The organism is Pantoea sp. USMM079, assembly GCF_037153115.1.
Taxonomy (GTDB): Bacteria; Pseudomonadota; Gammaproteobacteria; order Enterobacterales; family Enterobacteriaceae; genus Pantoea; species Pantoea communis.
In genome coordinates, this window is the sequence record NZ_JBBCKX010000018.1 from 1 (window position 1) to 57,671 (window position 57,671).

At 51.9% G+C, this 57,671-nt stretch carries 45 protein-coding genes and 1 pseudogene (1 of these 46 running past the window's edge); 21 read left to right on the plus strand and 25 right to left on the minus strand.

Annotated elements, in window-relative coordinates; genetic code table 11:
* The coding region (locus tag WFP70_RS26825) for an IS3 family transposase (protein ID WP_442956338.1) at window positions 1–85 on the plus strand (85 nt) is incomplete at its 5' end.
* A 53-nt stretch (window positions 86–138) separates the two neighbouring features.
* On the opposite strand, the gene WFP70_RS19115 is transcribed toward WFP70_RS26825, so the two are convergent.
* Window positions 139–1,230 carry an NADH:flavin oxidoreductase/NADH oxidase gene (locus WFP70_RS19115; protein ID WP_337024085.1) on the minus strand — a complete coding sequence of 364 codons (1,092 nt, stop codon included), beginning with the start codon at window positions 1,228–1,230 and terminating at the stop codon, window positions 139–141.
* 307 nt (window positions 1,231–1,537) lie between these two features.
* Between WFP70_RS19115 and WFP70_RS19120 the strand changes: the two genes are divergently transcribed.
* The gene (locus tag WFP70_RS19120; protein WP_337024086.1) at window positions 1,538–1,708 is read left to right on the plus strand and encodes a DUF2256 domain-containing protein; all 171 of its coding nucleotides are present in this window, start codon (window positions 1,538–1,540) and stop codon (window positions 1,706–1,708) included.
* A 13-nt stretch (window positions 1,709–1,721) separates the two neighbouring features.
* Here WFP70_RS19120 and WFP70_RS19125 read toward each other — a convergent pair whose 3' ends face one another.
* The 3 genes from WFP70_RS19125 to fhuE all read right to left on the minus strand — a co-directional run bounded on the left by WFP70_RS19125 (window position 1,722) and on the right by fhuE (window position 6,409).
* Window positions 1,722–3,173: a sugar porter family MFS transporter gene (locus tag WFP70_RS19125; RefSeq protein WP_337024087.1), complete on the minus strand. Its 1,452-nt coding sequence runs from the start codon at window positions 3,171–3,173 to the stop codon at window positions 1,722–1,724.
* 260 nt (window positions 3,174–3,433) lie between these two features.
* Window positions 3,434–4,021, minus strand: coding sequence for a pyridoxamine 5'-phosphate oxidase family protein (locus WFP70_RS19130; protein WP_337024088.1), 588 nt, complete (start codon window positions 4,019–4,021; stop codon window positions 3,434–3,436).
* A gap of 177 nt (window positions 4,022–4,198) precedes the next feature.
* Window positions 4,199–6,409, minus strand: a complete 2,211-nt coding sequence (gene fhuE, locus WFP70_RS19135) for a ferric-rhodotorulic acid/ferric-coprogen receptor FhuE (protein ID WP_337024089.1) — start codon at window positions 6,407–6,409, stop codon at window positions 4,199–4,201.
* Window positions 6,410–7,038: 629 nt separating this feature from the next.
* On the opposite strand from fhuE, the gene fliD reads away from it, so the two are divergent.
* Window positions 7,039–8,448, plus strand: a complete 1,410-nt coding sequence (gene fliD, locus WFP70_RS19140) for a flagellar filament capping protein FliD (protein WP_337024090.1) — start codon at window positions 7,039–7,041, stop codon at window positions 8,446–8,448.
* A 40-nt stretch (window positions 8,449–8,488) separates the two neighbouring features.
* Here fliD and WFP70_RS19145 read toward each other — a convergent pair whose 3' ends face one another.
* Complete coding sequence (locus WFP70_RS19145) at window positions 8,489–9,064, minus strand: AraC family transcriptional regulator (RefSeq protein ID WP_337024091.1); 576 nt, start codon at window positions 9,062–9,064, stop codon at window positions 8,489–8,491.
* A 509-nt stretch (window positions 9,065–9,573) separates the two neighbouring features.
* On the opposite strand from WFP70_RS19145, the gene WFP70_RS19150 reads away from it, so the two are divergent.
* Window positions 9,574–10,188 (plus strand): response regulator transcription factor, encoded by a 615-nt coding sequence (locus WFP70_RS19150; protein WP_200575578.1) that lies wholly within the window; start codon window positions 9,574–9,576, stop codon window positions 10,186–10,188.
* A 40-nt stretch (window positions 10,189–10,228) separates the two neighbouring features.
* Here WFP70_RS19150 and WFP70_RS19155 read toward each other — a convergent pair whose 3' ends face one another.
* From WFP70_RS19155 to WFP70_RS19175, 5 genes are read right to left on the minus strand one after another with little or no spacing between them, the layout of a single operon-like run.
* The gene (locus WFP70_RS19155; RefSeq protein WP_337024092.1) at window positions 10,229–15,796 is read right to left on the minus strand and encodes an AAA family ATPase; all 5,568 of its coding nucleotides are present in this window, start codon (window positions 15,794–15,796) and stop codon (window positions 10,229–10,231) included.
* Complete coding sequence (locus WFP70_RS19160) at window positions 15,793–16,179, minus strand: response regulator transcription factor (RefSeq protein ID WP_337024093.1); 387 nt, start codon at window positions 16,177–16,179, stop codon at window positions 15,793–15,795. The genes WFP70_RS19155 and WFP70_RS19160 overlap by 4 nt, the downstream gene beginning before the upstream one ends.
* Before the next feature lie 43 nt (window positions 16,180–16,222).
* On the minus strand, window positions 16,223–16,477 hold the full coding sequence (locus tag WFP70_RS19165) for a DUF1427 family protein (RefSeq protein WP_200575584.1): 255 nt from the start codon (window positions 16,475–16,477) through the stop codon (window positions 16,223–16,225).
* Between the two features lie 2 nt (window positions 16,478–16,479).
* Entirely contained in the window at window positions 16,480–16,731 is a 252-nt protein-coding gene (locus WFP70_RS19170; RefSeq protein WP_337024094.1) for a DUF1427 family protein, read from the minus strand.
* A 51-nt stretch (window positions 16,732–16,782) separates the two neighbouring features.
* Entirely contained in the window at window positions 16,783–17,475 is a 693-nt protein-coding gene (locus tag WFP70_RS19175) for a hydrolase (protein WP_200575588.1), read from the minus strand.
* A 276-nt stretch (window positions 17,476–17,751) separates the two neighbouring features.
* Between WFP70_RS19175 and WFP70_RS19180 the strand changes: the two genes are divergently transcribed.
* From WFP70_RS19180 to WFP70_RS19195, 4 genes are read left to right on the plus strand one after another with little or no spacing between them, the layout of a single operon-like run.
* Entirely contained in the window at window positions 17,752–19,629 is a 1,878-nt protein-coding gene (locus WFP70_RS19180; protein ID WP_337024095.1) for an amidohydrolase, read from the plus strand.
* Between the two features lie 5 nt (window positions 19,630–19,634).
* Window positions 19,635–20,057 carry a DoxX family protein gene (locus WFP70_RS19185; protein WP_337024096.1) on the plus strand — a complete coding sequence of 141 codons (423 nt, stop codon included), beginning with the start codon at window positions 19,635–19,637 and terminating at the stop codon, window positions 20,055–20,057.
* The gene (locus WFP70_RS19190) at window positions 20,044–21,687 is read left to right on the plus strand and encodes an MFS transporter (RefSeq protein WP_337024097.1); all 1,644 of its coding nucleotides are present in this window, start codon (window positions 20,044–20,046) and stop codon (window positions 21,685–21,687) included. The genes WFP70_RS19185 and WFP70_RS19190 overlap by 14 nt, the downstream gene beginning before the upstream one ends.
* A 48-nt stretch (window positions 21,688–21,735) precedes the next feature.
* Complete coding sequence (locus tag WFP70_RS19195) at window positions 21,736–22,572, plus strand: alpha/beta fold hydrolase (protein ID WP_337024098.1); 837 nt, start codon at window positions 21,736–21,738, stop codon at window positions 22,570–22,572.
* A gap of 109 nt (window positions 22,573–22,681) precedes the next feature.
* On the opposite strand, the gene WFP70_RS19200 is transcribed toward WFP70_RS19195, so the two are convergent.
* Window positions 22,682–23,407, minus strand: coding sequence for a pirin family protein (locus WFP70_RS19200; protein WP_337024099.1), 726 nt, complete (start codon window positions 23,405–23,407; stop codon window positions 22,682–22,684).
* Window positions 23,408–23,705: 298 nt separating this feature from the next.
* Between WFP70_RS19200 and WFP70_RS19205 the strand changes: the two genes are divergently transcribed.
* Complete coding sequence (locus WFP70_RS19205) at window positions 23,706–23,915, plus strand: DUF1471 domain-containing protein (RefSeq protein ID WP_200575606.1); 210 nt, start codon at window positions 23,706–23,708, stop codon at window positions 23,913–23,915.
* Between the two features lie 156 nt (window positions 23,916–24,071).
* Here WFP70_RS19205 and WFP70_RS19210 read toward each other — a convergent pair whose 3' ends face one another.
* Window positions 24,072–24,560, minus strand: coding sequence for a GNAT family N-acetyltransferase (locus WFP70_RS19210; RefSeq protein WP_200575610.1), 489 nt, complete (start codon window positions 24,558–24,560; stop codon window positions 24,072–24,074).
* A gap of 85 nt (window positions 24,561–24,645) precedes the next feature.
* On the opposite strand from WFP70_RS19210, the pseudogene WFP70_RS19215 reads away from it, so the two are divergent.
* Window positions 24,646–25,614 (plus strand): annotated as a pseudogene (locus WFP70_RS19215) (LysR family transcriptional regulator).
* Window positions 25,615–25,727: 113 nt separating this feature from the next.
* Here WFP70_RS19215 and WFP70_RS19220 read toward each other — a convergent pair.
* From WFP70_RS19220 to WFP70_RS19235, 4 genes are read right to left on the minus strand one after another with little or no spacing between them, the layout of a single operon-like run.
* Window positions 25,728–26,231 (minus strand): Lrp/AsnC family transcriptional regulator, encoded by a 504-nt coding sequence (locus WFP70_RS19220; RefSeq protein WP_337024100.1) that lies wholly within the window; start codon window positions 26,229–26,231, stop codon window positions 25,728–25,730.
* Window positions 26,232–26,259: 28 nt separating this feature from the next.
* Window positions 26,260–27,609, minus strand: coding sequence for an aspartate aminotransferase family protein (locus WFP70_RS19225; RefSeq protein ID WP_337024101.1), 1,350 nt, complete (start codon window positions 27,607–27,609; stop codon window positions 26,260–26,262).
* Complete coding sequence (locus WFP70_RS19230) at window positions 27,606–28,703, minus strand: phosphotransferase (RefSeq protein WP_337024102.1); 1,098 nt, start codon at window positions 28,701–28,703, stop codon at window positions 27,606–27,608. Before WFP70_RS19230 ends, WFP70_RS19225 begins: the two co-directional genes overlap by 4 nt.
* A 5-nt stretch (window positions 28,704–28,708) precedes the next feature.
* Window positions 28,709–29,374 carry a haloacid dehalogenase type II gene (locus WFP70_RS19235; RefSeq protein ID WP_337024103.1) on the minus strand — a complete coding sequence of 222 codons (666 nt, stop codon included), beginning with the start codon at window positions 29,372–29,374 and terminating at the stop codon, window positions 28,709–28,711.
* 305 nt (window positions 29,375–29,679) lie between these two features.
* On the opposite strand from WFP70_RS19235, the gene WFP70_RS19240 reads away from it, so the two are divergent.
* Window positions 29,680–32,109 carry a membrane-bound PQQ-dependent dehydrogenase, glucose/quinate/shikimate family gene (locus tag WFP70_RS19240; protein ID WP_337024104.1) on the plus strand — a complete coding sequence of 810 codons (2,430 nt, stop codon included), beginning with the start codon at window positions 29,680–29,682 and terminating at the stop codon, window positions 32,107–32,109.
* Between the two features lie 103 nt (window positions 32,110–32,212).
* Here WFP70_RS19240 and WFP70_RS19245 read toward each other — a convergent pair whose 3' ends face one another.
* Window positions 32,213–33,241: a GlxA family transcriptional regulator gene (locus WFP70_RS19245; protein ID WP_337024105.1), complete on the minus strand. Its 1,029-nt coding sequence runs from the start codon at window positions 33,239–33,241 to the stop codon at window positions 32,213–32,215.
* 102 nt (window positions 33,242–33,343) lie between these two features.
* Between WFP70_RS19245 and WFP70_RS19250 the strand changes: the two genes are divergently transcribed.
* A complete protein-coding gene (locus WFP70_RS19250) occupies window positions 33,344–34,444 on the plus strand; it encodes a cis-3-hydroxy-L-proline dehydratase (RefSeq protein WP_337024106.1) in 1,101 nt (366 codons plus the stop codon).
* Window positions 34,445–34,491: 47 nt separating this feature from the next.
* On the plus strand, window positions 34,492–35,424 hold the full coding sequence (locus tag WFP70_RS19255) for an ornithine cyclodeaminase family protein (protein WP_337024107.1): 933 nt from the start codon (window positions 34,492–34,494) through the stop codon (window positions 35,422–35,424).
* A gap of 163 nt (window positions 35,425–35,587) precedes the next feature.
* On the opposite strand, the gene WFP70_RS19260 is transcribed toward WFP70_RS19255, so the two are convergent.
* The 5 genes from WFP70_RS19260 to WFP70_RS19280 form a co-directional block, all read right to left on the minus strand.
* The gene (locus tag WFP70_RS19260) at window positions 35,588–35,791 is read right to left on the minus strand and encodes a type II toxin-antitoxin system VapB family antitoxin (protein WP_337024108.1); all 204 of its coding nucleotides are present in this window, start codon (window positions 35,789–35,791) and stop codon (window positions 35,588–35,590) included.
* A gap of 338 nt (window positions 35,792–36,129) precedes the next feature.
* On the minus strand, window positions 36,130–37,206 hold the full coding sequence (locus WFP70_RS19265; RefSeq protein ID WP_337024109.1) for an oxidoreductase: 1,077 nt from the start codon (window positions 37,204–37,206) through the stop codon (window positions 36,130–36,132).
* 18 nt (window positions 37,207–37,224) lie between these two features.
* Window positions 37,225–37,968, minus strand: a complete 744-nt coding sequence (locus tag WFP70_RS19270; RefSeq protein WP_337024110.1) for a DeoR/GlpR family DNA-binding transcription regulator — start codon at window positions 37,966–37,968, stop codon at window positions 37,225–37,227.
* Between the two features lie 256 nt (window positions 37,969–38,224).
* Window positions 38,225–39,199 (minus strand): zinc-binding dehydrogenase, encoded by a 975-nt coding sequence (locus tag WFP70_RS19275; protein WP_337024111.1) that lies wholly within the window; start codon window positions 39,197–39,199, stop codon window positions 38,225–38,227.
* The gene (locus WFP70_RS19280) at window positions 39,192–39,692 is read right to left on the minus strand and encodes a lactoylglutathione lyase family protein (RefSeq protein ID WP_058962437.1); all 501 of its coding nucleotides are present in this window, start codon (window positions 39,690–39,692) and stop codon (window positions 39,192–39,194) included. Before WFP70_RS19280 ends, WFP70_RS19275 begins: the two co-directional genes overlap by 8 nt.
* Window positions 39,693–39,785: 93 nt before the next feature.
* Here WFP70_RS19280 and WFP70_RS19285 point away from each other — a divergent pair, with 93 nt between their 5' ends.
* The 3 genes from WFP70_RS19285 (at window position 39,786) to WFP70_RS19295 (ending at window position 44,108) form a co-directional block, all read left to right on the plus strand.
* Entirely contained in the window at window positions 39,786–40,652 is an 867-nt protein-coding gene (locus tag WFP70_RS19285; protein WP_160869055.1) for a LysR family transcriptional regulator, read from the plus strand.
* A 217-nt stretch (window positions 40,653–40,869) separates the two neighbouring features.
* Complete coding sequence (locus WFP70_RS19290; RefSeq protein ID WP_337024112.1) at window positions 40,870–43,143, plus strand: FepA family TonB-dependent siderophore receptor; 2,274 nt, start codon at window positions 40,870–40,872, stop codon at window positions 43,141–43,143.
* A gap of 254 nt (window positions 43,144–43,397) precedes the next feature.
* Window positions 43,398–44,108: a type 1 glutamine amidotransferase domain-containing protein gene (locus WFP70_RS19295; protein WP_337024113.1), complete on the plus strand. Its 711-nt coding sequence runs from the start codon at window positions 43,398–43,400 to the stop codon at window positions 44,106–44,108.
* 158 nt (window positions 44,109–44,266) lie between these two features.
* Here the strand turns inward: WFP70_RS19295 and WFP70_RS19300 are convergent, their stop codons facing one another.
* Window positions 44,267–45,802: an FAD-dependent monooxygenase gene (locus WFP70_RS19300; RefSeq protein ID WP_337024114.1), complete on the minus strand. Its 1,536-nt coding sequence runs from the start codon at window positions 45,800–45,802 to the stop codon at window positions 44,267–44,269.
* Between the two features lie 1,810 nt (window positions 45,803–47,612).
* Window positions 47,613–47,804: a hypothetical protein gene (locus WFP70_RS19305; RefSeq protein ID WP_337024115.1), complete on the minus strand. Its 192-nt coding sequence runs from the start codon at window positions 47,802–47,804 to the stop codon at window positions 47,613–47,615.
* 277 nt (window positions 47,805–48,081) lie between these two features.
* On the opposite strand from WFP70_RS19305, the gene WFP70_RS19310 reads away from it, so the two are divergent.
* The 3 genes from WFP70_RS19310 (at window position 48,082) to WFP70_RS19320 (ending at window position 52,252) form a co-directional block, all read left to right on the plus strand.
* The gene (locus tag WFP70_RS19310; RefSeq protein WP_097119789.1) at window positions 48,082–49,284 is read left to right on the plus strand and encodes an AAA family ATPase; all 1,203 of its coding nucleotides are present in this window, start codon (window positions 48,082–48,084) and stop codon (window positions 49,282–49,284) included.
* A 35-nt stretch (window positions 49,285–49,319) separates the two neighbouring features.
* On the plus strand, window positions 49,320–50,255 hold the full coding sequence (locus WFP70_RS19315) for a ParB/RepB/Spo0J family partition protein (RefSeq protein WP_337024150.1): 936 nt from the start codon (window positions 49,320–49,322) through the stop codon (window positions 50,253–50,255).
* A gap of 944 nt (window positions 50,256–51,199) precedes the next feature.
* Window positions 51,200–52,252, plus strand: coding sequence for a RepB family plasmid replication initiator protein (locus tag WFP70_RS19320; RefSeq protein ID WP_034830847.1), 1,053 nt, complete (start codon window positions 51,200–51,202; stop codon window positions 52,250–52,252).
* A gap of 1,199 nt (window positions 52,253–53,451) precedes the next feature.
* Here WFP70_RS19320 and WFP70_RS19325 read toward each other — a convergent pair.
* Entirely contained in the window at window positions 53,452–53,874 is a 423-nt protein-coding gene (locus WFP70_RS19325) for an NUDIX hydrolase (RefSeq protein WP_337024151.1), read from the minus strand.
* A 232-nt stretch (window positions 53,875–54,106) separates the two neighbouring features.
* Here WFP70_RS19325 and WFP70_RS19330 point away from each other — a divergent pair, with 232 nt between their 5' ends.
* A complete protein-coding gene (locus tag WFP70_RS19330) occupies window positions 54,107–55,840 on the plus strand; it encodes an ABC transporter ATP-binding protein (RefSeq protein ID WP_337024116.1) in 1,734 nt (577 codons plus the stop codon).
* 421 nt (window positions 55,841–56,261) lie between these two features.
* On the plus strand, window positions 56,262–57,671 hold the 5' portion of the coding sequence (locus WFP70_RS19335; RefSeq protein ID WP_337024117.1) for a sensor domain-containing diguanylate cyclase. It continues 162 nt past the right edge of the window; only the first 1,410 of its 1,572 coding nucleotides appear in the window; the start codon lies at window positions 56,262–56,264; its stop codon lies off the right edge, out of view.

The window sequence follows — 57,671 nt, forward strand, 5'->3', positions numbered from 1 at the left end:
TTACAACTACGAACGGATCAAGACGGGGTTAGGTGGACTGAGTCCGGTACAATACCGAACTCAGTACCAACAGGCGATGTTATAACTGTCCAGGTTAAGGGGTTCACTTCAAATGCAGAGCCGCCAGACTAATTAAAATTAAACCAGCGTCCCCTTCACACCGTGCGGTTCAGAACGCAAATACTGTGATGGAACCTTGACCTGCGCATTCAGTGCGGCAGCAGCCTGCCATGGCCAGTGCGGGTTGTAGAGCACGGCACGCCCTAACGCGACCAGATCGGCATGACCTTGCTCCACCACCGCTTCCGCCTGCTGCGGCTCGGTAATTAAGCCCACGCCGATAACCGGAATCTTCACCTGCTGGCGGATATCGCGTGCGAAAGGCAGCTGATAACCGGGCCCCACAGTGATGGATTGCTGTGGTGATAGCCCACCGCTCGACACATGCACATAATCACAGCCCTGTGCTTCCAGCTGCTGGCTAAACACAATAGATTGCTCAATATCCCAGCCACCCTCAACCCAATCGCTGGCGGAGAGTCGCACGCCAACCGGAATCGAAGCAGGCACGGCAGCACGTACCGCCGCAAAAACCTCGAGTGGGAAACGTAAACGATTCTCCAGCGAACCACCGTATTGGTCCTGACGTTGGTTGCTCAGTGGCGACAGGAACTGGTGCAGCAGGTAACCGTGTGCCGCGTGGATTTCAATCAACTCAATACCCAGACGTACCGCACGCTGCGCGCTATCTACAAATGCCTGTTTAATGCGCACCAGCCCCGCTTCATCCAGTGCGGTCGGTGCATGATCTTGCTCTGCAAAGCTGATCGCTGAAGGAGCCACCGTTTGCCAGCCACCTTCACTCTCCGGCAGTTGATGCCCTCCCTGCCATGGCGCACGGCATGAGGCTTTACGCCCTGCGTGTCCCAATTGGATCCCCATACGGATCGGTGACCAGGCGCGAATGTCAGAAAGCACGCTGTGTAACGCGGCTTCTGTCTTGTCATCCCACAGCCCGAGATCTCCCGGCGAGATACGACCTGCCGCTTCAACGGCGGTGGCTTCCAGAATCAGCAATCCTGCGCCAGACAGCGCCAGTGAACCTAAATGGATGCGGTGCCAGCTGCTGGCGCATCCTGCATCGGCGGAGTATTGGCACATCGGGGCGATCACGATGCGGTTCTCCAGCTCAAGCTCTCCAATCTTTGCGGCACTAAATAGTTGACTCATCTTTATCCCTTAACGTTGTTAGCAGCAGCGCTGCACAGGTTTGACTCAAGGTTAAACCGTTTTATTCATTCTGTTATTAATGATTAATGCCAGTAGCGCGAACCATCAGCGCGTCATACCTGAATAGCAACCCTGGCAACATGAAACGACCATCCTCACCAAATGATCTACTATTGTTTGACTCCTGATCTGCTCGAAGCACTCCTTACCGTCCCGCTCAAATGGCGTGCGATAGGCAATGTCATTGCCCTGGTGTTCAGCTCTATGTCAGCAGTCTAATTATTGGAAAAAGCCCCATTCAAATGATATGAAAGACTTCAAAGGAAACAAAAAATCCCTGCCCGTCCGCTATTGCAAGCAGTGCCATAAGCCGATGACCTGGCGTAAAAAGTGGGAAAATTGTTGGGAAGAGGTGCAGTACTGCTCAGAGCGCTGCCGCCGCGCAGCCAAAAGCCACACGGTCGGCAGCGGGTCTTGACACGATTTGATCGCTACGCTGAAGCCGCCGTTTCAGTCGTGCTCTCGCCAAAATGTTCACGCATGTGTGATTCGATCTCTTCCAGCGATTTGCCACGGGTTTCCGGCAACATCACCGCGACAAACACCAGGGAAGCCACGTTGATCGCAGCGAAGATAAAGAATGCATTATTTCCCACCAGCGACAGCAGTGGCGGGAAAGCCAACGCAATGATGGCGTTACATATCCACTGAAAAGCCACCGCTGAACCGGTCAGTACGCCACGTACTTTCATCGGAAACAGCTCAGACATCAGCAGCCAATACACGGGCGAAATACACATCTGCATAAAGAAGAGAAACACCAGGATGCAGGCCAGCGCCAGCAGGCTTTGCACTAAACTGTGCGGCATCAGTATCAGCACCGCTCCCAGCGCCAGCTGCATGGCGATCACCACCGATAACCCGGTGATAAGCATTGGGCGGCGACCAAAATGGCTGATCGCTTTGATGCCGGCAAAAGTCGCGATCACAGATACCACGCCGTTGCCTATCGTGGCTGCGATCGACGCGCTGGTGCCAAGTCCGGTACTTTTAAGAATGATAGGCGTGTAATACATAAAAGCATTCACACCGGTGAATTGCGCCACGATACCCATACCGCAGCCCAACAGCAGCAATCGTACTATCCATTTTTCTTTCAGCAGTTCACGAGCGGGCGGCCCCTGACGGGCTTCGCGCGCGTTCTGGCGCATCTCCGCCATCTCTTTTTTGATTTCGCGCGGATTCTCACGCAATTTGCGCAGAATACGTAACGCCTCGTTTATGCGCCCTTCGGCCACCATCCAGTGCGGTGAAGCCGGGACAAAAAAGGTGCCAATAAACAGCAGCACGCCCGGGATCATCGCCAGCGACAACATATAACGCCACATGTTCGGATCATGCAGTAATAGACTCATAGCTGCACTGACGATGTAAGCCAGCAACTGGCCTGACACAATCATCAGCTCATTACGGCTGACCAGCGGCGCACGATGCTTCGGACCCGCAATCTCAGCGATAAATACCGGAACGGTGGAAGATCCGCCACCCACGGCGAATCCGAGGATAAATCGCATCACCACCATGATCTCAAGATTCGGCGCGATGGTGGTGCCTAATGCACCAGCAACGAATAATACGGCCAGGCTGCGCAACGTAATTCGGCGGCCAAAGCGGTCAGAAACAAACCCGCTAACTAAGGCCCCGAACGCTGAACCAAATGTGAGCGCGGAAGTAACCAGCCCTTCGGTAAAGGGGGTGAGTTCAAGTCCGCCCTGCGAGGTCGGCAGAGTCATATAAGGCAGCGCACCGGAAATGATGCCCGTGTCATAACCGAACGCCAGCGCGCCCATGGTGGCGACTAACACCACAAAGAACAGACGCTGCTGCACGGTTAAATTGAGCGAGCCGCCATCATCCGATGGGGGCGGAGAAGAGTTTTGCATTTGAGCTTCCATGGGTTGCTAAAAACACAGCTAACACTGTGTAAAGAAAGGTATGAGTATAGTCAGGATTTGAAAAATGAGATCTGAGTCACGGTATTTCGTTGGGCCTGAGAGGGGTGTGCAGCAGACTTTTTTGATTTTCGAATTCAGATCGTGGGTAATCCCTCGACGTCATCCACATCACCCACAATGTGTCATTCGCGGTGCACAGATAATAAAGCGAGGCTGTTATTACGAGGGAATAGAACGCCGCAGAATCTTCAGGGGTTAATCCAGGTGAATGAAGTCAGACTTCCCGTTGCGGAATAAGCCAGTCGCGCCCTGCGATTATTGTCGCGATCAAGGCGAAACCAGTCGAGCGACTCAACCTGAAAAATCATCACACCAAAATGGCGTTTACCGTCTTCCCCGCTCTCCTCACTTTCAGCATGTCGGGTTTGATCGCACGGAAACAACACTACTTCTCCCGGCGGCCCGCCTGAATAACTCCTGCGCGTCCAGACTGACAGCCCTTGCCACGTTTGCCCGGCGAGAGCGCTTGCTGGTTCATATCGTTTGAAAAACCCCTGCAAACGTAACTGCAGACGCGATTGCGAGCAGAAACCCAATACCGTTGCAGCGGGGTTGATGGCTAATTCCTGCCATTTTGCACTGCGGATATCGGTGTGAAACTCCAAAAGCCGCTGGGCACTGTCTGTTCGCCTTAACACCATCATGCGAGCCTGTGGTTTTAAATCAGCATCGATGGTACAGACGTTGAGATAACGAAACCCGGTGTGAAGATCGTTTGCTGCAGCATCCAGTTCCTGCCAGGCCATGGCATCAATATGTTCAGATTCTGGTGTCAAACTCACGCCCTCAATTTAACGAATGACGTTAAGTATAGAGGCTCGAGATCATTCATTGAGGTGTTACAGGGTTAACTTTGCTTGAAGGGTGTGACGCTGGAACCTCCGCACACCAGGCACGAAGGTTCCAGATATCAGATTATGACAGGGCCTTTCTCCGTGGAGAATTCAGCCAAATCAGAATCGGTAGTTCGCGGAGATGGAAACGTTACGCGGTTCGCCGTACACAGTGTTTCTGCCGACATCGATGTTATACGTCTTGTCGAACAGGTTGTTCAGGTTGGCCTGCACGGAGAGTTGTTTGGTGACCTGATAACGACCGAACAAATCCACCAGCGCGTAGCTGCCCTGCTCTGCATACAGCGTTGAGGTTCCGCCAGGCCCCGCTACGTTATCCCAGGTGTGCGTCTGCCAGTTCACGCCGCCGCCCACAGTCAGATCCTGCAGCATCGGCAAGCGATAGCTAGTGAACAGTTTCAGTGAAGTACGTGGCTGCGTTGGGTTCAGCGCGGCATCTTCGCCATCTTTCGCCACATAGCGCGTTGCACCGAAGGTCATCTGCAGGTTATCGGTCACCGCACCGTTGATTTCGAATTCAACACCTTTACTCACCGTGCCGTTCTGCTCGTAGTAAGCGTAATCGGTACTGCCTGGCACCAGCGCATAATCCGTCGCGCCCAGGTGATCCTGCTCGATACGGAACACCGCCAGCGATGCGGTGATGCGGCTGTTCATCCAGTCGCCCTTGATCCCGGTTTCATAGCTTTTACCGGTGACAGGAGAGAGATAAGCACCCTGCGCATTACGATAGGTCTGCGGTTTGAAAATCGAGGTATAGCTGGCGTAGGCGGAATAGGTATCGTTGATGTCATACAACAGGCCTGCATACGGCGTGATGTTGTTCTTCTCCATATTCTGCGTCAGCGTGTTGGCGTTGTATTGCGTGTAACGCGCGCCAAGGATCAGATGCAGCGGATCGGCCAGTGAAATGCGCGTCGCTAAGTAAGCGGATTTCTGACGGATCACATTATCCTGTGACAGCGCCTGGTCGTCCCAATCCGGTTCTGGATAATTACCCCAGTCATTGAAATCACCCACGTCTGCCGAGGTGAAGCTGGTGGAGGCACTGACGTAGCGATCGTGCTGGCGGATATAAGTGACACCCGCCATTAACTCATGCTGGCGACCAAACAGCTCATACGGACCGGTGACATAGGCGTCTGCGGTATCTTCTTTGCGTTTTGCGGTGTTGTAGCCGGTGCCGCCTAACAAATCATAGCCCTCATAAGGGCCGATACCGATACCGGTCGATTTATCAAAGTAACCGTCGATATACAGCAACTTACTGTCCATGGTGGCTTCAGTATGCGAGCCGCTCAGGTTCAGCTCCCAGCCGTTATTAAACGTCTGCTTCAGGCTGGCGAAAACCTTTTTGGAATCGCTGTTGTTGTAGGCCCAATCTGGTGCGAGGTTGGTACTGCGAGAGTAGTTGGTTTTGCTGCCGTCGAGATAGAAAGTCGGCAAGCCGCCCCAGGTCGCACCTTGTATGTTGGTTTCCTGGTAATCGTAACCCAGTGTCAATGTCGTGGAATCGGTGAGATCGGCCGCGACGGTGCCATACAGGAATTTCTTCTGCGTATGGTAGTGATCCAGCCAGCTGTCGCCATCCTGATAGCCCGCCACCACGCGTCCGCGCACATTGCCGGACTCGGTCAGTGGACCGGAAAGATCGGCAACGTAACGTTGGGTATCCCAGCTGCCATAGCTGGCTGACAGATTACCCTGAAACGTTTTGCTGTCTGCCTGCTTGTGCACCATGTTCACTGACGCTGCCGGGCTGCCCGCGCCGGTCATCAGACCCGTCGCACCACGCACCACTTCAACGCGGTCATAAACTGCGGTATCTGACAGGGTATCACCCAGATTCCAGGCGCTATCAATCAGTGCTGGCACGCCATCGATCTGGTAGTTATCGATCATGAATCCGCGTGAGTAGAAATTGCTGCGGTTAGCGCCAGAGTTGAACTGACTGATGCCGGTGGTGTTGGTTAAGACGTCAGTTAACGTCTCCAGCTTCTGATCCTGCATACGCTGTTTGGTGATGACAGAAACAGACTGCGGCGTGTCACGCGCGGTCAGCGCTAATTTAGTGGCGGCGCGCGTAACCGGGACGTTGTAGTCCGTGTCCTGGCTGCTATTGGTGCTACCGGCTGCCGCCGTGACTTCCAGCGTTTGCTCTTTAGTGGTGGTCTCCGCAGCGGAAACTTTCGGGCTGTGTAATGCAGTCGCGATAACCAAGGCCAGTAAAGAGATCATCGGCAGCGTTTGGCTCACACCGATATTATTATTTGCCTTTAATAGCCTGGCTTGACGTGAAGAACGAGACATTATCATCCTTTGAGATTTGTTATTAATGAGATGACTGGTGGGTGTTCAGATGCGCAAACGCCCAACTCCGTCAAAATGAGAGACAGAATTCCCTGTAAAACATATTTTCGTAACTGATTTAGTAGGAAGCGTTTTAGCGTGAAAGTGGTACGCAGCAACAGATTCCCCACCCGCCCAATAAGGCGAATGAGAATTATAATTATTACAATTCTCTGAGCAAGTTATTTACTCTTATGACGAAAAATAAACACAAATCACGCTGAATTTATTCCTGAGAGTGATAATTCCATTCGGATACGGAAATGGAAGCCATCTGAAATTGAAACTTATTCAATCAGGGCGCTGTCCTAATGACTGGAATGACATATTTATCCCCATCAATTTTAAATATATGAAATAAATAATAACGATTTAATTCCTGGCCGCTTATTTCGCTATTTTCTTTGCTCAACATTGCAGCGACAGCACTGACTTATTTTATCCCCCCAATCCCTTTTCCACCTGCCCCTGTGCAAACGCCCGACCATAACCCTGTAATCGTAAAGAAATCGTAAATACACCCCACGTAAACTCCCTCATGGCGCAAGCCTAACGACATGATATGTAACAACATAAAACAGGAGTTTATGATGGCAGGGATTTCAACCTTAGGCATAGGGTCCGGTCTAAAACTGGGCGATATTCTGGATAGCCTGACAACAGCAGAAAAACAGGTGCTGGTGCCGATCTCAAAGCAGCAGTCTGCCGCAACGGCCAAGCTTTCCGCCTACGGCACACTCAAAACAGCCGTGCAGTCATTCCAGACAGCGAACAAAAGCCTGCAAGACGCGGGTTTATACACGCAGACCAAAGCCACCAGCAGCTCCAGTGCTTTTACCGCAGATTCAACGGGGAGTGCATTGCCTGGCAAGTACAGCATCAGCGTCACCCAGCTCGCCCAGTCACAAACGTTGACCAGTGCAACACGCTCAGATATCAATCAGGCTGTGGGAAGTGCAGCAGATAATCGCCGCATGACACTGATCAGTGAAGATGGCAGTGAGCACACCATTGAATTAGGTCAGGAGCAAACTTCGCTCAGCGCCATCAGAGACGCGATTAACAAGTCGAATGCGGGCATCAGCGCGAGTCTGATCAAGGTGTCAGATAAAGACTATCGCCTGTCGTTGACCTCTACCCAAACCGGAACCGGACATGCGCTCAAAAGCCTGGCGATAACCGGTGATGATACGCTACAGGCATTCCTGGGTTATGACCCTGCCAACGGCGCATCAGGGATGACGCAAAACGTCGCGGCGCAGAATGCCAGCCTGACCATTAATAACATCCCGATTGACAGCAGCAGCAACACCATCAAGGATGCCGTTGAAGGGATCACGCTCAACCTGAGCGATCAGACATCCGGCGCTCAGACACTCACCATCGCCAGTGATAATTCCAAAGCAAAAACCGCCGTCACAGATTGGGTCAATGCCTATAACGCGTTGCAGGACACCATGGACAACCTGACCAAATACACCCCCGTTGATGCCGGCGCCGATCAGGACAGCAAAAATGGTGCGTTGTTAGGGGATGGCACACTGCGCATGATTCAGACCCAGCTGAAAAACATTCTCGCCAACGGTTCGGGCTCCTCGCAGTTCAAAACCCTTACTCAGGCAGGCATCAGTACCGATCCGACAAATGGAAAACTCAAACTGGATACGGATAAATTAACCAGCGCATTAGCCGTCACTCCGGAAGCAGTCAGAGATATCTTTTCGGGGGATGGTGAGAAAACCGGTATCGCGACCGGAATGGCATCCAGTATGACGCTCATTCTGAGTAGTAAAGGTGTGCTGCAAGGCGCCACTGACAGTATCAGTAAAAAGCTAAACGCACTGACGGAACAATATAACAACGCCAGCAAGAAAATTGATGACACCATTGCCCGCTATAAGGCGCAGTTTACCCACCTGGATACCATTATGAGTTCTTTAAATAGCACCAGCGATTATCTCACGCAGCAATTTGAGAGTATGTCAGGTACGAAGAAATAATTCAGATGAAAATAATGCCAGCATTGCTGGCATTACTCACTCAGGCAGGATTTATCAGGGCGTGAATAATATCAACGAGCCCCTCTTCATTCCCGGTAAAATGCGTCCGAATTTGCCCAGGTGTATATCCCGTCAGGTCACGCATGGTGCGGGTAAAAGAAGCCTGACAGTTAAAGCCATTTTCCACCGCCACCTCCAGAATGCGTTTACGGCTTCGCGTCAGAATATAGGCGGTGTTGATGATTCTGCGTACGCGAACATATTCATACACGTTTAACCCGGTGAGCTGCACAAATTTGCGCTGAAAATGCCAGATGGAGTAGCCACTTTTGCTCGAGATTCTGTCTACTGACAGATTTTCATCCAGATGGTTATCGATCCATTCAACCATTTGCTGAATAACGGCAACCACCGATTTTTCTCTCTCACCGATCATGGCAGAAGCTCCGCCAGTGTAACGCGTCATCCGGCCTCCCGGTTGCACTGAGGGGACACAAATCGTCACCCGCACCGCGCTCTGACGTAATTCAATGCTGGCTCTAATCGATGAACGACTCATTTTCTGTTGGGGATATGTTTTGTCAGCATGGAGGGCTACGGTGTTGCTACTCAACATAAAGGCTCCACTGTTCTAAACAGGTCAGATGGCTGCCGCTGCGACAGATCCTGCGGGAGAATCATCGCTGCACCGCGTTTATTTACGGTATTCATATTCCGCCTATTCCGATGTAAAGCGCACCGCAGCGATGGCTGAGCGACATAGATAAGGTTGGTGCAGGGATTATCAGTTGGACGTTGTCGCAAGGAAATTATACAAATGGATAGTTATACTTTTGGATAATTGAATTTATCCACCAACGCGTTACTCCATGTTTATAGCCGGATAAGGTTGTATGAAAAACTGAGAATGCTTTTCCAGCCTGTTGATTATTCTGTGTGCTTAACAATACTTTAATACTACTCAGCTCATCGATTAATCGCTGGTCTGCTTATCAGCCGCATTTATTAACACTCAATTGACCTAAAAGCGCCTGAAATCAGCGTTCGCCAATTCCAACGCTAACTCTTTAAAGGTATATTGCCTGTTCTGTATAAGAGAACTCGCCTGAGTTTTAATGAGCCTTTATGGATAAAACGATTTATCTTGTTGATGATGATGTTTCAGTCATCACCTCCCTGAAAAACCTTCTGAGTTCTGAGGGATATCAGGTTTTTGCTTTTACTTCTCCGGCTGAATTTTTAAACCAACCGGAATTCACCACGCCTTGTTGTCTGATTGTTGACCTGAATATGCCTGGACTCGATGGGTTCGACGTCTCTGCCCGCCTGACGGAGCGGGGATACTCGATACCGACCATCTTCCTGACCGGTTTTGGCACTATCCCGATTACGGTGAAAGCGATGAAGGCGGGAGCCTTTGAGTTTTTAACCAAACCCGTGATGCCCGATGACCTGCTGAGCGTCGTAAGCGACGCGATCGCGTTATCCGAAAAAAGTGATGCAGTTGCCAAAGAGAAGGTCGAACTCACCGGCCGCTACCAGTCGCTCACCCCGCGTGAGAAAGAGCTGATGCAGCTGGTGATGCGTGGATTGTTGAATAAGCAAGTTGCCGCTGAAATGGGGATCAGTGAAATCACCGCGAAAGTCCATAAACGCCGGGTGATGGAGAAGATGATGGTGCGATCGGCATCAGAGCTGGTCAGAGCCGCAGAGAAGTTGAATTTGCTCGATGATGAGTAGACTCACCTGAGGCTCCCGCCCTGTCAGGCGGGAGTTTTCTTCAATTCACAGGCTGCTGATGAACCGGCAGCGTAAACCAGAACACGCTTCCCTGCTCCTGCCGATTCCCGGCGCCAATCTCTCCGCCGTGCCGCTTAATAATCTCATGGCTGATGGTTAAACCCATGCCCATGCCTTCCGCTTTGGTGGTGTAGAATGAATCGAAAATTTTTCCAATCACTTCTTCAGAGAGTCCAGTCCCGTTATCAGCCACCTCGAAGCGAATAACATCTGGCCGTGGATGAGACGATGACAATCGCAGCGTGCAAAGGCCGCTGTTGTCTGTCATGGCCTCAATAGCATTGATCACCAGATTGAGCAGCACCTGCTGAATCTGCACCCGCTCACAATAAACCTCATCAATCTGCGCTTTGAAGTCCAGCTCCAGTGAGATATAGCGTCTTTCCAGTTCCATTCTGGAGAGGTTCAGGATGTCGCGCGCCAGCTGATGCAGTCTGGCCGGTGCAAATTCAGAAACCTGATTACGCGTCAGCGCCTGCAATCCGCGAATAATATCACCTGCGCGACGCCCTTCCCGGATGATCTCCTCCAGGCTGTGACTGGCATTCTCAAGATTGGCGGGATCGCGTTTCAGCCATCGCAGGCTGGCACCCGCATTGGCCACTATCGACATCAGCGGCTGATTAATTTCATGCGCGATGGATGAGGTCAACTGCCCAACTGTGGTGGCGCGTGCCACGCGAGCCAGTTCGGCCTGCGCGATACGCGTGGCATCTTCGGAGAGTCGCTGGCTGGTGATATCCGTCAGCGTGCCGAAGTACTCCCGTACTTCGGGCCAGGTATCGACTGGCTCACCAATGCCTTTGATGTAGCGGCATTCACCATCATCGCGGATGATTCGGAACTCCGCCTGCATAATGAGTCCCTGACGGGAGTGCGAATCAATCAGTTCCCTGAGGCAGGGAATATCATCAGGGTGCACTCGGCTCTGGAACTCCGCCATGGAGGTGGTCTTCTGTCCGTCAGGCAGGCCCATGATGCGTTTGTACTCGTCCGAGATGAACTGGATATCCGGTTCCATCAGCCAGTGCCAGGTGCCGGTATGGCTGATTTTCTCACCCAGCATTAATGACGTCTGACTGGCGCGCAGCTGCTTCTCAATTTTGCCACGCTGGATGTTTTCGTCCATCAGCTCGGCGTAGAGCCGGGCCGTTTCCAGCGACACGGCCGCCTGCGAGCCCAGCATCGAGACAATGCGCGAATGTTCGGCGGTAAACACATCCGGCATCAGTCGGTTTTCCAGATACAGCACACCCACCATCTGCGCCTGCTTGAACATCGGCACACACATCACGGCCGCTCCGGAAGCCACCAGATAGTTGTCCTGGCTAAAGGGGCTGAACACTTCCGGCTTACCGGTGCGGATCTCCTTACCGGTGCGTATGACAGCGGACAAGATGGACAGCGGCAGATCCGTGGCAACCGGCACCTCTTTAACAATTTTGACCCGAATCCCCTGAGCGGTGGTGGTCGCTCTCGCCTGTATCTCCGGCACATTGCCATCGACCAGCCGGATCAGCATACAGTCCTGCGCCCCGGCTCGCTCCACCAGCATCACCATCAGGGTATGGATCAGACGGTCCAGATTGATCTCTTCGGTTAGCGCACGCATCGCCGTGACCATACTTTGCAGATCGCTGATGGCGGCGCTCTGTTCAAACGCCACGGTATCCAGCGCCGTATGCGGCGAAGGGTGCGCTAATCCGGGGTAAAGCGATTCAAGTTGGTGCACTTTGGCGCCAGCGCCCCACCGCCCCCAGGCCGCGATGGCGCCTTTGATATAAGCTTCTGCCGCAAAGCGCATACCCCGGGCCTCGGCCGTTCGAGCCGCCAGCTCGCAGGCCAGTCCGTTGATATGATGGAACTCACCCTGACGGGATAAATCGATGGCTTTTTCGTACTGCTCAGTAGCCTTAGCGGTTTCGCCTTCCAGCCTGTCCAGTTCAGCCCGTAGCAGCGCCTCTTTGTCCGCAAAGGTCTTCTCATTCTCATTCGACCAGGTCACCAGCCTCTCAAGATGGCGCAGCAGTACCTGCCGATGTTCGGCTGTATATTCCTCTGCCTTGAGTGGGATGGAGAGTGACAGCGCGCTATAGAGATGAAGGTCCAGCAGATGCACATGACCCGGAATAAAGTCGGTAAAAGGGGCGGCATCAGCTAAATACCTTCCCGCCTCCTCATATTCACCGGCAAAAAAGTGTGCCATGCCCTTGTAGAGGCGGCACCAGAACTGCATCAGCAGCACCGGCTCGATGGCAAACTCATGCAGCTTTTTGTCTAAATCAGGCGGTATAAAGTGATTCCCAGAGAAAATCTCCCCGCGCGGCTTACGCAAAAACATCACGTAGTCCAGCTGCATCCCTAACACAATTTCAACGTCGCGGAACTGCGCCTTGCGCACGTAGGTCATGCCACGCGAGATCGAAGTACAAACGCCGTCAAGGTGATCGCCACGCGTGAGGTAATTCATCACCAGATGACGCAGCGCCAGACACGCCGATGTCCGATCGCCAATTTCGACCCCGACATCAAACGCAGCTTTTGCGCGTTCAATGGCATAGGTGAGCGGCATCGTCCAGATACTGACCTGATCGAGTGGCAGCAGCGTGCGTGCCTTGTAACTCACGAAGTCGTGCTTGTACACCAGCTCACGTGCCAGTAACGCGCTGGCAAATCCACGGCTGTACTCATCATACTGATCGCCACACACCACGCCATACCATGACAGCGCGAGCGTCGAGGCACCGCTCAGGCCGCGTGCCATGGTCAGATGCAGCAGTTTGCACAGGATCAGGAATTGCAAACGCGGGCAAATAAACGCCGCGAAGGTACTGGCACTCGCCATCAAATTCATGATCGCTTCGGTTTTTTTACAACTCACCCGCGGCAATGATCGAAAGCGTGTGTAAGGATTTTTACCCACGTCCTCTTTGAGCAGCATTCTTGCCGCATCACACTCGGCCTGATCGGGGTAGCGATTCAGCTGGATGCCAAACACCGCCAACCAGGCAAGTGCGGTTTCCAGCGCCAGTTGGCTGTCTGACCTGCGCATATGAATTTCAGCGATCAGACTGGCTGCTTCCGCCTTGTCCGTTACCTCACCGGGCGAGACCAAAATCTGCGAGCTAAGCGTCATGGCACGCAGCAAATTACCGTTGAGGAATTCGCATTCAGCCTCCTCCAGCAGAAATTCATTACTGCACTCACTGCCGGAACGAAGCGTTATCTGACGGGCAAACTGGAGATAGCGAAGCGCAGAGACATAGTCACCGGTGATTTTTGCTCGCCGTGTTGCCTGCAAAAGCAGCGGGCAAAATTGCGCCGTTTCATCGGCAATCACTGCGATATTCTGGACCGACACCAGGTGATGGGCAGCGCTGAACAGCGGGGCATTGGCCAGGTCGAGGCTGGACTCCTGCAGGTAATAACGCGCCGCAGCAAAATGAAAATCATCCTTCTCCTCAGGACTCAGCAACCCCATTGCCGCTTCATGCACGCTGTCATGCATAAATGACCACGTGGTGTCACTTAATGCGATTAAACGGTTCTCCGCAGCAGGTTTGAGTCTCTCAACGACCCTTTGCGGTGAAAGCGCCAGGATCGTGCTGATGTCGCGAAGTGTGCCAGTGGCACCAATCAGTGCCAGCTCACCCAACAGCGTGTGAGCGGCACGAGGCAGCGTTTTAAGATCTTCCAGCACGCAGGCTGCGACATTTGCCGCGTAATGGCTGTTTTTTAATGCCTGCGCGTCATAGGTCCATTTAAAGGCGGCGTGATGGGTGATGTGGTGATCACGCACCGCCTGACGGAAAAACTCATGGGTCGCGAGGGGATTGCCCGCGGTTTTTTCAAACACGATTTGTGCCAGCTCGGCAGTGGCGGCACTGCGGCTGTGAAACATGCCCGCCAGCCAGCGCGCAATATTTTTAGCCGACAACGGCTCAGGGGTCAGATCGATAATGCGTGATGCGCAGGCGCGAATGCGGCTGAGAGTGCCTGCAACGTGAGGACAGGGCATTGAAACGCTATCACGATGGCTGATCACCAGTAAAAGCGGGAGATCCTCGCTCAGGCTCAGCAGATTTTGCAGCAGCTGAAGGGTCGCCTGATCGGCCCAGTGCACATCATCGATTAGCATCACCAGCGGCCGTCCTGGTGCGGTAAAGGCTCTGACCAGGCTGCAGGCGACCAGGTTTAAGCGATCGCGCGCGTCGGGTAAATTCGTATCACGCTGCGCCACCGCTCTCTTGTCGAGCACCACGCCCAGTTCCGGCACCAGATTGACAGCCAATCCGGCAAACTCGCCAAGAATGCGTGAAATATGCGCTTTCCAGCGCGCCATCTCCTCGGCCGGCAGCCCCAGAAGATGCAACGTCAGCATACGAAAAGCGGTGGTAAACACCGAGAACGGCAGCACAGGTGAGTTTTTATCGGCTTTCACTACCGTCAGCATGGCGTTTTTACTGCGTAAAACCTTCAGTGCCGAGACGATTAACGATGACTTCCCCGAGCCTGGTGCGCCGTTGATCACCACCAGCGTGTGCTTCCCGCTGCGGCTAACATCATCAAATGCCGCCAGCACATCCGCTGCCTGTGCGTGATCGGCATACAGCGTCTCGGAGGAGAGCGTCAGCGGCTGTGCGTCTTGTTGTCCCAGCGCGAATGACTCAACGGCGCCATCTGGCATCAGGTTGGATTCACAGCGTTTTAAATCCGCCATCACCCCTTCTACCGTCTGGTAACGATACTCAGGAGACTTCGCCAGCAGGCGTAAAATAATCGATGACAGCACCACCGGCACATCGCGGCGCAGCATGTGCGGCGGGATCGCTTCTGATGCGATGTGATGATGTACCCACTCAGACATGCCACCGTTCGCGCTACCGTAGGGCAATTTGCCCGTCAGCAACTCATAAAGCACGATGCCCAGACTGTACAAATCGCTGATGCGGCTGACGCGATGTACCGTGCGCGAGGTATGTTCAGGCGACATATAGGCCAGCGTGCCGCCGATGACCGGCGTGCGGGCGGGTTGCATCAAATCGGATTCCAGCGAGGAGAGCCCGAAGCCACCCAGTTGCACCACATTCTCTTCAGTAAAGAAAAAGTGAGAGGGTTTGATGTCGCCGTGCACCAGGCCTTGCAAATGCATCTTGCCGAGCGCCTCACATAGCAGTGTGGCTTTGTGGAAGAATCTCTTCAGGTTGCCGGGGGGCATGCACAGCTGGTCAGCCAGTGTGCGATAGTTAAACGGGGTATAGAGCAGCGCATAACGCCCCTGATAGGAGGTATATCGAATGGGTTTGATCGCCCCGCTCTCGGAGAGCATCGCTCGCAGGGCAAACTCATTTTTCAGCATTTGGGTGACCTGAAAAACCGCCTCTTCGCTGGCGGCGGTCGCCAACATAACGCTTTCACCTGACACCGCATGCCTGCCGAGCAGCCACTCGATGTTGCCTTCCTGTGCCAGCGGGCTGAACACGATGTCATCATTCAGTACATAAGCGGTTTCATCAGACAGGTTCAAAGCCAGAAAAAGTGAACTCATGGTCGCAACGTCCGGGCAGATAACTCAGCCCGAATATGTTCGAACAGCGCGTCAATATCAATAGGCTTGCGCATGAAGGTGATGGCGCCCAGGTTGATGGCGTACCACAGTAAATTGTCATCGCCATTGCCCGAAATGATGATGCCTGGCGGGTTGTTCAGCTGTGTTATCAGTTCTTTAAACAGGTCAAAACCAGACATGCCTTTGAGTTCGACGTCAATGATAAACAGCGCTGCCTCTCTGAGCGCTGCTTCATCACTTAACAATGCTTCCGCTGATTCGAATGCCTGCGTCTCATAGCCTTCAGACTGCAGCAGGTTGGTCAGGGCACTGCGAACGGAACGGTCATCATCCACAATGATGATGCGCTGCGACAGCTGCATGCTGTATTCCTTAATAAAATTTACGACTCCCTGACGCGCATCATTAGGCGTTTTTATCACCCGAGGCCGGTGGAGTATCAATGGCTCTCGGTGGATATTCGTGGCGGAACCAGGAGAGAGCGATCCGTTCACGCTTTATCAGCCGTTGGCAAACCGGAATAATATGTTCGCCGATTTGCATCCCCAACAGGCCCAACAGCGCGATGACAGGTGGAGCCGGGGAACTGACATCCATGACGGCATAAAGTAAGCCGATGAGTATGCCTACCACGAGCGATAAAACATAGGATTTCAGCATGATTATCCCACCCGTCCTGAGGTCAAGAGCGAGGCGTGAGGACGAGCGTCCGCTGCCACGGGGAGCGTGACACCCGCCGGCGTAAACGCAGCCGTACCCTGATGCAGCAGCTTACCGCCCAGCGCACTGCCAATCACCATGCCCAGCAGGCCAATCAGTGCCACGGCTGGCGGGGCCGGAGAGCGAACCTTGAGCAGTGCATAAATAAGACCGGCTAACGCGCCAGCCCCCAGAGAAATCAGCAAAGGACTCATGGGTCCTCCTTTTTAAAAGGGGGCCAGCGCACAGGTCTGGCCCTTAACACATTAGCGAACCGGGGCAGGAACCGGCGCCAGGGTACGGTGCTCACTCTTCTGACGAGAAGGCGCTTTATGAACCATGGTGTAGGCGTAATCCACGCCGATACCGTAGGCACCGGAGTGCTCTTTGGCGATATCCATCACCGCGGTGTAGGTGTCTTTGTGCGCCCAGTCACGTTGCCACTCCAGCATCACCTGCTGCCAGGTCACCGGGATTACGCCAGCCTGAATCATGCGCTGCATCGCATAGTCGTGAGCCTCTTTGGTGGTGCCGCCTGATGCATCCGCCACCATGTAAATTTCGTAGTCGCCTTCCAGCATCGCGCACAGTGCAAAGGTGTTGTTGCACACTTCCGTCCACAGGCCCGATACCACCACCTTTTTCTTACCATTGGCTTTCAGCGCATCACGCACTTTCTGGTCATCCCAGGAGTTCATTGAGGTACGCTCAAGAATGTCCTGACCCGGGAACACATCCAGCAACTCCGGGAACGTGTTGCCTGAGAAGCTCTCCGTCTCAACGGTGGTCAGCACGGTAGGAATGTTGAAGACTTTGGCCGCTTTCGCTAATGCGACAACGTTGTTTTTCAGCACCTGACGGTCAATCGACTGCACGCCAAACGCCATCTGTGGCTGCTGGTCGATAAAGATGATCTGGCAATTCTGCGGCGTCAGTACTTCAAGTTTGCTAGTGGTCATGGTTTTGCCCATTGAGGTTAGTGTGGCGAAATTTCGCGAAATTGAACGGTGTCAAAAGAACAGTCATGCCAGGGATGCCGCGTTTACGGCAGCTCAGACTCACTGTCTCAGCGCAGTGTAGGGAGCCTTTTTTTTCCACACTATTATCTCTAGGTATAACTATACGAAGGTATACCTATCCCTTTGTATAACTAGACGCTCTCCTGGCCACCTGAACATAATTCCTCCTATTACTTCTCTTGCGCATGTGCAGGACCACTCTCTTCAGGAGGTTTTATGGTGACTTTAGGTAAGGCGGACGTCATTCTCACCAATGGCCGTTTTCACACCGTTGATCGCGGCAATCCGGTTGCCGATGCGGTGGCGATTCGCGATGGTAAATTTCTGGAAGTCGGCACCCTTGCCGAAGTGATGCAGCATCACTGCGAAGGCACTAAAGTCATCGACCTGAAGGGCCACACCGCCGTGCCGGGTCTGAATGACTCGCACCTGCACCTGATTCGTGGCGGCCTCAACTACAACCTCGAATTGCGCTGGGAAGGCGTGCCCTCGGTGTTTGACGCGCTGCGCATGCTGAAAGAACAGGCGCTGCGTACGCCAAATCCGCAGTGGGTACGCGTGGTGGGCGGCTGGACGGAGTTCCAGTTTGCTGAACGCCGCATGCCAACACTGGATGAGATCAACGAAGCGGCACCGGACACGCCGGTGTTTGTGCTGCACCTCTACGATCGCGCCCTGCTCAACCGCGCTGCGCTGAAAGTAGTGGGTTACACCAAAGACACCCCCAACCCGCCAGGTGGCGAAATCCAGCGTGACAGTAATGGCACCCCAACCGGCATGCTGATTGCTCGCCCGAACGCCATGATCCTTTATGCCACCCTGGCCAAGGGTCCTAAGTTACCGCTGGAACAGCAGGTCAACTCGACCCGTCAGTTTATGCGCGAACTGAACCGCCTCGGCCTGACCAGCGCCATTGATGCAGGCGGTGGTTTCCAGAACTACCCGGAAGATTACGAAGTCATCGCTGAACTGCATGAGAAGAAGCAGATGACGATTCGTATCGCCTATAACCTGTTTACCCAGCGCCCCGGGCACGAACTGGAAGATTTCGAGAAATGGACCGACATGCTGACGCCGGGTCAGGGCAGCGACTATTTCCGTCACAACGGTGCCGGTGAAATGCTGGTGTTCTCCGCCGCTGACTTCGAGGATTTCCTTGAGCCGCGTCCGGATCTGGCGCCAGGTATGGAAGATGAACTGGAGCGCGTGGTACGCCATCTGGTTGAACATCGCTGGCCGTTCCGTCTGCACGCCACCTACGACGAATCCATTAGCCGCATGCTCGATGTGTTTGAAAAAGTGAACCGCGATATTCCATTCAATGGTCTGCACTGGTTCTTCGACCATGCCGAAACCGTGACGCAACGGAACATCGACCGTATTAAAGAGCTGGGCGGCGGCATCGCGGTTCAGCACCGCATGGCTTTCCAGGGCGAATACTTTGCCGAACGCTACGGCATTGAAGCCACCCGCCATACTCCGCCGGTGGCGCGTATGCTGGAAACCGGCGTGCCGGTCGGTTTGGGTACGGATGCCACTCGCGTCGCCAGCTATAACCCGTGGACCGCACTTTACTGGCTGGTCTCCGGTCGCACCGTCGGCGGCATGCAGATGTATGACGTCAACGCCCGCCTCGACCGTGACACCGCGCTGATGCTGTGGACGCAGGGCAGCGCCTGGTTCTCCAGCGAGCAGGGGAAAAAAGGTCAGATCAAAGCTGGCCAGCTGGCGGACATGGTGGTGCTGAGCAAGGACTACTTCAGCGTGCCGGAAGAGGAGATCAAAGGAATCGAGTCGGTTCTGACCCTGGTCGACGGCAATATCGTCTATGCCGCCGGTTCGTTCAGCTCAGAAGCCCCACCGTCTATTCCGGTGCTGCCAGAGTGGTCCCCGGTGGTGAGGGTGCCGGGTCACTATCGCAGCGCGCCGCCAACGGCACAGACGCGCGTCGGCATGCAGCCGATGCCGCACCAGTGCAGCGGGCCGTGTGGCGTACACAGCCATTCACACGATATCGCGCGCAGTGCCAACCTGCCGGTGTCGGAAGAGAACGCCTTCTGGGGCGCGCTCGGCTGCAGCTGCTTCGCGTTCTGATCAACATGACGAGTTTCTTCTCTCAGCCGCCCCGCGTGAATGCGGGGCTGTTCTTCCTGCGCCTGACCGGCTGCCTGCTGTTACTGCACGTACACGGGCTGCCTAAGGTGTTTCATTTCAGCGAAGAACTGACACGTATCGAGGATCCTTTTGGCCTCGGTCCTTATATGAGCTTAATCCCGGCCATCTTTGCCGAGGTGATCTGCCCCATCTTCATCCTGCTGGGCATCTTCACTCGCCTGGCCTGCCTACCGATTATCGGCGTGCTGCTGGTGGCGATGGTGTTTGTGCACCCCGGCTGGAGCATTGCTGAAGGTCAGTTTGGTTGGCTGCTGCTGATTATCTTCACCACCCTGGCCATTACCGGACCAGGCACGTGGCGTATCGCGACCACGAAACAGCAGGGAATCCGACATGGCGCAGGTTAATGATATCAATGACGTTCCTCAGGAAGAGGACGCCATCGCCACGCCAGCCACAGTGACCTCAACCAGCGCATCACCCTGGCAACCACTGCGTCAGCCGATTTTTCGCATGCTGTGGATTGCCACCGTGGTCTCCAACATCGGCTCATGGATGAACGATGTCGGGGTTAACTGGACCATGCTGACGCTCAGCGCCGACCCGCTGAATGTCGCGTTGGTCCAGGCGGCCAGCAGTCTGCCGATGTTCCTGTTTGCACTGCCGTCAGGCGTGCTGGCGGATATTATCGACCGTCGTAAGTATCTGCTGTTCTCCCAGCTGTGGGTGTTTATCGCGGCAGCCAGTCTGACCGTGCTCTCCTTCACCGGTCACGTCACGCCGCTGGTGCTGCTGATGGCGGCGTTTCTGATGAGCGCAGGCGCGGCGATGAGTTCACCGCCTTTTCAGGCCATCGTGCCGGATCTGGTGGAGAAACATGAGCTGAGTCCGGCGATTGCGCTGAACTCGCTGGGCATCAATATCAGCCGTGCCATTGGCCCGGCGCTCGGGGGTTTAATCCTCTCCTTCGCCGGTCCGTGGATGGTGTTCATGCTCAACGCTCTGTCGGTGCTGGGCGTGGCATGGGTGCTTTATCGCTGGAAGGAGGCCCCCAGCGTGCAGCGCCTGCCGCCTGAGCACTTCTTCTCAGCGGTGCGCGCGGGTATTCGCTACGTCCACGCCGCACCGGTGCTGCGCAATGTGCTGGTGCGCACCGTGGCGTTCTTTGTGTTCGGCAGCGCGGGCTGGGCATTGCTGCCACTGGTGGCGCGCCGTGAGCTGGGATTAGGGCCTGGCGGCTACGGCATTATGCTGGCGTTTATCGGTGTTGGCGCTATTTGCGGTGCAGTGCTGCTGCCGCGTTTGCGTCAACGCTTAAACCCGGACCGACTGATGGTGCTGGCCAGCCTGATGTTTGCCGCCACGATGCTGGCGCTGGCATTCGTCCGTCATTTCTGGCTGCTGAATGTGTGTGAGTTCTTCACCGGCTTCGCCTGGATTGCCGTGCTCTCCACGCTCAACGTGGGTGCGCAGCGCAGTGCCGCCAAGTGGGTGAAAGCGCGCGCGCTGGCGGTGTATCTGACGGTGTTTTTTGGCTCGATGACCGTCGGCAGCGCCATCTGGGGCCAGCTGGCCTCGCACTTCAGCATTCCGGTCTCACTGTGCGTGGCGACGGTGGGTATGGCGTTGGCCAGCCTGACGGTGCTGCGCTGGCGATTGGATCAGGACCCGGATCTCAATCTGGACGTCAGCGACGTCAGCGAGAGCATCCCCGCACTGGAAATTCATCACGATCGCGGGCCGGTCCGTGTCAGTTACGAGTATCTGATCCGGCTGGAAGATGCGCATGCTTTCACGCTTTGCATGCAGGATATGCGCCGCGTTCGACGTCGTGGCGGCGCGGATAACTGGGCCGTGTATGAAGACATTCTGCAACCGGGCATCTTTGTTGAAACCTTTGTGGTGGGATCCTGGATGGAACACCTGCGCCAGCTGGAGCGCTACACCATGAACGATCAGAAGATCCAGACCCGTGTCTATCAATTCCATCAGGGTGAAAACATGCCGCAGGCGCGCTATCTGGTCGCGCCGGTATAAGCATCAACCTCAACTATTGTTGTTCAATTTAACGCAAGGAAAATCACGATGAGCACGATCAAAACAGCTGATGGCACTAACCTGTATTACAAAGACTGGGGTAAAGGAAAGCCGGTACTGTTTAGCCACGGCTGGCCGCTGGATGGGGATATGTGGGACAACCAGTTGAACCTGCTGGCCGAAAATGGCTATCGCGTGATCGCTTTTGACCGCCGTGGGTTCGGCCGTTCAGACCAGCCGTGGACGGGTTACGATTACAACACTTTCGCCTCTGATATTAACGACCTGATCACCTGCCTCGACCTTCAGGATGTGACGCTGGTCGGCTTCTCGATGGGTGGTGGTGATGTCACGCGTTATATCAATAACTACGGTACGGGGCGCGTGGACGGCCTGGTGCTGCTGGGTGCAGTGACGCCGATCTTCGGTAAGGCGGAAGACTATCCGGCGGGTGTTGACCTGTCAGTATTCGAAGGGATCCGTCAGGGGCTGCGTAAAGATCGCGCGCAGTTTATCAGTGATTTCGCCGCGCCGTTCTACGGCACCAATGCAGGCCAGACTGTGTCTGAGGGTGTATTGACGCAAACGCTGAACATCGCGCTGCTGGCGTCGTTGAAAGGCACGCTCGATTGTGTCACCGCGTTCTCCGAAACCGACTTCCGTCCGGATATGGCCAAAATCGATGTGCCGGCGCTGGTGATCCACGGCAGCAATGACCAGGTGGTGCCGTTTGAGACCACGGGCAAACTGGCCGCAGAGATGATTCAGGGGGCCAAACTGAAGGTGTATGACAACGCGCCGCACGGCTTTGCCGTCACCCACGGTGATGAGCTGAACGCTGATCTGCTGTCATTCCTGAAGACACTGTCATTGCATAAAGCGTAGAACGATCAGTTCCCTCATTCTGATCGTAAAAAATGACAGCCACACATCACTTAATGGCTGTCATCTTGAGTGGAGAAGCTTTCACTGACCGGCTCCCAAGCCGGTTTTTTTACCGCGTGGGCTGATTGGTCTCTAATGGCCGCACATCAAACAGCAGAACTTCCGCCGTATTGCCGCCACTGAAGGTCAGCAGTGACTCCTGGCGTACGCGCGCACCATCGCCCGCGTTAAATATCACCCTATTCACCACCACACTGCCCTTCGCCACGTGAATATAGGCATAGCGGTTGACATCCAGATGTACCGTTTCCTGCTCATCACCGTCAAACAGGCCGGCATAGATGCGCATGTCCTGGCGGATCTGCAGAGAGTCCTGCTCACCGTCCGGCGAAATGATCAGCCTGAACCTGCCGCGTTTCTCTTCTTCAGAGATGCGCGTCTGTTGATAACGCGGCTCACTGCCCTTCTCCGCCGGGACCACCCAGATTTGCAGAAAGTGAACGCCGTTATCTCTTGAGTGGTTAAACTCACTGTGCGTCACCCCGGTGCCTGCACTCATTAACTGGACATCACCCGGTACAATGACCGAACCGGTACCCATTGAATCCTTATGCTCCAGCGCGCCCTCTAATACATAAGAGATGATTTCCATATTGCTGTGCGGATGCGCGCCAAAACCCCGCCCCTTTGCCACCCTGTCATCATTAATAACCAGCAAGTCAGAGAAACCGGTTTGTTTGGGATCCCAGTAATTGGCGAATGAAAACGTATGGCGTGAATGCAACCAGCCATGATCACCGAGACCACGAGCATCGGCTAAGCGTTGTTCAATCATGTTTACTCTCCAAAAATGTAAGGGAAAAGACGCCAGTGCCCTTTCGATAGGAGAAAAATTATCGTAAACATAATTCGTCAACAATGCGCCAAATCGGCAATAAATGTCTCATTTTAGTTGTCAGTTCTAAAAGCGTATTTGTTCTGATAAAGGAGGAAAAAGACCGTCAATTATTATTCAATTTTTTTGACTTAATTGAACATGAATATGTGATTTTCATGTTCGCACCTTAGGTCTACCATTCATCACATCGAGGCAAAACGCCTCACCAAATCTAAATTAACCTAAGGAAATGACCATGAAAAACATCAAAACTTTCGTTGCAGTTATCGCACTCTCACTGGTTTCATCTGCGAGTTTCGCCCAGACCATCACTGCAACCGCTTCAACCTTAGACGGTGCCGAAGCGCAGATTGCCGCCAAAGCAAAACTGGCACATTCCGGCTACAGCATCACGGAAGCCTACGCAGGCAATCAGGTGCATATGACGGCGCGTTTGACCAAATAATCATGGTCGCAAAAAGAATTGCCAGAGAAGGCTGCCGCGAGGTGGCCTTTTTTGTTTGGTATTGATAACTCACTATGGGGCACCGATGACGTGACTTCAGGCATCGGTCAAGGGAGAGGCGTGCAAAGGGTTTTCTGCTAGAGAATGTCAGAAGCGTCAACTCAGATGACTTTCGGCAAACCGCTCCAGCGCCTGCCCGTCCAGTCGATAGCGCACCCATTCGTTTAATGGCAGCGCATCAATGCTTTGATAGAACTCTTTGGCGGGTTGATCCCAGCTCAGCGCGCTCCATTCAATCCGACCACACTGACGTCTGACCGCTTCCTGCGCAATGAATTTGAGCAGGGCCTTACCCACGCCGAGCCCGCGGTAATCCGGCGAAAAATAGAGATCTTCCATATAAATGCCACGCCGACCCAGCCAGGCAGAATAGCTGCTGGTGATCACGGCATAACCCGCCACCCGACCGTTGATTTCGCACAGGTATGCCTCGGTATTGCTTTCAGGGCTGAACAGCATGCTTTTAATGGCTTCCGGACTGGTCAGCGAATCCTGTAAACCGTGTTTATAAACAGAGAGTTCAGCAATCATGTTGTAGATCGCTTCTGCATCATCAGGGCAGGCTTGCCGGACAGTCAGGGTCATAAAAGCTTCTTTATTTCAATGAATTGAAGCTTTGGATGATAAAGGGTAATGTTGAGTGAATGAAGTGCAATAAAATCAACAATAGGTGAATTTCATGCATCATATATTGCGGCGGCTGGATCTTAATCTCTTACCGGTTTTTGACGCGGTGTTCAGACACCGATCGGTGAGACTGGCAGCGATTGAACTCTCCTTGAGCACTTCTGCCCTCAGTCACGCTTTAACGCGCTTGCGTGAGTTCCTCAAAGATCCGCTGTTTTACCGCGATGGACATAAAATGTGCCCAAGCGTTTATGCCTGCTAGCTGGCGCCCTTTATTGCCGAGACGCTGGCCGCGCTAAACAAACACCTTTGCCCTGCAGAACCGTTTAATCCCCTGTTAAACCAGGACTGTTTTAAAATTGCGGTAACGGATTACACCGCGTTCTGCGTGTTTCCCGGTCTGATGAAGGCCCTTAGTGATGCCGCCCCTCACCTGAGTTTTGAACTGTGCCATTTACCGCACAACCCGGCGCTCACTGAACTGCTGGCCGGTGAAGTCGATCTTGCGCTGAGCTTCAGCGAGCCGGGGGATGGCAAACATCCCGACATGGAAGAGACCGATTTATTCAGTGATGAGTTTGTGGTGATCAGTAATCCGAAACGAACCCGTCTGACACTGGAATCGTATCTGTCAGCAGGCCATCTGGTCGTCACTCCCTGGAATGAGAAACAGGGATTGCTGGACTCGCACCTTGAACGACTGGGTCTGAAACGAAGAACGGTAATCAAAACCCCGTCGATGCTCAGTTCGCCTTTTATCGTGGCTGAGAGTGATCTGCTGATGGCGATTCCTTCGTTCGTGGCGGGGAAATTAGCTCCCACCGTCAACGTAAGCACTTTCCCGTTACCGTTTAAGGCACCCCGCTTCACTGTGAAGATCTATACCCATAAACGCAGCGGAAAACGGGAAGCCACCGACTGGCTAAAGTCTGTGATGGTCGAACAGATGAAATCTCTCGACGATGTTGCGCGACCAACTGACTCGTCTCTCACAACCGCAATATATGGGTGATGGCGCTATTCAGGGCGTCAGTGCTGGCATCGCCCTTTTATGCTGTTTGTCATCGCCTTCATTATCAGGCTGCAAGCGAAGGGGATGGATTTCTCGCGGTGAGACTTCCGACCCTACTTCCAGCTCGCAACACCATGGGCAATCACGTTAAGCGGCTCTCCACGCTGCGGATAAGGCTGGCGGAGAACGATACGGCTGGCGAATTTTTCAATGCCGATATCGTCCTCCAACAGGCGTTCCATCAGATCCTGAAACATCGATATGGTGGGCGCGATAATCTTGAGCAGGTAATCGTAACCGCCACTGACGTTATAGCACTCCACAATTTCACGATATTTGCTCGCCCCTTGCTCGAACTTGCGAAAATCAGCAGGTATATGGCTGCTCAGGGTGATCTCGGAAAACACCACCACGTTGCTGCCCAGTTTATCCAGGTCGATTTTGGCACTGTAGCCGGAAATCACGCCGCTCTGCTCCAGACGTTTGGTGCGCGTCAGACAGGGGCTGGCACTGAGGCTTATTGCCTCGGCCAGATCCAGATTGGAGCAGCGGCCATCGCGTTGAAGATGTTCAAGAATTCTCAGGTCTGCAAGATCCAGTGATTTCGGCGTTGCCATAGGTGAATACGTTCCTGAAAGTGCCCTGTCACGCTCTCGCCGCAGAGGCCTCGGTCAGCGCCTGGTCGAGAACCTCAATGACCGTGCCTGCCTGTTCCTCAGTGAGGATCAACGGAGGCCGGATTTTCAACACATTGTGTCCCTTCGCGCAGGCACTGATCAACACGCCTTTTTGCCGCATCAGATTCACCACCTGATTGGTCAGCCAGCGATCTGGAGTGCGACTTTGACGATCGGCCACCAGCTCAACACCGACGAACAAGCCAGCTCCCCTGACATCACCTATGGTGGGGTGTCGTGCACAAAGTGCTGAGATGCCATTAAGCAGGACGTTGCCCACATGGCGTGCATGTGCAATCAAGCCTTCGTTTTCGATGGTTTTTAGCACTGCAACAGCCGCCGCGCAGGAAACGGTATTGCCGGCAAAGGTATTGAAGTAGCGGGAGCGCTGACCAAACTCTGCCAGCACATCAGCAGTAGCGAGCAGACCGGCAATCGGCTGACCGTTGCCCATCGGCTTGCCCAGGGTCACGATGTCCGGCATCACACCATGACGCTGGAAGCCCCACATATGCTCTCCGGTTCGACCAAATCCCGGCTGCACTTCATCAGCAATAAACAAGCCACCGGCCAGTTTGATCGCCTCGACGGCCCCTTTGAGGAAGCCTTTTGAACCGGGCAGAATGCCGTCGCTGGTGAATAAGGAGTCGACGATCAATACAGCAGGCTTGATGCCATGACGCTGAAGATCGGCAATCGCCGCCTGGACATCTTGCGTGAAGCGCTCACCGAGATCCTCGCCATTAGCATGGTACTGACAGGGCGCGGGTACCAGACGGACGTGCGGCCCAAGATCGACGTCCACACCAAGGGAAGGCGAAAACTGAGAAACGGTGTCGGTAATGCCGTGGTAAGCCGTCTCGGTAACGATGATTCCGGTGCCGCCTGTGCGCACTTTGGCGATGCGGTAGGCCAGGTCGTTTGCCTCACTCCCCGTGCAGGTCAGCATCAGATGCGCCAGTGCTGTTTCCGACACGGTCGCCAGTAGGCGCTCAGCCAATTCCAGGATGGTTTCATGAAGATAGCGCGTATTGGTCGCCAGCGTTTGTACCTGTGCACAAATCGCCTCGCTCACTGCCGGGTGGCAGTGCCCTAATGACGTCACATTGTTGTAAACGTCCAGATAGCGACGGCCCTCGGCATCAATCAGCCATGCCCCCTCGCCGCGCACAATATGCAATGGATGCTCATACATCAGGCGATAGGCAGGTCCCAACAGCGTATCGCGCCTTTCAATCATGCCCGCTGTAACGGGCCCCACGTCAGCACGGCCGGGAATGTAGGCATTCACCATATTCAGGTCGGTGGTACTTTTCATTGCTGTCTCCGATTAGGGATGTTCGATAGCAGCCGATCGCGTGCGTTCTCACGAGAGAAGTCGGCCAGTTGTGCCAGCGCTTCCCACGCTGCCGGATTGTGCCGCAGGATGTAGTCACGATTGTGCGGATAGCGGATTGCGCGCCACTCGGAGATCAGCGCGGTGATCAAATGGCGGGTTGCCATCAGATCGGTCACAATCTCGAGCTCTGCATCAGCGAGCGGCAGCGAGTGGTGGTAAGCGCCGACGAACTGAGCAGGGCCGGCAAAAGGGTCACGGATACCGGTCATATGGAAAGCGGCAGCGGTGGCGACTTCCCCGACCAGTGGCGCGTAAAGCAGGTCACCGAAGTCGATGATCCCGGTAATGCAATCTGGCTCTTGCGGCGCAACCAACACGTTATAGAGATGAAAGTCATTGTGGATGACCTGAGATCGTAGCGTTGGCAACACAGGCAAGACATGTTGTTTGAACCGGGACATAAACACATCCGCCAGCTTGCGTTTTTCGGGATCAATCAGCTCTGCCAACTTATCCGTCAGACGATGGGCAGCGGAAACATTCCACAGCAGATCATGGTTAGCTGCAGGATGTGAAAACCCCTGCAACGCGAGGTCGAGTCGCGCCAGACATTGCCCCATGGCACGCCGCTGTATCACCGTTCGCGATGTTTCCTTAACCTGCACCCCATCCAGGTAGCTGAGCATGCGCACCAGCGTGGTCGAGCCGTCTTGCCACGTGACATAGGTATGCGAGTGCCCGGACGATGTAGTGATGACTCGCGGAATCGGCAAATCGGGCGAGGTGCTTGCGACATGATTTAGCGCCGCCACCTGAAAATCGACCACCGGTTCCGATTCAGACGGGTTGCTGATCTTGAAGATGTAGCGAGTCCCGTTTGATTGCTCAATACAGCAGTTCTGATCGCGCTCACCGGCCAGAAACCTGACATGCCCCTCAATGCCATACAGATCTGCCACCCTGCATTGAATTTCCGGTAGGCTGATGGCTGGCGCGTCGGTGCTTAGTGCGGCAGCGCTTTTTGCCTCGCCCTTCTGCAGGGTTTGCGTTGCGTTATCATTGGGCTCGCTCATCGGCATCACAGCCCCAGTAAGCCAGGCAGCTGACGGAAGTCGGTGAGACGATTCACGTCATAGCCTTCAGAGTAAGCTTCATGTCCACGATCGATAAAGGCTCTGGCCATAAAACCAAGGTCGTACGCCGTCATCATGTCGTAGCGGAAACTCGACGAGCAATGCATCATCTCTTCTGGGCCGCAGCCTAGCTGGTCAAACATATACTCGAACATCTGCGCGCGAGGCTTATACGCGCGGGCCTCTTCAGCGGTGTAAACCGCATGGAACGGCGCCTTGAGATGGGCAACGCTATGGGGAATCAGATCTGTCATTGAGTTCGATAAAATCACCAGCGGAATATGACGGGCGACAATTTCCAGCGTTTCGACCACATGAGGATGGGGCTGCCAGGTCGGAACGGCGTCATAGAGAGCGAAGGCATCGGAGGCGCGATACTCAATATCGTGAGCAAGACAGGCTCGTTGGAGGGCGTTCTCAATGACTGACAGGAACGGCTTCCAGTCACCCAGCACCTCATCAAGGCGATAAAAACGGAAACTTTCCAGGAAGGCAGGCATGACGTTGGGTGGCACACGATCGGTGAAAAGTGTCTTAGCTGTTGGCCCCATTTCAAAATTAATGAGCGTACCGTAGCAATCAAAACTGATAAATTTCGGCTTAAAAATCATTGCATTAACCCTCTCTGCTAAACATAAACAAAGTATATCTGCCGGGCCAAACACAAAAATTCTTAAAATAATCGTTATCGGGTAACTTCTACTTAAATCTCAATGCATCTCAGCATTTTGATTCTCTGCACACCTCTCCCAACGCCTAATTTGTCCTCATTCAGTACCAATCAATGATCGGTAGCCATTGGTTTAAAAACTCACTAACATTACCGCGCATTTTTTTACACCTCATTGATAAACTTTACAAACAGTAAGGATTTAGCCTTGCTGTTATTGCTTGCGTTACACCTTAGGGAACATTTATGTCTGGTCATAAACTGTCCAAACCAGCAGCCGCATGGCTTGCTATTTTGGGTGCCATCATTCTGGTGATGGCCGCATTTCTAACCTTTTACGGCTGGCAACTGGTCAGCCTGCACGGCAGTGCGTATTTCCTGATTGCTGGCGTGGCATTGCTCATTTCGGGAGTGCAGATTATCCGCCAACGGGTTAGCGGCGCGTTGCTGTATGGCGTTGTGCTGCTGGGCACCGCTATTTGGGCGCTGTGGGATGTCGGCCTGGATTTCTGGCCACTGGTCTCACGACTGTTGACGCTGGCAGGCTTTGGCATCTTAGTGGCTCTCTCCTTACCGCTTCTGCTTAAGAAAGCTGGTAAAAAGTCAGGCTGGAAGCTCACCGCCTCCTTAGCCGGTGGACTGGCGATTGCCTTCGCTGCCACCCTTGGCGGCATGTTTGTGCCGCACGACCCTATCAGCCCTTCAGGTGATGCACTGCCGCTGGTCAAAGTGAAGCCAGGCGAAGAGCAGGTCAACTGGGACAACTACGGCAACACCTCAGGCGGGACGCGCTTTGTCGCACTGGATCAAATCACCCGCGACAATGTGAAGGACCTGCAGGTTGCATGGACCTACCGCACCGGGGATATCCCGGTCAGCCCGAACGGTGGCGGAGCGGAAGACCAGCAAACACCTTTGCAGATCGGCAACCGCCTCTATTTGTGCACTCCGCATAACAACGTGATTGCGGTTGATGCCACCACGGGCAAAGAGCTGTGGAAAACTGAAATCAACGCTAAGCAGAAAAAATGGATGCGTTGTCGCGGGTTAGCCTACTTCGATGCACAGGCGCCATTGCAACAACCTGATTTGCCGGATTCCACGCCGGTGAGCACCGTGTCTGTTGCGGCAAATGCTCAGTGCCAGCGTCGTATTCTGATGAACAGCGTGACGCCAGAGCTGATTGCGCTGGATGCTGATACCGGTGAGTTCTGCCATGACTTCGGTAACAACGGCCGTGTCAGCCTGAGCGATCATATGGGTAAAGGCGCGGACAAAGGCGAATACTACCCTACCTCTGCGCCAACCCTGGCGGGCACGACCGTGGTCATCGGCGGTCGCGTCGCGGATAACGTGGCGACCGATATGCCAGGCGGCGTGGTGCGTGGATTTGATGTCATCACCGGCCAACTGCGTTGGGCGTTTGATCCAGGCAACCCTGAGCACAAACAGGCGCCAGAAGAGGGTCAAACCTATGCACGCTCGACACCCAACGTGTGGGCGCCAATGTCTTATGACAGCCATTCCAACACCGTTTATATGCCAACCGGCAGCGCGGCGGTCGATTTATGGGGCGTGAAACACAACCCGCTGGATCGTAAGTTTGGTGCCTCGATGGTGGCAGTGGATGCCAGCACCGGCCGGGTGAAATGGGTCTATCAGACAGTTCATAACGATCTGTGGGACTTCGATGTGCCGATGCAGCCCTCTTTCTCTGACTTCCCAGGGCCTGATGGCAAAACCACACCGGCACTCATTTTCGGCACCAAATCGGGCCAGCTTTTTGTACTGGATCGCGCCACCGGTAAACCGTTAACCAAAGTGGAAGAGCGCCCGGTGTCCAAAGGGCAGATCCCGGATGAGATCTATTCACCGACACAACCCTTCTCAGTCGGCATGCCTACCATTGGTGCGGATGTGTTGAAAGAGTCGGATATGTGGGGCGCCACGCCATTCGATCAGCTGATTTGTCGCATTCAGTTCAAATCCAAACGTTATAACGGGCTCTTCACCCCGCCAGGTACCGATCCTTCACTCAATCTGCCGGGTTCACTGGGCGGCATGAACTGGGGCGGATTGTCGATTGACCCGGTCAATCAATACCTGTTTATTAACGATATGCGCGTGGGTCTGGAAGTGCAGTTGATTCCGGCATCACCGGAGATTCAGGGCGCGAAAAATGATGGCAACGAAGCCGCGGCAATCAGCCGTCCTCTGCCGTTAGCAGGAACGCCGTATGCCATTAATGCCAAAGTGCGCTTTATGTCACCGCTGGAGATCCCTTGCCAGAAGCCACCGTTCGGCACGCTGACCGCGGTTGACTTGAAAACGCAGAAAATTGCCTGGCAGGTGCCCGTCGGTACCGTACAGGATACCGGTCCCTTCGGCGTGAAAATCGGCCTGCAGATGCCAATTGGTATGCCAACCATTGGCGGTACGCTCGCGACTCAGGGCGGTTTAGTGTTTATCGCCTCCACGCAGGATTACTATCTGCGCGGCTTCGATACTTCTACCGGTAAAGAGGTGTGGAAAGCGCGACTGCCAGTGGGCAGCCAGGGCACGCCAATCAGCTATAAGTCACCGGTGGATGGCAAGCAGTACCTGCTTATCTCTGCAGGCGGCGCACGTAACTCACCGGATCGTGGTGATTATGTGATTGCTTATAAATTGCCGTAATCTGATAAACCGCCATTCCTGAGGAATGGCGGTTTTCTATGGCCTCAATATCTGCAACTTAAATCAGCGTCATGTTTTAGAAGTTGCATAATCCAACCGCCCCTTAGTGAATGCCTACTGTCTGACGCAGTTTGCGTAAACGCGAGGGCGTTGCGTGATAGGTGCGTTTAAACCAGTAAATCAGATGGGAACTGTCGGTGAATCCGCATTCGTACGCGATTTGCGTGATAGAGCGGGAGCTGTTGATAACCTGCCAGTGTGCCGCCTTCAAACGTAACTGACGCCAGTACATGGCAGGCGAAGCCCTGAGATACTGATTGAATAAACGCGTGAGTTCTCGCTCAGTCACACCAACAAGCTTTGCGATGTCCGCCACGCTGCCAGATTCGTGGATGCGTTGCAGCATTAACCCCACGGCATTAGCAACCCGCTGATCAGAACACTTCAGGCCCAACTCCCCCTCCTGCTTCCTCTCACGCATTTCATCAAAACCACGATCGGCCAGCAAATAATGAAGCGTTTTATCGGCGCGTATCTGTCCGCATTTCTCCGTGACCAACTGCGCCGCCAGATTGATAGACGCCAATCCACCCGGGCAAGTGGTGATTCCTCCATCGTGTACCACAGGCTGATCCGTGACAGGAATGACATCCGGGTACAGCGCTTGCATCTCTTCCGCCAATGAAAAATGCACCGCACAGCGCAGCCCTGTTAATAATCCCAATCTCGCCAGCAGAAATTGCCCGGTGCACAGTCCGATCACTCTGACCTGGCTGGCGACGGCTTGGCGAATAAACGCGAGATAGGCATCCGGTACGGGGGTAGTGCCATGCAGTATTCCGCCGTGTACCACAATGCAGTCATATTCCCGAGGATCACCAAACAAACGGCCCGGGATCAGGGGAATGCCGCAGCTGGAGGAAATGGGGTCAGTGTTATCGGAGAGTAAATCCCAATGGCAATAGATTTGTCGACTGTAGTCACGTTCATCGGAGGAAAGTCGCAAAAAATCAATAAAGCACGAGAGAGACAACAGGGTGAAATCAGGTGCTGCAAGGATACCGACGCGTAGAGGTGAATCGCTCTCAAAAGCGGGTTTTATTGAGGTTATCGGTGACGCGAGTTGGCTCATTTCATACCTGCCGGAATGTACCCATATTTGTCTTGTATCTACAATTTATACATCAAATATACAGATACAGTTAAGCCTCTTCTCCCCCTACAAGGCGCAAAAATGAAAATCGTTAAAATCGCCATCCATCAGGTCGATCTGGCATTGAAAGAGACTTATAGCTGGTCAACGCAGAGCTTTGATGCGTTTGACAGCACGGTGATTATCATTGAAACCGACAGCGGTTTGACCGGCGTGGGCGAAATCTGCCCGCTGGGTCCCTCGTATCTTCCGGCTTATGCTGAAGGTGCGCGAGCTGGGTTAGCAAAACTGGCTAAGGGGCTTATTGGTGAGGATCCGCTACAGCTGGGCAAAATCAATCAAACCATGGATGCCTTACTGAAGGGCCATCCTTACGTGAAATCAGCGATTGATATGGCCTGCTGGGATCTGCTCGGCAAAGCTACTGGCCAACCGGTTTATAACTTGCTAGGGGGGCTGTTGCAGGAAAAGGTCACGCTGTTCAAGGTGGTCAGCCGTCAGGAACCGGCCGCGATGGCGAAAAAGCTGATGGAATATCAGCAGCAAGGCTTTCGCCAGTTCCAGATGAAGGTCGGCGCCAATACCAGCGATGATATAGAGCGCATCTTTGCGGTGAGTGAAGTGCTGAAAAAAGGCAACGTGCTGGCGGCAGATGCCAACACCGGCTGGAAACAACACGAAGCCGTCAGAGTGGTTAAGGCGATCAAGGATGTCGATATCTACATTGAACAACCCTGCCTCTCGTATGAAGAGTGCCTGACGGTGCGCCGCCACAGCGATCACCCTTTTATTCTCGATGAATGCATGGATGATCTTCGCGTTTTGCTGCGCGGTTACCAGGACAGTGCCATGGATGTCGTCAACCTTAAGGTCAGCCTTATCGGTGGTTTAACCAAGGCACGACAGTTCAGAGACCTCTGCGTATCACTGGGTATCAACCTGACGATTGAAGATTCATGGGGCGGTGAAATCGCGACCTCCGCGCTAAACCATCTCGCCCATTCGACACCCAACGAGTGCCATTTCCAGTCCTCGGCTTTCCACGAGTATCACAGCATCAAAATTGCTGACGGCGGACCGCGCATCCAGGATGGCTTTATGATCGCCTCCGATAAACCGGGTTTGGGTGTGGTCCCGGACATGTCTGTATTAGGCGAGCCTGTCGCGATTATTACGCAATAAGAAAACCGGTGCCACTCGTCGTGGCACCCGCTCTGAATGGAGAAATTATGCAATTCATATCTGCACAGGACATCCATGCAACGTTAAGTTGGAAAACGGCGATTGAGGCGCTTGAACGAGGACACCAGGGCGCACGTCCGCTTGGCGACCAGTATTTCATTGGCGATGCCACCTTTGGCCTGTTCAGCCGCGGGGTGATCTTGCCCGGCTATGGCGCAGGTATTAAGCTCGCTTCCATCTATCCAGAAAATGTTCAGGCGCAGCCTCCCTTACCAGCAGAGCACGCCGCTTTTGTGGTGTTCGATCAGACAACAAAAGCGGTATCTGCCATTCTGGATGGTCCCGCCATCACCTGTTTTAAAACGGCAGCCGATTCAGCTTTGGCATCCCAGTATCTCAGTCGCCCAGATAGCCACACGCTGCTGGTGATTGGCGCAGGCCCCATTGCACGAGCTTTGGTACAGGCACATTTACAGGTTCGCCCGGGCATTTCAGAAGTATTGCTGTGGAATCGCTCCTCAGAGAAGCTTCATCCACTTTTAGACAGCCTCCGCCAGCAAGGCATTAACGCCAGCATTGCGCCCGATCTCGCCACCGCCGTTTCCCGCGCAGACATCATTTCCACGGCAACCAGCGCCACCAGCCCGGTAATTAAAGGGAGTTGGGTTAAGCCGGGTACACATATCGATTTAGTCGGTGGCTACCGCCCAGATATGCAGGAAGCGGACGGTGCGCTGCTACAGAAGGCTCGAATCTTTGTCGATGATCGCGCCGCCGCGCTGCTTGCGGGAGACATCGCGATTCCTCTACAAAGCGGAGAGATTAGCGAACAGCAGATTAAGGCAGATCTGTTCGAACTGTGCCAAGGTTTTGACCGCCAGCGCACGGATGAGGACATTACCGTTTATAAAAATGCAGGTGGTGCGCATCTTGATTTGATGATGAGTCAGTGCGTGATTGATCTTTTGAAAGTGGATTGATGCCTGGATGATCAGGAATGCTTTGGGCTGATTGGAGACTTCAGGATGGGCTGCAAAAACTCATTGCTGGATGCAGAAGTGGAAAAGCGTTGCGCTAAAAAGACAATACTGTTTAGAACGTTGCTGCCGTGCTGCTAAAAAGACAGTCCTACCAGAATGGGCATTACGCAAATGGTTCTTCACGACGGCGGGTGATGCCTTCCATTTCCGGCACTGTACCACCCAAAGAAGCAAGGCGTTTTGAAGCCTGAAGCCGTACAAACGTTTTCATCGCTTCAACGAAAATATCAGCCTTATCCATATTTGGATCGGCCATATCCAAAGCCTGGGCATATAACGCATCATCAATTGTCACAGTAATAAGCATCTCGCCACCTGAGAGGATTCGTAATGTGATGTAAAAATGCACCAAATAAAAAATCAGGTCAATTTCTCACCGTGATGATGACATTGGTACGGAGCGTAACAGCATCGACGGCAATCATGACCTTAGCTATGTACGAAAAATTTGTGCTGAATCCCATCCTTCATCGCCCAGGATAAAATCTCGCGGAAACGATCAGCACATCAATCGCGCCGCGCCCGGAGATGTGAGATTCCATTGCGGCACGATTGATTCCATGCATGACAGGCTTGTCAGAGGCTTCTAATACGCTGGCACGCTTGTACCAGCGTATAAAAGCTTGTCCGTAAAGCCCCGCCCGGCTAACTCAGTTGATAAAACGCACCAGCTTCAGCTTCACTCAGCGCGAGTTTCTGCACCGTGCCCGTCTCCGATGAGCGCACTGCCGCTTCAATCACCGCCATGACGGCAATCGCCTGAGCGGGAGAAACTGGATTAGCCTGCTTGCCCGCCAGCGCATCTCGCACCTGGATATAGTACTGACGCTGGTCACCTTTTGGCGTTTTGACTGACGTGACCTGCAGATTGCTGTCAAATACCATCAAATCATCCTGATCTTCGCCCCAGGTCGCGGAACCCGGTTCGATGCCAGCAATCAGTTGCGCTTCCTGCTGGTCGGCTTTGGGTTTAACCACACTGCCCTTGTCCCCGTGAACGGTAAAGCGTGACACGCCACCCGCGGCGAGCATGCTGGCATGCAGGATCACTTTATGCTCAGGGTAGCTAAGCGTGACGTGCGCCCAGTCATTGCTTTTTCCGCCATGACGCAGGACGGCGATGTCACCAGAAACGGTTTCTGGCAGTCCGAACAGCTGCAGCGCCTGATCGATGATATGAGGCCCAATGTCGAACCATAAGCCGCTGCCAGGAATATCGTGTTCTCTCCAGCGGTCGCGCACTTCCGGGCGGAATCGGTCTATGTGAGACTCGAAATGTTTGACCTGACCGATCGCGCCAGAATCGATGACCTTTTTTACCCCCAGGTAATCGGTATCCCAGCGGCGGTTCTGAAATACTGAGAGCAGTAACTTCTTCTCGCTGGCCAGTGCCGCCAGTTCTCTGGCCTCTGCTAGATCCAGCGTAAAGGGTTTATCCACCACCACATGCTTACCGGCATTCAGCGCCAGCTTCGCCAGGGGTGCATGAGTCGCATTGGGCGAGGCGATCACCACCAAATCAATATCTGCATGCTGGATGGCCGCTTCCGGGGAGTCGAGAACGATGACGTCAGGCAGGTCCTTTTTGACCTTCTCCTCACTGCCAGACGAAACAACATGCAGCTTCAAACCGGGAACGGATTGAATTAAAGGTGCATGAAATGTTTTACCGACAAATCCGTAGCCGATGAGGGCGACGCGAATCTCTTTCTGAATACTCATTTCTGACTCCTCTTGCCATTAAGAATGTGTGATGTTGACCTGTGTAGCGTCGGTGACGTCAAACTCGCTCCAGGGCGCATCAAGGAAAAGTTGATGGATATCGGTGAGCGGTGCGACCAGATAGGGTTCACAACGGTTGAGCTTCATATGATCGGCCACCACCCAGTGTTCGCTGCTTGCCGCCAGCATGGCGCGCTTCACTTCCGCATCCCCCTCCTGGCTGGCACTCAGTCCAAATCGGGCATGCAGCGCACAGGCCCCCAGAATGGCGATGTCGGCACGATACTTTTCAAGCAGAGATAGCGTGGCGCTGCCGGAAAACAGCCGTTGTTGCTTGTCCCATTTGCCGCCCAAAAGAATGAGTTCGACATCCGGCTTATCACTGAGGTGATGGGCAATATCCAGTGACGTGGTAATGACCGTTACAGGGCCTTTTAGCAACGTGGCGACCGCCAGCACCGTGCTGCCCGCATCCAGAAACAGCGTGGCGCCTGCCGGTATTTTTTCCGCCACCTGCCTGCCAAGTTCAATTTTGACATCGGGAATAAGGGCACTGCGCTGATGGCGATTCATCACTGACAGATCCAGTGCCACGGCTCCACCATGGTTTTTCTGCGCCAGACCCTGTTTTTCCAGATCGGCCAGGTCGCGACGCACGGTATCCGCAGAAACCTGCAACTGCTCGACGAGCTGCCCGATTCCCACCTGCCCTTGTTCAAGCAACAATTCCATCAGTAATTTTTGTCTGGCTGTTTTATGCATGTCGGTCTCAAAGCCGCAAAATATTGCAATATGCAGCAGAATACAGCATTAGAGGGTGTGATGAATACTGCTTTCTGAGAGTGGATACAATCGAACTGACGAACGGTGCCGGGATAGCATCCGAGAGAGGGGATTTTATAATTCTGTAAAGGATTCCACTGCCGTGAGAACTGAATAAACAATTAGCCGAGTTACGAGTGACATAATCCGGCTATCGATATTGTGCAGACAAGCAAGTGTGCTTTTGCTTTTACAACTAGAGCAGAATGACCTGCTTACCACTGAAATTGCGATGCTGCAGAGCCAGCAGTTGCGCCGGAAGCTGTTCCCATGCGAAGTGCAGTAACGACTCGCTTTGCAGTGTGCCCTGCGCAATCTGCCTCAGCATCTGTTCTCCCTGCTGCGTGAGTCTTTGCCATTGCTGTGCATTACCATGCTGGTGCAGCGCGCCGAGTGCCACTTCATGCAACGACAACGCACGACCAAACGCCGGATTCGGCCACTCTTTCACCCGCCCCTGAATGCATACCAGATGCCCATTCGCCATCAGGTTATTCGCCAGAAGCGCTGCTTTTTCCGGGCTGACAGCATCGATAACAGCAAAATAGCGCTCCTTCACGGCAGAAGCATCATGCTGCTCATCGCTGTAGCAGCGCTTCGCACCCAGCGCGTGCAGACGTGACCAGTGACGTTCACCGCTTAACGTCGTGACCTCAAAGCCACGTGCGTAGGCCAACTGCACAAGAAAATGTCCGACCGATCCCCCCGCTCCCGAAATCAAGAGTGGCGCGCCAGGCTCAACCGGGATCTTTTCAATTGCCTGCCAGGCGGTAAGTGCCGGGCAAGGGAAAGCAGCGGCGGTCGCGAAGTCGAGTCCATCCGGGATAGGCAGCAAAACCTGCGCGGCCAGCACGGTATACTCGGCGAAACTGCCATTGCGTTGTAAATTCTGATGGTAGGCAACGCGCCTGCCCAACCAGTGCTGGTCGGCATCGGAACCAACCGCGACCACCGTGCCCGCACCATCGACGCCAGGCACCCGATCCCTCTGGGTGTCGAGCACTTTCCAGTCAACCGGATTCAAACCTATCGCGGCATTCCTGACCAGCACTTCGCCCGGTTGGAGGGGTGACAAACTCAGGTAGCGTTCCTGCAGTGCCAGCGGGTTATCGCCACCCTGCCACACCCACCCTCGCCAGTCGCCGGGGAGGGTAATTTCCTGCTCAGACATACGCACCTGCAGAATAGGTCAGCTCGTAACTGTGGCTGTAAATCTCGATGATGTTGCCGAACGGATCTTCCATATAGACCATGCGATACGGTTTCTCTCCGGGGAAATACTCACGTACTGGCATACGTTGCTTACCACCCGCTGCAACAATCTTCTCCGCCAGACCTTCCACATCAGGATCCTGAACGCAGAAATGGAATACGCCGGTTTTCCAGTATTCAAAGTTATTGTCGGGTTTTGCTGCCGCCTTGAATTCAAAGATTTCAACACCGACGCGGTCACCTGTGGAAAGGTGGGCGATGCGAAACTTCTCCCATCCCTTGCCGAAAACATCACTGCACATCACACCGATGGCGGATTCATCTTCTGCAATCTGCGTAGGCGGCATGATCAGATACCAGCCCATCACTTCGGTGTAAAACTTCACGGCGGCATCAAGGTCTGTCACCGAAAGGCCAATATGGGAAAAGGTGCGCGGATAAGGAGTTGTCATGATCAATCTCATAAGATGAAAAGATCTACAGGCTACGTAACTGTCGTTATAATGAAAACAGACGATCAATTATGAGAAGTATAAAATTTCATTATGATGAACCCGCAATGGCTCAAATCTTTTGCCACGCTGGCCGAACTCGGGAGCTTTACCGACAGCGCTGAGCGATTAGGCATCACCCAGGCGGCGGTGAGTCAGCATATTCGCCATCTGGAACTGCAATTAGGTCCGGTGATACTGAGGAGTAAGCGCCCACTGGAACTGACGCCCGCTGGCAGCGCCCTGCTGGATTATTGTCAGCAAATTGATCGTGCTCACCATCACTTAATGCTGAGACTGAGTGATGCCGAAGCCACCTGCGGTGAAGTGAGCGTGATTTCGCCCGGCAGCATCGGACTCCGGCTCTATCCCTTGCTGTTGTCATTACAGGAACAGCATCGCGACCTCACTGTTCGTCACCGCTTTGCGCCGGATAGCGAAGTGATCGACGCGGTTTTGCATAACCGTTACGAAATGGGCCTGGTCACACACAAACCGGATGATAAACGGCTCGAGGCCCATCCTTTTGCTGAAGAACCGCTGGAACTGATCGTACCGGCTAATACGCGAGTGACTGGCTGGAACGATTTGGAAAAGCTGGGTTATATCGACCATCCCGATGGGCAGGCGATGGCGACACGATTATTAAGTCGATTATTTCCGGGCAACCCAGGCATTCGTAACCTCCCCCAACGCGGATTCAGTAATCAGATCGGCCTGATTCTGGAACCGGTCGCGCGCGGGCTCGGTTTTGCGGTTCTGCCACGCTATGCGCGACTGGCGTTTACCCGCCCTGAAACCATTGAGGTTGCCGCTGAGGGTGATGCGCTGGTTGACACCATCTGGTTAGTGCACCGGGCTGAATGGCCACTCTCTGCCCGCGCCCAATTAGCCTTAGCCTGGCTACAACGTCACCTCTAATCTTGTGGCGGATGCGACAAAGTGTCCGCCACACGCCTTCACAATCTTTCCATGATTGCTCACTTTACAACCCCCTTTGCAATACCTGAGGCAAGACATGTAAACAGGCACCATCAAACATGTCTAAATGTGTCAAAAATATCAATATTGAGAATGATTATGATAATTATTCGCTTCCTCGTTTGATATGTAACTAATAATAAACCGGTGTAACAATATGTCTTTTGTCTTTGGTGTAAGGAAAACAACGCTTTCAATTCTGATTGGAATTATCGTTCACAGTGGAAATGTGCTGGCGGCTGATAATAGTGACGTCTTATCGCTGGATAATAATGATAGCGGTAAAGAGAAAGTTATTTCAGCGAAAAAGGCAGAGAAGCCCGCAACGAATGAAACGGATATGATCGTCAGTGCAAAAGCTGAGGACGTATTAAAGCAGCAACCTGGTGCATCCTTGATTACTCAACAGGATCTTGAGCGCAATCCACCGGTTAATGATCTCTCCGATATTATTCGCAAAATGCCTGGCGTTAATCTCACGGGAAACAGTGCCACAGGAAGCCGCGGTAATAATCGCCAGATTGATATTCGTGGTATGGGCCCCGAAAACACTTTGATCCTGATTGATGGTGTCCCCGTTTCTTCGCGCAGCGCTGTACGCTACAGCCGCACCGGAGAACGTGATACCCGAGGCGATACCAACTGGGTGCCCGCTGAGATGGTGGATCACATCGATGTACTGCGCGGTCCGGCGGCGGCTCACTACGGTTCCGGCGCGATGGGCGGTGTCGTGAACATCGTCACCAAACGCCCGACCAATGACTGGCACGGCTCATTATCCCTGTTCACCAATCAGCCTGAAGACAAAGATGAGGGCGCGACCAAGCGCATGAACTTTAGTTTCAGCGGCCCACTGATTGATGACGTGCTGACGATGCGCATGTACGGCAATATCAATAAAACCGACGCCGATGCCTACGATATCAATACCAGCGAGAACGGCTCCTACGCAGCCGGTCACGAAGGTGTGCGCAATCGTGATATCAACACGTCGTTACAGTGGAAGATTAACGAGCAACAATACCTCGACTTCAATTACGCCTACAGCCGTCAGGGCAATATTTATGCCGGGGATACGCAATATAGCCTGAGTAATCTCAGCACGCTGGTGCCGACCTTATATGGCAGCGAAACCAACCGCATGTACCGTCAGGCTTATAGCCTCATCCACAATGGCATCTGGGATTGGGGACAATCTAAACTCACGCTGAGCTATGAGGATACGCATAATACGCGTCTGGCCGAAGGTTCAACCGGCAAAGTAGAAGGGATGATCAACAGCGATACCTTCAACACCAGCCGCTATAAAACCTGGCGTATCAACAACGAATATACCGTTCCCTTCAACTTGCTGGTGGACCATACCTTAACCATCGGGGGGGAGTGGAATAAAGAGCAGCTCAACGACCCGGCGGCGATGCAGGAAACGGATGCGACAGGCATTGATATTAACGGTGTTTCCGGCGACCCATCGCAGCGCAGCAGCAAAAACAGCCAGGAGTTGAGTGCACTCTATCTGGAAGACACGATTGATGCCTTCGACGGTACCACGTTGATCCCCGGTCTGCGCTTCGATTACAGCGATAAATTCGGTCATAACTGGAGCCCGAGCCTTAATATTCAGCAGGATTTAACCGACACGCTGAAGTTAAAGGCCGGTATTGCTCGCGTATTTAAAGCCCCGAATCTCTATCAATCAACCGAAGGCTATCTGCTCGCCAGCAGTGGTAACGGATGTTCTGTGAGCGGCAGTAATGGTTGTTACTTGATGGGAAATGGCGATCTCAAACCTGAAGTCAGTGTAAACAAAGAGATTGGTTTGCAATGGAATGACGCGGGTTACAGCGCAGGCCTGACCTACTTCCGTAATGACTATCAAAATAAAATAGTCGCGGGCTCGGATTCTCTTGGAACCGTTGCGGTAGCCGGTTCATGGTACTCCTCGAACTATGATATCTATCAGTGGCAAAACGGTGGTAAAGCGTTAACCCAGGGTCTGGAAGGAAACTTAACCCTACCGCTGATTGAAGACACGCTGAACTGGCGCACCAATGCCACCTACATGTTCACGTCGAAATATAAATCGACCGGCAATCCTTTGTCGTTGATTCCGAAATATACCGTGAACAGCTGGCTGGAATGGCAGGTGACAGATGCCCTATCCACCACCCTGAGCTGGACCATGTATGGGCGTCAGCATCCACGTACCACGGCTGAGATACGTAAAGAAGCGAGCGGCTTATCAGATAAGGAAGTCGGTGCCTATGCAATTTATGGTGTTGGCGTAAATTATGAGATGAATAAAAACCTTCGCTTCAGTGCCGGCATCAGCAATCTGCTGAATAAACAGATCTACCGAGAGAACGAAGGTGCTTCGACGTATAACGAACCGGGCCGCGCTTATTATGCGGGTGTGACCACTTCCTTCTAAACCATTAATGAGCCTCTGCGGAGGCTCTGTTTCATTTCGAGGTGTCTGATATTCCGGGAAGTGTTTAAACATTATATTTCGGCGATAAAACATTACATACCACACTGTTATAAAGAATTCTTATTGCCGCTATAAGCAAATCACCGTTTCACAATCTTACGCCGCAAATTATTCTGGGTAGGGCGATGTTTGGCGCATTTCCCGGCACAGCGCATCCGCTACGCAAAAAATGAATAAGACTTTGAGGATCCTTTATGAATGGCGTCCAGCCGCACTCAGTTAAACCAGTATTGCTGGTACTGAGTAGTTTTCGCGATATCGTCGCCGGGCATGAAATCTCCGGCTTTTACCTGCCAGAATTGACTCACCCTTTACATGTGCTTGAATCAGCCGGTATTCGAACGACCTTTGCCTCTGTCAAAGGAGGAAAACCACCGGTTTATGGTATCGAAGATGATGCGATCAATCAGCACTACTGGCAGGACGTGGGCTTTCAGCAGCGGCTGAATAACACCTTACCGCTGGCGGCGGCCAAAAGTGAGGATTACAGCGCGGTCCTGTTTGTCGGCGGACACGGCACGATGTGGGATTTCCCCGATGATGCCGTGCTGAAATACCTGACGCGCCAGATGTATGAGAGCGGCAAACCCGTTGCGGCGGTTTGCCACGGCCCGGCAGCGCTGATCAATGTGAAACTGCGTAACGGCCAGTATCTGGTCAAAGGCAAACGCGTGGCGGCCTTCACTGATACCGAAGAAATGGAAGTCGGTATGGCAAATGTAGTGCCTTTTATGCTGGAAGCGGCGCTCAAAGCGCGAGGTGCACGTCACCAGCCCGCTGATAACTGGCAGTGCAATGTGGTGACCGACGGCCTGCTGATTACCGGTCAAAACCCGCAATCTGCTAGCGCGGTTGGCGAGGCTTTGTGTCACGCGTTGCTGGCAGCGACTCCTCTTGCGTTTTAAAACACTGTTGCTGAAACTGGCTGACGCAGTGTTGAATCCGTGCCAACGCCATAGGCTGATTTTTCCCACAAATCGAAGTTGGCACACTCATGTTGATGCAACTTGCTACGCCACTCAATGAACTGATGAATGTGCCAGTAACACGAGCGAGCTGACTTTCAATGCCTCAACAACAAAGCTCGCTGTATTCCAAGACGACTGACATAAGCTGAAAGACGCTCCGCATGTCTTTCAGTGACCACCAGGCCGATATAGCCATCCGGTCGAATCAGGTAAGCGGTATCCTGTTTGAATCCTTTTTTCTCAAATACATCCTGCCAGGGGAAGACATGCCATTCCACACCATGGCGAGCGCCCCAGTTCCTGACTTCTTCAGTGGCTGTACCATAGATATGTAATTGCCAGACTATCTTTCTCAGTGATGCATAATTGTCTGTCTCACCCATAGCGATATACGGTAAGCGCTCGCCCGCACTTATCTCTCCCGCTTTTCCCTCACTTAAAGGACTGTCCGGATAGCTCATCGTCGATTGTGAGATGACGCGGAAAAGGTATTCGCGTACACGTTCATATCGATAGGCCTGACTGGCGATCGACGGTGCAATGTGTGTACGCACGAAATCTGCAAACCCGCCAGCGGCAGTGATGAAAGTGAAGACCCGGTCTGTGGTTTTTACCAGTTGGTGAGCGAAGCCTTTTCGCTCCGCCTCATAACTATCTAGCAAGGTTTCAGGGGCCTGCGCTTTAATTACCGCAGACAATTTCCACGCAAGGTTTATCGCATCGGCAATGCCGGTATTCATCCCCTGCCCTCCCGCCGGGCTATGGACGTGTGCTGCATCCCCCAGCAGAAATACACGACCATGTCGAAAATGATTGGTTACCCTGTGATGGACACGGTAAGTAGAAAACCAGTTTACCTGTTTGATACTGAGCCCTAATCCGCTAATGGCCCTTTGGCTGACATCGTCAAAAGAGTGTTGCTGCTTATCCCCTTCCTCACTTTCAACAGTGCCGATCAAACGATATTGATGCTCCGGCCCATAGGGCATCACCAGGACAAAATCAGACTTGTCGAAGGCAATGTGTCCCTCATTCGCGGGTGTCACTCCACTGGCCAGTACATCTGCAACGTAAAAGAGTTGGTTGTAAGTACCGCCTTCGAAGTCACTACCAATCTGATGACGCACCGGGGAATGCGCACCATCACAGCCTGCAAGATAGGTGGCAGTGCAGGTTTCTGTTTGCCCTGTAAGTGTTTTGAGCGTGGCAACAATCTGTTCGCCTTCTTCCCTGAACGACATGAATTCTGTTTGTCGTTCGACGACAACACCTGCAGTTTCCAGGCGGGTGACCAGCAGTTTTTCATGTCTGTCCTGGGGTAAGACAAGCACGAACGGATACGGAGAAATGTCGTTCCCGGCATTCTCCAGGGGAATGCGCGCCCTCGGTTTTCCCTTCGCCCACATATTCATTGCCGGCATTTTATAGCCTGCCTCGATAGTCTCTTCAGCCAAATCCAACTGGCGATACAGCTCCAGCGTGCGAGCCTGAACGGCCATTGCTCGTGATGTCTCACCCGGTCCCTGACTCTTGTCGATGATTCGAACTGACACGTCTTGCCGGGTGAGCCAGAGTGCCAGCACCAAACCAGTGGGCCCTGCTCCAACGATGAGTACGTCGATATTGTTCATAGGACTATCCGACTGTGGGTGAGTTAAAAAGGAACACCATGGTGAACGCTTGGGTTCGTGTGATTTGCATAGCTTTATGCAAAGTATAATTGTGCTTGATTGAACTGGGCGTGCTTTTGCTCACTGTCTTCCGCACGCACTGAGTAAAGCATTCTTACCGGCAGTAGATGGGCGCCCTGCCCTACCGAGGTGGCTGTCATGAGCGTTTACGAGTAAAGCTTGAAATGACATTGTCACCTTTTCAGATGGATTTTTTCACCTTCCTGAAAACGCTATAAGGTAGTGTATTAAAAGAAAATTTCTGAAATTTTCAGGCTGAAAATCACCATGGATTTTTGATGGGTGGTGAAGGTACTTGTAATGATGGTGCTTAGGATGGTCTGGGCACTACTTTTATGAGTCCTAGTGAGTCATGACGATGGTATTTCTGCATAACGCATTTCGTGTCGTTCATCTCTTTGCAGCTGATCCGGGAAGAACTCCAGGATAAGGAATACACCTAAGCGACAGTTGGTATTTCGTTATCCTCCACTTTCCGCACAATACGACTTGTATGCTAAAACCAGCATTTAAGCCTTCTCCAGATTTCTCATCGTGTGTATCACCAGTAGGTGTAATTAAAGACATCTGATAGCTACATGTAAGGGTCAGTTGCACATTGGTTGGATGACCGGCACGTAATGCTGCAATGCGAATTTGTTAAATGGGTAAATTTTGACGAATTGCCTGGGTTTTTGAAAGCGGATGACTTTGTCAGAAGTATGACGCTGAACGCTGAACGCTGAACGCTGAACGCTGAACGCTGAACAATACATTATTACCATTAATAACCTAATGTGAAGTAAAAACCCTTCAATTTAATGATTTTCACACCACCGTAAAATAAACTTAACCAGTTGAATAATAACAAATAATTCCATTTTTTCAGGCTGAAAACCACCATGCACCTTAGCCAAATTCAAACTTTTTTCTGCATAGAGTGTATTACTCCCTTGGCTTCAACCTAATAAAAAGCTGATATCTTTCACGTGCTCAATTCTACTTGTAGCCCAGAAGTTTTGAGAGCTAATTGTTACCACCTAAATATCTAAAATTATCTACATTCCTAGATAAAGCCTCACTGTTACAGTTTTCCTCTCAATTACATTACGTGCATTATGCTTCTCAGATTCAGATTCAGATTCAGATTCAGATTCAGATTCAAGTGTCAGGGTTGATAAAAGTCTTCAATCAAATCCTAATCAAGTTAACCGTAAGGCAATCCAAGTTTGAACCACCAGAACATTTCTGATTCTGGAAATCGAGGGCTAGATGTACTTACGTAATGTTGTGCACAAATTAGTTTGTACACAGCAAAATCAACGCGAACTGGAATAATAAAAGCCTCGAGTCTCATCAACAGATTTTAATCTATACAAGGTGTGGTGTGGTGTGGTGTGGTGTGGTGTGGTGTGCATTGAAACACACGTGATCACAATGGTGGCAATACTAACGCCATATCCTGATGAATTTTTATTGTCACTTAAATTAACCAGATCAAGAGTTAGCACATTCATACACTGAATTATTCTGAGTAACGTGTTTTTCAAAACTGAATACAGAGAAGAAGTTCACATCATTGGTGTGAGCTAAATGTGTAGTAGATGTACTTTGAAATTAAAATGTTTTATAAAATTCATTCAGTGTTTAGCGAGTGAATAAATAAGTGAGAATGACTGCGTATCAACATTAGTTACTTTTCTAAGAGTGCAGTCACGGCTTGTAGCGCATAATTTTAATCAACAGCGTTAACTGTCATTATTCAAAAGAATTATAGGAAGGGAAGGGAAGGGAAGGGAAGGGAAAGCGTATTTTTTATGGCAATCGCATGTGGGTGATAATACGCAAAATCACTGCAATCTCTACAACCATTTTTATACCAAAGCGCGTGCAGCCTCACATTATCAACATCATCCTGCCGATGAAAACGCGGGCCAACCATTTCATCAATCAGCTTGACCATATATCCTGGTTTTTTCAATAACTCGGCTGAACACCTTTTGTTTAAATATCGTGCTAAGTACGATAGGGTAGGGGAGTTAATTGAAACGTGACTTTCATGAATTGATCGGTTGGGTGAAAATCAATAATATATATCTTATTGATTTAATTCAAATATACTCATACAAACCAAAATCACTCAATCATTAAAAAATCCACTTTTATTGATTTTTACCTAAAAACTGGCATGCGGAAGCTTTTTTAGTACAATACAACAAATCATTATTATTGAGGTGCTTATGAAGCGTGATTACGGTGACGTGTTTGACATCGCCAACCGTGCGAATGGCATGCTGCACGGACTCAGCAGCCATATCGAGCAGCAGCGTCAGGAATTTAACCAGCAAGGCTACTACCATACCTTTACTCGTAATGCCGTCGCCAACTTACCGCTGTTGAGTAAACACGCGGTTGCCGCTGCCATCAGTGAGATGGAAGAGGCGGGTTATGAATTCGGCAGAAAGCAGACGGGCAGCACTTCTCAATATGCAATGAGCATTCAAAACGTCGTCGATATCTATAAGCATCGCAAGGTGCCCAAATATCGCGACAAACATAAAGATCCCTTCGTCGTTTTTGTTGTAAATCTCAAAGGTGGCGTGTCCAAAACCGTCACGACCGTTACCCTGGCACACGGTTTACGTGCTCACCCAGGCTTGCTGCATAATGATCTGCGAATTCTGGTGATTGATTTGGATCCGCAGGCCTCCAGCACCATGTTCCTCAGCCATACCAACAGTGTCGGTTCGGTGCTGGAAACGGCTGCACAGGCGATGCTGAACGATGTCAGCACTGAGCAGCTGCGTGAGCAGTTTGTGAAACCCACTGTGATGCCAGGCGTCGATGTGATGCCCGCTTCGATCGATGATGGTTTTGTCGCCAGCGACTGGGATGCACTGGTTGCTGAGAATCTACCCGGCATCGCACCATCGGAAGTCCTGCGTCGCAACGTCATTGATCGTCTGGCTGAAGATTACGATTTTATCTTCATCGACACCGGGCCACATCTTGATGCCTTTATGCTCAATGCCATTGCCGCCAGTGACTTACTGCTTACGCCGACACCGCCAGCACAGGTTGATTTTCACTCAACGATGAAATACCTGACGCGACTGCCGGAAATGCTTGAGCGCATTGAGAACGAGGGGATAGAGCCAAGATTGAAAGCAAATATTGGCTTTATGTCGAAGATGACCACCAAACATGACCACATTACGTCTCATAGCTATGCACGCGAGGTGTTCACAAAATCGATGCTGGATGCGGTATTACCCCGTTTAGATGGTTTTGAGCGCTGTGGTGAGTCATTTGACACGGTGATCAGCGCAAATCCGACTTCGTATCCAGGCAGTGCCGATGCACTCAGAAAGGCGAAACAAGAAGCCGAGAATTTTTCACGCGCTGTATTTGACCGCATTGAATATATCAGGAGTACCAAGTGACCGAACCCAAATCACTCAAAAGAATTGGCCGCACCATGGGCCAATCCCAGATGTCGAGCTTTATTAACAGCGGCAATCAGTCACGCGTGTTCACTCTGAAGTCTGGTAACACAGCGACGTTCAGCCGCCAGCTCATTCCCAGCGGTGAAGTGGAAAGCAAAACCTTTGTTGACGCGCAGGTGAATGGGCGAGATCAGTCAGCGCTGACCGAAGAATCAGTAAAAGACATTACGCGCACCATTGAGTTGCAACAGTTCTTCCCGGCAATTGGTCGCCTGGTGGATGGCCGCATTGAAATTATGGATGGTTCTCGTCGTCGTGCCGCTTGTCTGTTCGCCGGAACGGGCCTCGAAGTTCTGGTGACCGAGGATGACATTGATATCAGTGATGCCCGCCAGCTGGCTGCGGATATTCAGACAGCAAAAGAGCACAATCTGCGTGAACTGGGTCAACGTTTCCTGATGATGGAAGCGCAGGGCATGAACAAGACCGAGATTGCGAAAGCAGAAGGGATCTCAAACGCCAAAGTGACGCGTGCATTTCAGGCTGCGTGGGTTCCTGCTGAATTTATCGAGTTAATACCGGTTGTTTCCGACCTCAGCATTCCGGACTACAAATTGCTGCTGGATGTGGCAGAAGAAGCGAAAGCAGAGGGTGTGGCGGTTAAAGAGGTTGTGGCTCAGGTCAAAGCGCGAATGGATGACGATCAGGCGCTGCACAAACTGGCTTCCGATGATCAGAAAACCCGGATCCTGTCGTTTTTCACCACTGCTAAAAAGCAGCTGGTTAAGCCGGTGAAAAACAAGAGTGTCACGACAGAGAAGTTTGGCCATTTCTCAGATCGTACCGCTTACGCTAAGCGCAAAACTAACGCAGAAAAACGCCATGTGCAGTATGAATTCCACCGTTTGCCTGCCAATTCGCTGGAAGAGATCGATATTGCTATTAAGGCGATCCTTTCTAAGTCTTGATCCGGCTCCTTCATACAAAGCAAATCCAAAATGGACGTGATTTTCACGTCCTTTTTTACTGTTCCCACTTTTCAGTAAGCCACGTTCGTTTGAATCTGTGCTTCTAAGCGCTTCAGCAGCGTTCTAATCCATTTAAGTTCAATTATCGTATCTGGCAAGCCTAATCCTCTCAACCCGCCAAAAGACCCTGTACAAGCTGAATTTACGAACATCTGATTGATGATTGTGTTTATACCAAAACCTGGGCTCATCCAGGCCAACAAGTTATACAAGTAGATCTTTTCTCGGGATCGACATTCAGAATTGAACGAAATCACCGTATTCCGGCTGAAACCTGCTTAACAGTCTCATTTAACGCTGATTTTTATCCCCTTTATCCACAGGGTAGATCCAATTATTCGATCATAATGAGATCCCATTGAGATCAAAGAAGATCCCGGATCGCTGCAGGCCTTGATATGACTGGTCTGAAAGGGCCTTAATAACCGCTATAAGGAGTAAACTAACCGCTGTGGAGAGGAAAATAACCGATGAAATGAGTGAAATAACCGATGAAGAGAGTGACTGATAACCGCTGTAGTGAGCAGGCAAGGATGCAAGCTGTGTGTAACTGATCCCGCTGTGCATAACTTTGATTTCCAGTGACGCGATTGACTGAATTTCAGCCGCCGTTATTCCGGAAAGGTTATCCCCATTATTCACTGACCCGATCCAAGAACAGATCCACATAAGATCATATAAGTTCCTAATAGATCCCCGCTACGGTTAAAGCCTTGTGCCACAAGCCCTGAGGAGATATCGGTAACCGCTATAATGAGTAAACTAACCGCTATAGAGAGTAAATTATCCTCTATAGAGAGTAGTCTAACCGATGAAGTGAGTGCTAGTATCCGCTATAGAGAGTAAACGCGCGATGTCCCTGTGTATAAACCGGATCCTCGAAAATGTCGGAAAATGAGCTAAAAAACAACAAGATAGTTGAAGCCTTTTCAGAAACAGATAAACGAACTGGCGAACTGGTTGTACTTACCCCCAACAGAGATAACACTGTTCAACCGGTTGCTTTAATGCGATTAGGCCTGTTCGTTCCTACGTTAAAATCGACCAATAACCGTAAAAACGACACGACAGCCGTTACTGATGTCACGAACGAACTTAAGTTACTGTCGCTCGTTAAATCAGAAGGTTATGAAAGGATCAGGATCATTGGCCAGCGACTCGATATGGACAATGATTTCAAGACGTGGGTCGGGATCATTCACGCGTTTGCGAAGTATAACGTGACGAATGACAAGGTGGTTTTACCCTTCGTCGAGTTCGTCAAACTGTGTGGCATTCCTTCCTCCCGATCTTCAGCCAAGCTGAGGGAGCGACTGGAAGCTTCGCTGATCCGCATTGCATCCAATACCATCCAGTTCGGTACTGCTGACAAAGATGAACTCTATGTCACGCATCTGGTGCAATCCGCAAAATACAGTGTCAAAAAGGATACGGTGGAGCTTCAGGCCGATCCAAAGCTGTTCGAGCTGTATCAGTTTGATCGCAAGGTATTGCTGCAGCTGCGCGCCATTAACGCTCTGGCTCGTAAGGAGTCCGCTCAGGCGCTTTATACCTTTATCGAAAGCCTGCCTCCAAATCCGGCGCCCATCTCCATGGCGCGCCTGCGACAGCGTCTGAATCTGACTTCTCGTCCCATCACGCAAAACGCGACCGTACGCAGGGCGATGGAACAGCTCAAAGACATTGGTTACCTTGATTACACTGAGCTAAAACGCGGTAGCTCCGTGGTATTCCACATTCACTATCGCCGGCCTAAGCTCAAACCTGCAGAGCTGCCACTCAAGCTGCCGGATATTCTCGAAGATGAGCTGGAGCTGGATGATCCTATCGAGACCAATGAGGTTGCTGCAGCGAGCGAACCGCAGGGTGAAATGGTGATGCTGTCAAAAGCGGAGCTGAAGATCCTCGAGGAAATCCGCAAAGGTAAAGTGAAGTAGTCTTCTGAATTACCCCCATTTGATAACCGCTATAGAGAGCACTTACTCTCTATAGCGGTTATTTGCTGCTGCAATCCACTTCGCTCACCTCCTACATTCACTGCTATCAAGACATTTGTGACCCAGTAACCACTATAGAGAGTAGGCCTGTACTCTCTATAGTGGTTATCTGGAAGTCGCTCACAATTTGCACCATTACCAGCCCAAAACCCGCAATGTGACAGCTTTCAATGTGATAGAAGAGGGGACTGCTTGTGGTGAGTTGTCATGGAATGATCCAGGATCGTCCCCAGATTTAACAACCACTATAGAGAGTAGGTATGTGCTCTCTATAGTGGTTATTCGACGGAAGTGACGTTATCACTTCTATCTTATTGAGTTATTTGATGATTATTGAGGGATATTTGTTCAGATAACAGTGTGATTTATGTTCAATGTCGCCTAAATCACAATGATTATTGCTTTATTATCATTAACTTACTCACTTTTACTGCCGAAAACTGCTTTTCCTTCTCTGTATATCCACTATAGAGAGGAGTTACTCACTACAGTGGATAGCACTGCTGGTGGCATTGATGAGCGGCTTAGCCTGAGATCCTGCTAACAGGAACGCTATTGCGGGATTTTCGCATCCTGCAATAACCGCTATAGAGAGTGAGTTTGCTCTCTATAGCGGTTATTTGGTTTCGTTTAATTATCTTAAGGCTATGATTTATAGTGTTTATTTTAGATGTTTGATTTTTTGGCTAACCGCTATAGAGAGTAAAATTTCAAGCAATGCACATATCGGAAGAACTTGAAGATCCCATATTGATCGCAAGATCGTTGATTTGCAGGGCAAAGGATCAAACATCCACTATAGAGAGTAGAAACAACCACTATAGAGAGTAGAAACAACCACTATAGAGAGTAACTACTCACTATAGTGGTTATGTTTAATCTACCCCCCTGGTGCTTACTAACCTCGCAAGGCTTGTCAATACTGGTGTTAGTGGTTACTAACATAAAAATGGAGAGTGCGAGTGCACAGGAACGGATAATTGTCATCATTGCAGCGCGTCAGGGTATGAAGGAGTGGTTTACTCTCTATAGTGGTTGTTCCACAGGATCGACTTGCTCCACGCGATCCTGATCAGGTGTAGATCCCCTTCATTTCACGTTTGCTCTTGCTCATCATGACTGGCTGGCAATAGCTAGACTCAGTGAGCGCTTTGACCTGCGTTCAATATGAGGGGGAGTATCTGCTGGCCGGTGAGCGGCGCTAACGGCAGCGAAGCATTATCGGAGGGATGGAGCCAGGCGATCTCTTCAATCTCAGCCGCTGGCATTATCGTTGTCGAGGGTGCAAGAACAGTAAATATTTCAGCGATAAGCGTATGTCTTGGCTCATTTGCGGCTGTATCAGTGAACTGACCGACATATTGCGTATCGTGCTCGGTGACATTGATTTGCAGTTCCTCTTTGAGTTCACGAATCAATGCAGCCACAGGCCGTTCAGTCGACTCAATTTTCCCTCCGGGCTGCATGAAATAGCGGGTACCGCGCTTGCGAACCAAAAGTACTCGCCCCTCCGCATTGATCATGATTGCCGCCGCAATGCGGATAACCTTGTCTGCGATCATCTTCATCCTACATTCTTTGTTACTGCGCCTTCGCACCAGTTCGGCGGAAGGGAGGGAGGAGTATAGCTCAAGTGAGAATGGTTATTAATTACATGTTTGATAAATCTTTTCGCATTTCCTCATTACGCGCTGCGAAGTCGATGTGAGCGATTAGTGTAAATGAATTTCATTCTCAACTATCATTGTTTGCAACCCGCGTGACCCATTCCAACTGCAACAAGGGAGGCAGTCAGTGTTATTGGCAATCAGGTACGTCTTTGCATCCAGCCCGCTTCGTATTACTGCACTTATCGCCATCGTCCTTCTTCAGGGCCTGATACCGGCGCTTAATGTCTTCATGACAGGAAAGATAATTAACACACTTCATACGCCTCAAATCAGTGATCATGCACTGATGTTCAGTGTTGCTATCTGGTGTCTGTCTTTGCTGGGTATTCAACTGATGACCCCGCTGGTGAATCTTATTCAGGGTGATGTGACGGAAATTTCGACCAGCCATTTCAGCGCCAATATTATGCGGAGAATGAATGAATCTTTTACTCTGAGCCTGTTTGATAACAAGGAGCGTTACGAGCAGCTGGAATTTTTGAAAAAAGAAGCAGCATACCGACCGCTTAATTTCATCATTTGCATTACTTACGCCTTCAGAGCCACCGTGATGGCTGGAAGCTTGCTACTGGTGCTGATTGCGTATTCAGGGATTGGGGCGGCCATTTGCGCATTGTCCGTATTACCGATGATTATCATTAATATCCATATTCAGAAAAAATACGTGCACGAGTTATTCAAAAACTCAAAGGACGCAATTGCAATGCGTTACGTCTATGGTGTCAGTATGGATAAAAGCTTTTTACAGGAAATTCGGCTTTATGGGCTGGGTAGTTATCTGCTAAAAAAATTCTCAGGGTCAGCATTTAATACCTATCAACGTATGCACCAGCAACGCGTCAGGGCGCTGATAACGCCCATTCCCGCCATGCTGCTTAGCCTGGTGATGCTGTTTGCCGGGGTGTATCTTTTCCTGAGCAATCTGCGCAGCAGTGATATCGCGGTGGGCGCGTTAGTGATGGTGTTTCAGTCCATTGTGATGATGAAATCGCATCTGGATGAAATTGCGAATTACGGTGCCAATCTGACATCAATGGGCAGCTTTTTTCATAGTTACCACTCCTTTATGACCGAGGAGATTGAGCCCGTTACCAACGGCCAAAAATTACTCCCCGATAACACGCCGTTCTCACTCAGTATTCAGCATCTTAGCTTTGGTTATGAAGGCCGGAGCAAGAGAGCTTTAGACGGTATTGATCTTGAGATTAGGGCAGGTGAGAAAGTGGCGATTCTGGGGGATAACGGAAGTGGTAAAACCACGCTGATTAAAATGCTGCTGCGGATGTATGCCTATGAACAGGGTGATATCAGCATATCCGGTGTTCCACTACAAAGTCTGGAGATTGACGGTTACCGTCAGCAGGTGGCAACTGTGTTTCAGGACTACGGCAAGTATGAATTTACCGTCGGTGAGAATATCGCACTGAGTCAATATGACACAGAAGCGCATTCCACTCAGGTTGACGATTTACTCAGTAAAGTCGCGTTTCCTCATCCGCAGCAGACCCGACTGGGTAAACAGTTTGGCGGCGATGAACTTTCAATCGGGCAGTGGCAAAGGCTGGCGATCGCGCGTGCGTTATACCGTAAAGCCAATCTGTTCATCTTTGATGAGTTTTCATCCTCGCTCGATCCAGAAACTGAACATCGCCTGTTTAATGAAATCCTTTCACTCGACACGACGGTTATCGCCGTGACTCACCGTCTGGGAAATATCAAAGAGTTCGACAGAATCGTGGTCATGGCGGAGGGAAAAGTGATCGAAAACGGAAGTTTTGCTCTGTTGATGGGTAAACAGGGCAAGTTTTATAATATGTGGCACGCTCAGTTTAAATCGGTCATTGCTGAATCGGCGTAATGCATTCGTTGGGAACTGCCCTTAGAGAGAGGCAGTTCATGCTGTTAATCCGCTGCGTCATTAAAATGCTTTCTTCAGCAGGTTGAATAATAAAGGCGCGCTGGATTAAATATTTAAAAACTGTCATGGATAGATACTGGCCAGTCAGGCAGGTCAGTTTCAACATGGCGTCTATAAAAGAAATTTGATTATGGCATTCTAAAAATCATCACAGAAATACCTATCTTTATTCGAAAGTTCTTGCTTAATTTCCTTCGTCATTTTTACTGATATCAATTGGTAATCATTCCTGCGCGTTATCAACACCAGGCAGCAAGAAATATCCTATAGTTCAGCCTTTTTGGCGGGTAATGCCAGGCAAGCTTTCGCATTTCTCTTTATCTGCTTAACTGAATGCTGGATAAAGATGATGGGGATAAGGATGGATAAAAAAGACACGCGCGAACAGGCAGGGCTCCTTTATCACTCCCTTATCAGAAGCATCACGTTCGCAGGCATTGTGCTGATCGCTGCGGTATTAGGCATCAGCATATGGACACTGCGGCAGGACTGGAATGACACCGTCAGGCAGAGTGAAGAAACGGCGACCAATCTGGCGCTGTCGCAGGCGCGGCAGGCAGAAGATACCTTCCTGCAAACTGAGCTCGCGATGCGTGAAATGCAGCGTGACGTTGAATCGCAGCTGGTGACCGGTATCAATAGCCGCAATCTGAGCCAGACCATGCGGGAGCTTCAGGGGCGATTGCCGCAGCTGCACGGTCTTTTCTATTACGACGCCCAGGGCAAGTGGATAGCTACCTCTGCATCGCAGATACCGGCAGACATCAATAACTCCGATCGCGAATACTTTAGGTTTCAACGCGACAATCCGCGCAACAGCATTCATCTTGGTCCGGTGATCCGTAGCCGAAGCACCGGTGATCTGGTGATCCCCGTCTCACTTCGCATCAGCGATGCGCTGCGCGGATTTCAGGGCGTTTTGCTGGCTACGGTGAAAGTTGACTATTTCCGGCACTTTTACGCTTATTACGAGATGGGGCCTAAGGACGTACTGGTGTTAATGCTGGCTGACAGTTCCGTGTTATACGCACGGCCGATGCCTGATAGTTTTATCGGCAAAGACCTCTCTTCCAGCCATCTGTTTCAGCAGATGCTGCAGGCCACAAACCGCGGAAGCGGGCAGTGGACCTCGGCTCTTGATGGCAAACCGCGTATCTTTGGTTTTGCACGATCGGATCGTTACCCGCTGGTGGTTGCAGCAGGGTATGACACGCATAGCCTGTTCATTAAATGGATGAAAGGACGCGTACAGGATGTGTTGCTGAGTCTTGCACTGTTATCCGCCATCGTGGCCATGGGCGTTTTCGTGCTGCGTCAGGCCCGGCATAGCTTGCATTACCAGCTTGAGTTGACCAGTCTTCGCGATGAGCTGAGCGCAGCCAACCATGCGCTGAACAGACTGGCGCATGCGGATGCGTTAACGGGGCTGGCGAACAGACGTGCATTTGATCGCTACCTTGAGGAGTGCATCCTGGCCGCTGACACGCACAACGAGCCGGTTTCGCTGGTGATGATCGATATCGATTATTTCAAACGCTATAACGACACTTACGGCCATGTGGCCGGGGACGAATGCCTGAAGCGTGTGGCGCAGGCGATAAACGCCATCTCTCTGCGCGGTACCGATTTGGTGGCACGATATGGAGGAGAAGAGTTCGCCATCATACTTCCCGGTGCTGATATTGAGCATGCGATGTCGGTGGCCGCTGCTGCTGTGCAAGCTGTACGTGAGCAGGACATCATCCATGACTCGTCTCTGTTAGCTTCCCAA

Bases quoted from the DNA above. Each gene is read 5' to 3' on its own strand.
- WFP70_RS19310 (WP_097119789.1), top strand. From the start codon at position 48,082: ATGAAGCGTGATTACGGTGACGTGTTTGACATCGCCAACCGTGCGAAT.
- WFP70_RS19315 (WP_337024150.1), top strand. From the start codon at position 49,320: ATGGGCCAATCCCAGATGTCGAGCTTTATTAACAGCGGCAATCAGTCA.
- WFP70_RS19170 (WP_337024094.1), bottom strand. From the start codon at position 16,731: ATGAGTCCTTTGCTGATTTCTCTGGGGGCTGGCGCGTTAGCCGGTCTT.
- WFP70_RS19265 (WP_337024109.1), bottom strand. From the start codon at position 37,206: ATGAGTATTCAGAAAGAGATTCGCGTCGCCCTCATCGGCTACGGATTT.
- WFP70_RS19150 (WP_200575578.1), top strand. From the start codon at position 9,574: ATGGATAAAACGATTTATCTTGTTGATGATGATGTTTCAGTCATCACC.
- WFP70_RS19200 (WP_337024099.1), bottom strand. From the start codon at position 23,407: ATGATTGAACAACGCTTAGCCGATGCTCGTGGTCTCGGTGATCATGGC.
- WFP70_RS19270 (WP_337024110.1), bottom strand. From the start codon at position 37,968: ATGCATAAAACAGCCAGACAAAAATTACTGATGGAATTGTTGCTTGAA.
- WFP70_RS19325 (WP_337024151.1), bottom strand. From the start codon at position 53,874: ATGATCGCAGACAAGGTTATCCGCATTGCGGCGGCAATCATGATCAAT.
- WFP70_RS19160 (WP_337024093.1), bottom strand. From the start codon at position 16,179: ATGCAGCTGTCGCAGCGCATCATCATTGTGGATGATGACCGTTCCGTT.
- WFP70_RS19255 (WP_337024107.1), top strand. From the start codon at position 34,492: ATGCAATTCATATCTGCACAGGACATCCATGCAACGTTAAGTTGGAAA.
- WFP70_RS19175 (WP_200575588.1), bottom strand. From the start codon at position 17,475: ATGACCACTAGCAAACTTGAAGTACTGACGCCGCAGAATTGCCAGATC.
- WFP70_RS19305 (WP_337024115.1), bottom strand. From the start codon at position 47,804: ATGGTCAAGCTGATTGATGAAATGGTTGGCCCGCGTTTTCATCGGCAG.
- WFP70_RS19225 (WP_337024101.1), bottom strand. From the start codon at position 27,609: ATGAAAAGTACCACCGACCTGAATATGGTGAATGCCTACATTCCCGGC.
- WFP70_RS19165 (WP_200575584.1), bottom strand. From the start codon at position 16,477: ATGCTGAAATCCTATGTTTTATCGCTCGTGGTAGGCATACTCATCGGC.
- WFP70_RS19235 (WP_337024103.1), bottom strand. From the start codon at position 29,374: ATGATTTTTAAGCCGAAATTTATCAGTTTTGATTGCTACGGTACGCTC.
- WFP70_RS19260 (WP_337024108.1), bottom strand. From the start codon at position 35,791: ATGCTTATTACTGTGACAATTGATGATGCGTTATATGCCCAGGCTTTG.
- WFP70_RS19120 (WP_337024086.1), top strand. From the start codon at position 1,538: ATGAAAGACTTCAAAGGAAACAAAAAATCCCTGCCCGTCCGCTATTGC.
- WFP70_RS19145 (WP_337024091.1), bottom strand. From the start codon at position 9,064: ATGTTGAGTAGCAACACCGTAGCCCTCCATGCTGACAAAACATATCCC.
- WFP70_RS19230 (WP_337024102.1), bottom strand. From the start codon at position 28,703: ATGAGCGAGCCCAATGATAACGCAACGCAAACCCTGCAGAAGGGCGAG.
- WFP70_RS19190 (WP_337024097.1), top strand. From the start codon at position 20,044: ATGGCGCAGGTTAATGATATCAATGACGTTCCTCAGGAAGAGGACGCC.
- WFP70_RS19245 (WP_337024105.1), bottom strand. From the start codon at position 33,241: ATGAGCCAACTCGCGTCACCGATAACCTCAATAAAACCCGCTTTTGAG.
- WFP70_RS19290 (WP_337024112.1), top strand. From the start codon at position 40,870: ATGTCTTTTGTCTTTGGTGTAAGGAAAACAACGCTTTCAATTCTGATT.
- WFP70_RS19295 (WP_337024113.1), top strand. From the start codon at position 43,398: ATGAATGGCGTCCAGCCGCACTCAGTTAAACCAGTATTGCTGGTACTG.
- WFP70_RS19285 (WP_160869055.1), top strand. From the start codon at position 39,786: ATGATGAACCCGCAATGGCTCAAATCTTTTGCCACGCTGGCCGAACTC.
- WFP70_RS19210 (WP_200575610.1), bottom strand. From the start codon at position 24,560: ATGACCCTGACTGTCCGGCAAGCCTGCCCTGATGATGCAGAAGCGATC.
- WFP70_RS19280 (WP_058962437.1), bottom strand. From the start codon at position 39,692: ATGACAACTCCTTATCCGCGCACCTTTTCCCATATTGGCCTTTCGGTG.
- WFP70_RS19205 (WP_200575606.1), top strand. From the start codon at position 23,706: ATGAAAAACATCAAAACTTTCGTTGCAGTTATCGCACTCTCACTGGTT.
- WFP70_RS19220 (WP_337024100.1), bottom strand. From the start codon at position 26,231: ATGGCAACGCCGAAATCACTGGATCTTGCAGACCTGAGAATTCTTGAA.
- fliD (WP_337024090.1), top strand. From the start codon at position 7,039: ATGGCAGGGATTTCAACCTTAGGCATAGGGTCCGGTCTAAAACTGGGC.
- WFP70_RS19275 (WP_337024111.1), bottom strand. From the start codon at position 39,199: ATGTCTGAGCAGGAAATTACCCTCCCCGGCGACTGGCGAGGGTGGGTG.
- WFP70_RS19250 (WP_337024106.1), top strand. From the start codon at position 33,344: ATGAAAATCGTTAAAATCGCCATCCATCAGGTCGATCTGGCATTGAAA.
- WFP70_RS19125 (WP_337024087.1), bottom strand. From the start codon at position 3,173: ATGCAAAACTCTTCTCCGCCCCCATCGGATGATGGCGGCTCGCTCAAT.
- WFP70_RS19195 (WP_337024098.1), top strand. From the start codon at position 21,736: ATGAGCACGATCAAAACAGCTGATGGCACTAACCTGTATTACAAAGAC.
- WFP70_RS19115 (WP_337024085.1), bottom strand. From the start codon at position 1,230: ATGAGTCAACTATTTAGTGCCGCAAAGATTGGAGAGCTTGAGCTGGAG.
- WFP70_RS19320 (WP_034830847.1), top strand. From the start codon at position 51,200: ATGTCGGAAAATGAGCTAAAAAACAACAAGATAGTTGAAGCCTTTTCA.
- WFP70_RS19155 (WP_337024092.1), bottom strand. From the start codon at position 15,796: ATGAGTTCACTTTTTCTGGCTTTGAACCTGTCTGATGAAACCGCTTAT.
- WFP70_RS19185 (WP_337024096.1), top strand. From the start codon at position 19,635: ATGACGAGTTTCTTCTCTCAGCCGCCCCGCGTGAATGCGGGGCTGTTC.
- WFP70_RS19240 (WP_337024104.1), top strand. From the start codon at position 29,680: ATGTCTGGTCATAAACTGTCCAAACCAGCAGCCGCATGGCTTGCTATT.
- fhuE (WP_337024089.1), bottom strand. From the start codon at position 6,409: ATGTCTCGTTCTTCACGTCAAGCCAGGCTATTAAAGGCAAATAATAAT.
- WFP70_RS19180 (WP_337024095.1), top strand. From the start codon at position 17,752: ATGGTGACTTTAGGTAAGGCGGACGTCATTCTCACCAATGGCCGTTTT.
- WFP70_RS19300 (WP_337024114.1), bottom strand. From the start codon at position 45,802: ATGAACAATATCGACGTACTCATCGTTGGAGCAGGGCCCACTGGTTTG.